This is a genomic window from Pseudomonas sp. No.117 (assembly GCF_054558395.1).
The window spans coordinates 450,554-506,677 of sequence record NZ_BAAJNP010000002.1 but is presented as its reverse complement, the minus strand read 5'-3'; the positions used below and the strand labels follow the sequence as shown (position 1 = coordinate 506,677).

46 protein-coding genes and 2 pseudogenes (2 of these 48 only partly in view) are annotated in these 56,124 nt (G+C 67.5%); 19 read left to right on the top strand and 29 right to left on the bottom strand.

Annotated features, from left to right (window positions below; genetic code table 11):
• The 3 genes and pseudogenes from ACYJP6_RS05785 to ACYJP6_RS05775 form a co-directional block, all read right to left on the bottom strand.
• Positions 1-452, bottom strand: a pseudogene (locus ACYJP6_RS05785) (methyl-accepting chemotaxis protein); its annotated part reaches 121 nt to the left of the window's first position; the annotation flags it as partial.
• A gap of 288 nt (positions 453-740) precedes the next feature.
• Positions 741-1,847 (bottom strand): annotated as a pseudogene (locus tag ACYJP6_RS05780) (cache domain-containing protein); the annotation flags it as partial.
• Positions 1,848-2,076: 229 nt separating this feature from the next.
• On the bottom strand, positions 2,077-2,826 hold the full coding sequence (locus ACYJP6_RS05775) for a carbon-nitrogen hydrolase family protein (protein WP_459474106.1): 750 nt from the start codon (positions 2,824-2,826) through the stop codon (positions 2,077-2,079).
• A 221-nt stretch (positions 2,827-3,047) separates the two neighbouring features.
• Between ACYJP6_RS05775 and ACYJP6_RS05770 the strand changes: the two genes are divergently transcribed.
• From ACYJP6_RS05770 to dld, 3 genes are all read left to right on the top strand, one after another.
• Entirely contained in the window at positions 3,048-4,184 is a 1,137-nt protein-coding gene (locus ACYJP6_RS05770) for an iron-containing alcohol dehydrogenase (RefSeq protein WP_459474105.1), read from the top strand.
• A gap of 134 nt (positions 4,185-4,318) precedes the next feature.
• Positions 4,319-5,662, top strand: a complete 1,344-nt coding sequence (locus ACYJP6_RS05765) for an MFS transporter (RefSeq protein ID WP_459474104.1) — start codon at positions 4,319-4,321, stop codon at positions 5,660-5,662.
• Positions 5,663-5,741: 79 nt separating this feature from the next.
• Entirely contained in the window at positions 5,742-7,511 is a 1,770-nt protein-coding gene (gene dld / locus ACYJP6_RS05760) for a D-lactate dehydrogenase (RefSeq protein WP_459474103.1), read from the top strand.
• An 18-nt stretch (positions 7,512-7,529) separates the two neighbouring features.
• On the opposite strand, the gene ACYJP6_RS05755 is transcribed toward dld, so the two are convergent.
• Positions 7,530-8,468 (bottom strand): LysR family transcriptional regulator, encoded by a 939-nt coding sequence (locus tag ACYJP6_RS05755; protein WP_459474102.1) that lies wholly within the window; start codon positions 8,466-8,468, stop codon positions 7,530-7,532.
• A gap of 266 nt (positions 8,469-8,734) precedes the next feature.
• Here ACYJP6_RS05755 and ACYJP6_RS05750 point away from each other — a divergent pair, with 266 nt between their 5' ends.
• Positions 8,735-10,072, top strand: a complete 1,338-nt coding sequence (locus ACYJP6_RS05750) for an MFS transporter (protein ID WP_459474101.1) — start codon at positions 8,735-8,737, stop codon at positions 10,070-10,072.
• 357 nt (positions 10,073-10,429) lie between these two features.
• Here ACYJP6_RS05750 and bglX read toward each other — a convergent pair whose 3' ends face one another.
• Together bglX and ACYJP6_RS05740 are read right to left on the bottom strand one after the other, a co-directional pair.
• Complete coding sequence (bglX, locus tag ACYJP6_RS05745; protein ID WP_459474100.1) at positions 10,430-12,715, bottom strand: beta-glucosidase BglX; 2,286 nt, start codon at positions 12,713-12,715, stop codon at positions 10,430-10,432.
• A gap of 148 nt (positions 12,716-12,863) precedes the next feature.
• Positions 12,864-14,141, bottom strand: a complete 1,278-nt coding sequence (locus ACYJP6_RS05740; RefSeq protein WP_459474287.1) for a glucarate dehydratase family protein — start codon at positions 14,139-14,141, stop codon at positions 12,864-12,866.
• A gap of 182 nt (positions 14,142-14,323) precedes the next feature.
• Here ACYJP6_RS05740 and ACYJP6_RS05735 point away from each other — a divergent pair, with 182 nt between their 5' ends.
• Positions 14,324-15,985, top strand: a complete 1,662-nt coding sequence (locus tag ACYJP6_RS05735) for a VRR-NUC domain-containing protein (protein ID WP_459474099.1) — start codon at positions 14,324-14,326, stop codon at positions 15,983-15,985.
• Entirely contained in the window at positions 15,982-18,255 is a 2,274-nt protein-coding gene (locus ACYJP6_RS05730) for an ATP-dependent DNA helicase (RefSeq protein ID WP_459474098.1), read from the top strand. Before ACYJP6_RS05735 ends, ACYJP6_RS05730 begins: the two co-directional genes overlap by 4 nt.
• Before the next feature lie 317 nt (positions 18,256-18,572).
• Here ACYJP6_RS05730 and ACYJP6_RS05725 read toward each other — a convergent pair whose 3' ends face one another.
• Entirely contained in the window at positions 18,573-18,956 is a 384-nt protein-coding gene (locus ACYJP6_RS05725) for a glyoxalase superfamily protein (protein ID WP_459474097.1), read from the bottom strand.
• 242 nt (positions 18,957-19,198) lie between these two features.
• Between ACYJP6_RS05725 and ACYJP6_RS05720 the strand changes: the two genes are divergently transcribed.
• Entirely contained in the window at positions 19,199-20,833 is a 1,635-nt protein-coding gene (locus ACYJP6_RS05720) for a glucan biosynthesis protein D (protein ID WP_459474096.1), read from the top strand.
• An 88-nt stretch (positions 20,834-20,921) separates the two neighbouring features.
• Here ACYJP6_RS05720 and ACYJP6_RS05715 read toward each other — a convergent pair whose 3' ends face one another.
• From ACYJP6_RS05715 to ACYJP6_RS05695, 5 genes are all read right to left on the bottom strand, one after another.
• A complete protein-coding gene (locus tag ACYJP6_RS05715; protein WP_459474095.1) occupies positions 20,922-21,656 on the bottom strand; it encodes a GGDEF domain-containing protein in 735 nt (244 codons plus the stop codon).
• Positions 21,653-22,042 (bottom strand): DUF1987 domain-containing protein, encoded by a 390-nt coding sequence (locus ACYJP6_RS05710; protein ID WP_459474094.1) that lies wholly within the window; start codon positions 22,040-22,042, stop codon positions 21,653-21,655. Before ACYJP6_RS05710 ends, ACYJP6_RS05715 begins: the two co-directional genes overlap by 4 nt.
• Before the next feature lie 16 nt (positions 22,043-22,058).
• The gene (locus ACYJP6_RS05705) at positions 22,059-22,622 is read right to left on the bottom strand and encodes a SiaB family protein kinase (protein WP_459474093.1); all 564 of its coding nucleotides are present in this window, start codon (positions 22,620-22,622) and stop codon (positions 22,059-22,061) included.
• A 4-nt stretch (positions 22,623-22,626) separates the two neighbouring features.
• Positions 22,627-23,853, bottom strand: coding sequence for a SpoIIE family protein phosphatase (locus tag ACYJP6_RS05700; RefSeq protein WP_459474091.1), 1,227 nt, complete (start codon positions 23,851-23,853; stop codon positions 22,627-22,629).
• 112 nt (positions 23,854-23,965) lie between these two features.
• A complete protein-coding gene (locus tag ACYJP6_RS05695; protein WP_459474089.1) occupies positions 23,966-26,104 on the bottom strand; it encodes a polysaccharide biosynthesis tyrosine autokinase in 2,139 nt (712 codons plus the stop codon).
• Between the two features lie 583 nt (positions 26,105-26,687).
• Between ACYJP6_RS05695 and ACYJP6_RS05690 the strand changes: the two genes are divergently transcribed.
• Together ACYJP6_RS05690 and ACYJP6_RS05685 are read left to right on the top strand one after the other, a co-directional pair.
• A complete protein-coding gene (locus tag ACYJP6_RS05690; protein ID WP_459474087.1) occupies positions 26,688-28,268 on the top strand; it encodes a hypothetical protein in 1,581 nt (526 codons plus the stop codon).
• 37 nt (positions 28,269-28,305) lie between these two features.
• Positions 28,306-29,577: a hypothetical protein gene (locus ACYJP6_RS05685; protein WP_459474085.1), complete on the top strand. Its 1,272-nt coding sequence runs from the start codon at positions 28,306-28,308 to the stop codon at positions 29,575-29,577.
• Here the strand turns inward: ACYJP6_RS05685 and ACYJP6_RS05680 are convergent.
• A complete protein-coding gene (locus ACYJP6_RS05680) occupies positions 29,574-30,782 on the bottom strand; it encodes a YeeE/YedE family protein (RefSeq protein WP_459474083.1) in 1,209 nt (402 codons plus the stop codon). The two genes, ACYJP6_RS05685 and ACYJP6_RS05680, sit on opposite strands and share 4 nt — an antisense overlap.
• A gap of 231 nt (positions 30,783-31,013) precedes the next feature.
• On the opposite strand from ACYJP6_RS05680, the gene ACYJP6_RS05675 reads away from it, so the two are divergent.
• Positions 31,014-32,108, top strand: a complete 1,095-nt coding sequence (locus ACYJP6_RS05675) for a DUF1615 domain-containing protein (RefSeq protein WP_459474286.1) — start codon at positions 31,014-31,016, stop codon at positions 32,106-32,108.
• Positions 32,109-32,251: 143 nt separating this feature from the next.
• The gene (locus tag ACYJP6_RS05670) at positions 32,252-32,608 is read left to right on the top strand and encodes a hypothetical protein (protein ID WP_459474081.1); all 357 of its coding nucleotides are present in this window, start codon (positions 32,252-32,254) and stop codon (positions 32,606-32,608) included.
• Between the two features lie 12 nt (positions 32,609-32,620).
• Here the strand turns inward: ACYJP6_RS05670 and ACYJP6_RS05665 are convergent, their stop codons facing one another.
• The 4 genes from ACYJP6_RS05665 to ACYJP6_RS05650 form a co-directional block, all read right to left on the bottom strand.
• A complete protein-coding gene (locus ACYJP6_RS05665; RefSeq protein WP_459474079.1) occupies positions 32,621-33,703 on the bottom strand; it encodes an SMP-30/gluconolactonase/LRE family protein in 1,083 nt (360 codons plus the stop codon).
• Between the two features lie 135 nt (positions 33,704-33,838).
• The gene (locus tag ACYJP6_RS05660; RefSeq protein WP_459474077.1) at positions 33,839-35,086 is read right to left on the bottom strand and encodes a GGDEF domain-containing response regulator; all 1,248 of its coding nucleotides are present in this window, start codon (positions 35,084-35,086) and stop codon (positions 33,839-33,841) included.
• Between the two features lie 117 nt (positions 35,087-35,203).
• Positions 35,204-36,457 carry a sensor domain-containing phosphodiesterase gene (locus ACYJP6_RS05655; RefSeq protein ID WP_459474075.1) on the bottom strand — a complete coding sequence of 418 codons (1,254 nt, stop codon included), beginning with the start codon at positions 36,455-36,457 and terminating at the stop codon, positions 35,204-35,206.
• A gap of 70 nt (positions 36,458-36,527) precedes the next feature.
• Positions 36,528-38,297 carry a putative bifunctional diguanylate cyclase/phosphodiesterase gene (locus ACYJP6_RS05650; RefSeq protein ID WP_459474073.1) on the bottom strand — a complete coding sequence of 590 codons (1,770 nt, stop codon included), beginning with the start codon at positions 38,295-38,297 and terminating at the stop codon, positions 36,528-36,530.
• A gap of 236 nt (positions 38,298-38,533) precedes the next feature.
• On the opposite strand from ACYJP6_RS05650, the gene ACYJP6_RS05645 reads away from it, so the two are divergent.
• Complete coding sequence (locus tag ACYJP6_RS05645; protein ID WP_459474071.1) at positions 38,534-39,211, top strand: haloacid dehalogenase type II; 678 nt, start codon at positions 38,534-38,536, stop codon at positions 39,209-39,211.
• 76 nt (positions 39,212-39,287) lie between these two features.
• Entirely contained in the window at positions 39,288-40,592 is a 1,305-nt protein-coding gene (locus ACYJP6_RS05640) for a leucine-rich repeat-containing protein kinase family protein (protein WP_459474069.1), read from the top strand.
• Here ACYJP6_RS05640 and ACYJP6_RS05635 read toward each other — a convergent pair.
• Positions 40,589-41,281, bottom strand: coding sequence for an aspartate/glutamate racemase family protein (locus tag ACYJP6_RS05635; protein WP_459474067.1), 693 nt, complete (start codon positions 41,279-41,281; stop codon positions 40,589-40,591). The genes ACYJP6_RS05640 and ACYJP6_RS05635 overlap by 4 nt on opposite strands.
• A gap of 217 nt (positions 41,282-41,498) precedes the next feature.
• Between ACYJP6_RS05635 and ACYJP6_RS05630 the strand changes: the two genes are divergently transcribed.
• Entirely contained in the window at positions 41,499-41,690 is a 192-nt protein-coding gene (locus ACYJP6_RS05630; protein WP_459474065.1) for a hypothetical protein, read from the top strand.
• Between the two features lie 109 nt (positions 41,691-41,799).
• Here the strand turns inward: ACYJP6_RS05630 and ACYJP6_RS05625 are convergent, their stop codons facing one another.
• Together ACYJP6_RS05625 and ACYJP6_RS05620 are read right to left on the bottom strand one after the other, a co-directional pair.
• Positions 41,800-41,997: a hypothetical protein gene (locus ACYJP6_RS05625; protein ID WP_459474063.1), complete on the bottom strand. Its 198-nt coding sequence runs from the start codon at positions 41,995-41,997 to the stop codon at positions 41,800-41,802.
• A 161-nt stretch (positions 41,998-42,158) separates the two neighbouring features.
• The gene (locus ACYJP6_RS05620; RefSeq protein WP_459474061.1) at positions 42,159-42,965 is read right to left on the bottom strand and encodes an SDR family NAD(P)-dependent oxidoreductase; all 807 of its coding nucleotides are present in this window, start codon (positions 42,963-42,965) and stop codon (positions 42,159-42,161) included.
• A gap of 122 nt (positions 42,966-43,087) precedes the next feature.
• Between ACYJP6_RS05620 and ACYJP6_RS05615 the strand changes: the two genes are divergently transcribed.
• Positions 43,088-43,300 carry a DUF3820 family protein gene (locus ACYJP6_RS05615; protein ID WP_145004415.1) on the top strand — a complete coding sequence of 71 codons (213 nt, stop codon included), beginning with the start codon at positions 43,088-43,090 and terminating at the stop codon, positions 43,298-43,300.
• Here ACYJP6_RS05615 and ACYJP6_RS05610 read toward each other — a convergent pair.
• A complete protein-coding gene (locus ACYJP6_RS05610) occupies positions 43,297-43,749 on the bottom strand; it encodes a GNAT family N-acetyltransferase (protein ID WP_459474058.1) in 453 nt (150 codons plus the stop codon). The genes ACYJP6_RS05615 and ACYJP6_RS05610 overlap by 4 nt on opposite strands.
• A gap of 2 nt (positions 43,750-43,751) precedes the next feature.
• Positions 43,752-43,976, bottom strand: coding sequence for a hypothetical protein (locus ACYJP6_RS05605; protein WP_145004423.1), 225 nt, complete (start codon positions 43,974-43,976; stop codon positions 43,752-43,754).
• A 126-nt stretch (positions 43,977-44,102) separates the two neighbouring features.
• On the opposite strand from ACYJP6_RS05605, the gene ACYJP6_RS05600 reads away from it, so the two are divergent.
• Positions 44,103-44,516 (top strand): VOC family protein, encoded by a 414-nt coding sequence (locus ACYJP6_RS05600; RefSeq protein ID WP_459474055.1) that lies wholly within the window; start codon positions 44,103-44,105, stop codon positions 44,514-44,516.
• Positions 44,517-44,544: 28 nt separating this feature from the next.
• Here ACYJP6_RS05600 and ACYJP6_RS05595 read toward each other — a convergent pair whose 3' ends face one another.
• Complete coding sequence (locus ACYJP6_RS05595) at positions 44,545-44,895, bottom strand: 4a-hydroxytetrahydrobiopterin dehydratase (protein ID WP_459474053.1); 351 nt, start codon at positions 44,893-44,895, stop codon at positions 44,545-44,547.
• A gap of 162 nt (positions 44,896-45,057) precedes the next feature.
• Here ACYJP6_RS05595 and acs point away from each other — a divergent pair, with 162 nt between their 5' ends.
• Together acs and ACYJP6_RS05585 are read left to right on the top strand one after the other, a co-directional pair.
• Positions 45,058-47,016, top strand: a complete 1,959-nt coding sequence (acs, locus tag ACYJP6_RS05590) for an acetate--CoA ligase (RefSeq protein ID WP_459474051.1) — start codon at positions 45,058-45,060, stop codon at positions 47,014-47,016.
• Positions 47,017-47,299: 283 nt separating this feature from the next.
• Entirely contained in the window at positions 47,300-48,262 is a 963-nt protein-coding gene (locus ACYJP6_RS05585; protein ID WP_459474049.1) for a GlxA family transcriptional regulator, read from the top strand.
• Positions 48,263-48,279: 17 nt separating this feature from the next.
• Here the strand turns inward: ACYJP6_RS05585 and ACYJP6_RS05580 are convergent, their stop codons facing one another.
• From ACYJP6_RS05580 to ACYJP6_RS05570, 3 genes are all read right to left on the bottom strand, one after another.
• A complete protein-coding gene (locus ACYJP6_RS05580; RefSeq protein ID WP_459474047.1) occupies positions 48,280-50,844 on the bottom strand; it encodes a bifunctional diguanylate cyclase/phosphodiesterase in 2,565 nt (854 codons plus the stop codon).
• 178 nt (positions 50,845-51,022) lie between these two features.
• Complete coding sequence (locus tag ACYJP6_RS05575) at positions 51,023-51,703, bottom strand: hypothetical protein (RefSeq protein ID WP_459474045.1); 681 nt, start codon at positions 51,701-51,703, stop codon at positions 51,023-51,025.
• Positions 51,704-51,763: 60 nt separating this feature from the next.
• Positions 51,764-52,363, bottom strand: coding sequence for a short chain dehydrogenase (locus ACYJP6_RS05570; protein WP_459474043.1), 600 nt, complete (start codon positions 52,361-52,363; stop codon positions 51,764-51,766).
• Positions 52,364-52,461: 98 nt separating this feature from the next.
• Between ACYJP6_RS05570 and ACYJP6_RS05565 the strand changes: the two genes are divergently transcribed.
• On the top strand, positions 52,462-53,373 hold the full coding sequence (locus tag ACYJP6_RS05565) for a LysR family transcriptional regulator (RefSeq protein ID WP_459474042.1): 912 nt from the start codon (positions 52,462-52,464) through the stop codon (positions 53,371-53,373).
• Positions 53,374-54,009: 636 nt separating this feature from the next.
• Here ACYJP6_RS05565 and ACYJP6_RS05560 read toward each other — a convergent pair.
• The 3 genes in view from ACYJP6_RS05560 to ACYJP6_RS05550 are tightly spaced (at most 11 nt apart) and all read right to left on the bottom strand, a layout consistent with a single transcriptional unit that may run on beyond the window.
• Positions 54,010-54,711, bottom strand: a complete 702-nt coding sequence (locus tag ACYJP6_RS05560; protein ID WP_459474040.1) for an ABC transporter ATP-binding protein — start codon at positions 54,709-54,711, stop codon at positions 54,010-54,012.
• A gap of 11 nt (positions 54,712-54,722) precedes the next feature.
• Positions 54,723-55,490 (bottom strand): high-affinity branched-chain amino acid ABC transporter ATP-binding protein LivG, encoded by a 768-nt coding sequence (gene livG, locus ACYJP6_RS05555; protein ID WP_459474039.1) that lies wholly within the window; start codon positions 55,488-55,490, stop codon positions 54,723-54,725.
• Positions 55,487-56,124: the 3' portion of a high-affinity branched-chain amino acid ABC transporter permease LivM gene (locus ACYJP6_RS05550; protein ID WP_459474038.1), read on the bottom strand. It continues 619 nt past the right edge of the window; only the last 638 of its 1,257 coding nucleotides appear in the window; its start codon lies beyond the right edge, outside the window; it ends in the stop codon at positions 55,487-55,489. The genes livG and ACYJP6_RS05550 overlap by 4 nt, the downstream gene beginning before the upstream one ends.

Below are 56,124 nucleotides of genomic sequence, written 5' to 3'. Positions count from 1 at the left end.
GCAACCATGTTCTGGTTGATCTCGCCGGCCACCACGCTCTGCTCTTCGGCCGCTGCGGCGATCTGAGTCGAGAGATCGCTGATGCGCACCACCGAACCGCTCATCTCGTCCAGGCCTTCGGTGACCTCGCGGGTGCGCTCGGCAGTGCTCTGGCAACTGGCCTTGGTCATTTCCATGGCCGCGACCGCGGAACTCACCCCCTGCTGCAACCGGTTGAGCATCTCGTTGATCTCGGCGGTGCTCTGCTGGGTACGGCCGGCCAGGGCGCGGACCTCGTCGGCCACCACTGCGAAGCCGCGACCCTGTTCGCCGGCCCGGGCCGCCTCGATGGCCGCGTTGAGCGCCAGCAGGTTGGTCTGGCCGGCAATCCCGCCGATCACCCCGAGCACGTCGTTGATGCGCTGGGCATCGCTCTGCATGGCCTGCACCTTGAGGGTGGCGTCTTCCACCTGATCCACCAGGGCCAGCACGCTGGCCGAGGCCTGCTGGACCACCGCGCGGGAACGCTCGGCCTGGCCGTTGGCGGCCTGGGTGAGGGTGGCGGTGTCGCTGGCACTGCGCGCCACGGAGTCGGAGGTGGCGCTCATCTCGGTGATGGCGGTCACCGCCTGGTCGGTCTCGCTGGCATGGCGGGCCAGGATGGCACCGTTCTGCTGGGCCTGGCCGTGCAGTTGCTTGAGACCGGTGTCGATGCGGTCGGTAGCGTCGCCCACCTCGCCGATCAGCCGCTGCAGATAGCCGATGAAGCCGTTGACCGCGCCGGCCACCGCGTCCACCTCGTCCTGGCCGTGCACCGGGATGCGCCGGGTCAGATCGGCGTCGCCGGCGGACAGGGATTCGATGTTGCGTTGCAGCAGGCCCAGGCGACCCATCAGCTTGCCGAGCGCCAGCACCATGATGCCTACCAGCAGCAGGACCAGCGGCAGCTGGATCGCCGCCAGGGTCTTGAGGATACCGGTGTTGGTCGCCGCGATGAGCGAGGTGGGCAGCGCCGTGGCCAGCAGCCAGGGGGTGCCGGCCAGCGGGCGCAGGAAGAAGGTGTGGGGCGTGCCGTGCTCGTCGACATAGGTGTCGCGCACCACGGCTTCGCCCTTGAGCTTGCCGAGGTTCTGCTGGATGGCGGCGACGAAGGGCGAACGGGCGGCATAGGCCGAGACGTTGTTCAGGATCTGTGAATCACCGAGTTCGCTGAGGTTGCTGAGGATCTTGCCGTCGGCCTCGACGATCATCATGTCGGTGTCGTCGAGTTCCTTGCGCAGGCTGTCCACCAGGGGGTTGAAGAAGCCCAGAGTGAGGTCGATGGTCGAGACGCCAAAAGCCTTGCCGTCGCGCTGGATGGCCATGGCGCAGTTGGTGCGCGGCTCGGCGCTGGCGGCGTCCTTGTAGGCGGCCGCCCAGACGCACTGGCCGGCGGGAGCCTTGAGGCCAGCCTGGAACCAGGGTTGCTCCCAGTAGTTGAGCGACTCGGGGGAGTTCCAGTGGGTGTTGACGATCAGCTTTCCGCCGGCATCGCGGTGATAGAAGGTGCTGAACTTGTCGCGGCCCTGCTCGCGCTGATTGGGCAGCGGCCAGATGCCGCCGCCGAACACCTTGGCATCGCCATACTGGTCCACCAGGCCGGGCAGCACCCGGTCGATGGCGGCGCTGTCCAGCAGCGGCACGGTCTGGGTGATGGATCGCTGCTGCGCCTGGATCTGGTTGAGTTCGCGATAGATGCGGGTGCCCACCTCGTTGACGCGGGTGAGCACGGCGGATTCACCGGCGGCGACTAGGTCCGGCGTCACCCACAGGCGAATGCCGATGACGGTGGCCGCGAGCGTCGCGCCGATGAAACCGAGGAAGATCATGGTGTAGCGGGTCCGAATGGTGTTCAAGGCCATGGTGTCGCTCCTGCGGTTACAGCGTCGTTCACGCTGCGAAAGGCATCCTTGGCGGTGTTCTGAACGAGGATGTCAGAGCCTTATCGGCGTCTGACGTGTGACCTTTAGTCGCAGGCCTGACGGGATACCGAGGCTGGAAACGGGTCGTGAAATGACCTGTCGTCCAACTTTTCGTCAGCAATTCTGGCTGCGTCGCTCAGCTCCGTACCGGCAGGCACTCGCCATGCCAGTGCGCCTCCTCCAGGCGAGTCACCACCAGCCAGTGGCCTTCCCCGGGCGCGGTGACCAGGCAATGTCCATCCGCCAGCCAGCAGGCGCTGCGACCCACGCAGGCATAGCCGCCGGTGGGCCCTCCGTGGTTGGCCATGAGCACCGGCATGGCCAGTCGGCGCGCATGCCCTGCCAGCTGGGCGCTATCGGCGGGATAGCCCATCGCGCCGATCACCGCCGAGACCAGGTAGAGGTCGGCGCCCCGGGCGCGGGCGGCATCGGCATGAGCCGGATGATTACTGTCGGCGCAGATGGCCAGGGCACCGCGCAAGCCACCGAGCTCCAGCAGGTCACCGCCGCTACCCGGCACGAAGGGCGGGGATTCGCCCGGATGCAGGTATTCCTTGGTATGGACCCGGCAGCTGCCGTCGGCCGCCAGGATCAGGGCGCCGATCTGCAGGCCCTTGGCGCCCTGGATGGGCACCCCGACCACGGCGGTGAGCCCGGCTGCGCGACAGGCCTCGCGCAATGGCAGCAGGCGAACGTCGGTGGGCGCCAGTGCCAAGCTCGCCGCCAGGTCCGGCTCATAGCCGCTCAGCGAGAGCTCGGGAAACAGCAGCACATCCACCTTGGCGTCGGCCGCCGCGGCGATGAAATCGAGATGGGTACGCAGATTGGTGGCGAGGTCGCCGGCGACCGAGGTGGACTGGGCGGCGGCGAGGGTGAGGGTGGGCATGGCAACTCCGCAGGCGGGCTGAAACGCTGGGAAGAGCGTCGGACCGGGTAACCCGAGGGTACCAGGCCAGTGAGCGAGCTCCCACAGCCGCAGGGTGCGACACCTGAGCCCGTTTGGGTTGACTCCAGGTTATAGCGCTATCGCCAGCTCTCAGTATTTGGCGCGGAAGGGCGTCGCTATAGTCGGGCCGTCTATCAATTTGAAGAATAACAGGACGGGTCATGGCCATAATCAACTATGTAACGGAAATCCGCTTTGGGGCGGGCTGTGCTACCGAGCTGGCTGACGTCAGCGCGCGCCTGGGATTCCGGCGGCCGCTGATCGTCACCGATCGGGGCGTGGTGGCAGCGGGTCTCATCGATCAGTTGGTAGACCTGAATCCCCTGGCCGCCTACCAGGTGTTCGATGCGACTCCGGCCAATCCCACCGAGGCCGCTACCCGCGAGGGTGTAACCTGTTTCCTCGAAGCGGCGTGCGACGGCATCATCGCCGTCGGTGGGGGTTCGCCCATCGACCTGGCCAAGGCCATCGCGGTATCCGCGCGCCATCCGGGGCCGCTGAAACAGTTCGCGCTGATAGAGGGCGGTCTGGCGCGAACCACCGCCGCCACGGTGCCCATCGTGGCCATTCCGACCACGGCCGGGACCGGTAGCGAAGTGGGACGCGGTGCCATCATCATCCTTGATGATGGCCGCAAGGTCGGCATCCTCTCGCCCCATGTCATCCCGCGGGTGGCCATCTGCGATCCCTTGCTGACGCTCAGCCTGCCCCCGCACCTGACCGCCGCGACGGGCATGGACGCGGTGGCTCATTGCATCGAGACCTTTCTGGCGCCTGGCTTCAATCCGCCGGCCGAGGGTATTGCGCTGGACGGCCTGCGCCGGGCCTGGCGCAACCTGGAGCTGGCCTTCAACGAGCCGAACAATCTGGAGGCCCGTACCCAGATGCTCAGCGCTTCGCTGCAGGGGGCTCTGGCCTTCCAGAAGGGCCTGGGCTGCGTGCACAGCCTGAGTCATTCGTTGGGCGGCATAGATCCGCGCCTGCACCATGGCACCCTCAATGCGGTGCTGCTGCCGGCCGTGGTGGCCTTCAACCGGAGCGCAGCATCGGTGGTCCGCGACGAAAAAATCGAGCGCCTCGCGCAGGCCATGCAACTGCCGGCGCAGCTGTCGGTAGAGCAGGCGCTGGCGCACAAGGCCGAAGCCCTGCGCCTGCCGACGGGGCTGGCGCAGATGGGCGTCGACCAGGCACTCATCCCGCGCATCGTGACCGGTGCCCTGGCCGATCACAGCCACAAGACCAATCCCCGGGAAGCCACGGCGGATGACTACGCCCAGCTGATCGAGGCCTCGTTCTGAGGTCCTGACACCCGCCGCCCAAGGTTCTTCGCTTCAGTGTCGTCCCTGGCCTCGAATCCGTTCGGGGCTGGAGGCAGGCGACGCCTCCGCCACACCCTCGCGACAATCACAACAACTAAAGGACGCGAAACATCATGGTCAACCTCGATACCTCAGTAGCCAAGGTGCAGTTCGATCCGCTCTATCGCAAGGTCGCCTGGCGAGTGCTGCCGTTGCTGCTGCTCGGCTATATCATCGCCTATCTCGATCGAGTCAACGTCGGCTTCGCCAAGCTAGCCATGCTCAGTGATCTCGGCCTGTCCGATGCGGCCTATGGCCTGGGCGCCGGCATCTTCTTCATCGGTTACTTCCTCTTCGAGGTCCCCAGCAATCTGATGCTGCATCGCGTGGGTGCCAAGGTCTGGATCGCGCGCATCATGATTACCTGGGGCCTGGTCTCCTCGCTGATGGCCTTCACCGGGCGCATCGCCCAGCTGCTGGGTATCAGCCACGAGATGACCTTCTATGGCCTGAGATTCCTGCTCGGGGTGTGCGAGGCGGGTTTCTTTCCCGGAGTCATCCTCTACCTGACCTACTGGTTCCCCGCGGCGCTGCACAGCCGCATGATGGCCATCGTCATCCTCGGCAATCCGGTGTCCTTCATCTTTGGCGGTCCGCTCAGTGGCGCCATCATGTACTACATGGGGGGCAACAGCCTCTTGGCCGGTTGGCAATGGATGTTCGTCATCGAGGCGATACCGGCCGTGGTGATCGGGGTGGTGGTGCTCTGCCTGCTGGATAACGGCATCCAGAGTGCCGGGTGGTTGAGCGTGCAAGAAAAGGCCGAGCTGACTCGGCGCCTGGCCGTGGAGGCTGCGGAAAAGCCCCGCATCGCGCTCAAGCGCCTTTACGCCCTGCCCATCATCTGGTTGCTGACGGTCATCTACGTCCTGCTGATGCTCGGCAACTACGGCATCAACTTCTGGGTGCCGACCATCATCAAGAATGCCGGGGTGGCCTCGGTCCTGGACATAGGTCTCATCACCGCCATCCCCTATGCGTTCGGTGCGGCGACCATGGTCTGGGTCACTCGCCAGGCTCAGCGCAGCGGTAACCAACGCACCTATGGCGCCCTGATGTCCGTGTTGGCCGGCATCGGTCTGATCCTCTGTGCGGCCTTCCCCCAGCAATTGCTGCTGATGATCCTGGGTGTCGCCCTCGCCGTGGGTGGCAGCCTGAGTGCCATCGCGCTGTTCTGGGGCCTGCCCGGGGCCTTCCTGCAGGGTGCCGCGGCGGCCGCCGGCATCGCCATCATCAACTCCTTCGGCAATCTGGGCGGCTTCGCCGGACCCTATCTGCTGGGGCTGCTGACCACCCTGTTCGGCTCGGCGCAAGCTGGTCTGATGCTGCTCGGGGGTTGCCTGCTGGCGTGCGCCGCGCTGATGCTGTGGGTGACACGGCAGCCCACGCCATCCAAGGCCGGATTGCTGGCCGAGTGACCAGGCCGCGAAAGCCGCGCCTTTTAATCGGAAGCGACCACCGTTCGCTTCCGCTTTCCTTGTCAGTGAAGAGGACGTCATGGAGCTGGTCAGCGAGTTGCAAACCATCGTCGGACGGCGCCATGTCCTGCAGGGCGACGCCGCGACCCGGCGCTTCCGCCTGGGGATCCGCTATGGTGGCGGGGCGGTACTCGCCGTGGTGCGGCCCGGTAGCCTGGTGGAGATGTGGCGCGTGCTGCAGCACTGCCACGCCGCCGGGACCATCATCATCTGCCAGGCAGCAAACACGGGCTTGACGGGTGGCTCCACCCCGGTGGCCGAGGGCTACGACCGGCCGGTGGTACTGATCAACACTCTGCGCCTGACCCGCCTATCCCTGCTGCGCCAGGGCGAGCAGGTGGTGTCCCAGCCGGGCGTGACCTTGAGCCAGTTGGAGACGACGCTGAAGCCGCTCGGGCGCGAACCGCATTCGGTGATCGGCTCGACCTGTATCGGCGCTTCCATCACCGGCGGCGTCTGCAACAACTCCGGCGGCTCGCTGATCCGCCGCGGACCGGCCTTCACCCAGCTGTCGTTATTCGCCCGGATCGACGAAGCCGGGCAGTTGCAACTGGTCAACCACCTGGGCCTGGAGCTGGGCGACTCACCCGAAGAGATCCTGTCCCGGCTCGATGAGGGCCGCTTCAACGACGGTAACGTGCAGGACCCGGCCGGCGCCATGGCCTCCGATCGCGAATATGCCCACCATGTCCGCGACGTGGCGTCCGCCACCCCCGCCCGCTACAACGCCGATCCGCGGCGGCTGTACGAGGCCTCGGGCTCGGCGGGCAAGATCGCCGTGTTCGCCTTGCGCCTGGATACCTTCCCCGCTGATCGCAACACCCGGGTGTTCTATATCGGCTCCAATCGGGCCGCCGATCTGGAAGCCATCCGCCGGCACATCCTGGTCAACTTCGCCCAGCTGCCCATCGCCGGCGAATACATGCACCGCACGGCCTACGAACTCAGTCGTACCTACGGCAAGGACCTGTTCCTCTTCATTCAGCGCTGTGGTGCGCAACGGGTGCCCCAGGCCTTTGCCTGGAAGACCCGCTTCGATGCCCTGAGCGAACGCCTGGGGCTCGGCGCCCAGCTCGGCGATCGCCTGCTGCAACGCCTTGCCGCGCCCTTGCCGGAGCACCTGCCAGCGCGCCTCAATACCTTCGCCTCGCGCTTTGAGCATCACCTGCTGCTCAAGATGGGCGAAGACGGCATCGACGAAGCCCGCGCTTATCTGCAGTCCTGGCTGCCCAGCGCCGACGCGGATTTCATCGAGTGCGACGCGGAGGAGGGCAACGCCGCCTTCCTCAATCGCTTCGCGGTCGGCAATGCCATGAATCGCTACCGGGCGGTGCACCGGGACACCGTGGAAGACATCCTCGCCCTGGACATCGCGCTGCCACGCAACACCCATGACTGGTTCGAGACCTTGCCGCCGGAACTGGCGGAGCAGATCGAGGTGACCATGTATTGCGGGCACTTCTTCTGCCATGTGCTGCACCAGGAATACCTGGTGAAAAAGGGGTACGACTGCGCAGCGCTCAAGGAGCGCTTGCTGGCCCTGTTGGATGCCCGGGGCGCGCGCTATCCCGCCGAGCATAATGTCGGCCACCTCTACCGTGCCGCGCCCGAACTGGAGCGCCACTATCGCCAGCTCGATCCGACCAACGCCTTCAACCCCGGTATCGGCCTGCTAACGCGCCGCCATCGCTGGCAGCAAGACTGTTGCGACGCGCACGCCGACAACGCCATCGCGGCGGCAGCCAAGGCTGCCCGGGCGGAGACTGCGGAGGCCAGTCGCACGTTTTGAGCGGTAGTGCGGGGCGGCTCAGTCTTCCTGCTGGATGGCGTAGAGCGACTCCACCAGCAACTCGAATGCCGGGTTCTGTTGGGCACTGCGCCGCGAGACCAGCTCATAGGGCTCGCTGTGGGACCTGAGTTGCAGCGGCAGGCGACTGACCAGGCCATGCTGGCAGACATAGTCCGCCACCTCGACCGACACCAGGGCTACCAGCCGGGGATTGCGGCTCAGCAGCGAGAGGGTGGTCAGCGCCGAGGTGGTTTCGATCAGGTGCAGGGGGAAGGGCAGCTGTGCCTCGAAGAACTCGTGTTCCAGGGTGCGCCGCATGGGCATGTTGGCGCGATAGACCACCCAGCGACTGTCCGAGAGATCCTGCAACTCGACCCGTTCGCGCTGGGCGGCCGGATGAGCGGCGTGAGCGATCACCGCAAGGGACTCGTCCTTGATGACCAAGGCGTCGTAGCTTTCTGGCCGCTCGCTCACCGACAGGCGACAGATGGCCGCGTCCAACCGCCCCTGGTCAATCAGGCCGAGCAGGGTCGTGCTGGTGTCTTCCACCACCTCGATCGACAGCCGTGGCTGCAGCTCCAGCAGCCGGGAAATGGCATGGGTGAGCAGGGGCACGGCGCCCATGATGGTGCCTATGGCCAGCTTGCCGCCCGAGCCACTGGCAATGGCGTGCAGCTCGTGACGCAGGTTGTCCAGATCCGCCTGGATCAGGCGGGCGAAGCGAATGGCACAGGTGCCCGCGGGAGTCGGCAGCAAACCGCGATTGGTACGCAGGAACAACTCCACGCCCAGGGTGGATTCCAGCTCCTTGAGCGCCTTGCTGGCACCTGGCTGAGTGAGCCCCAGGCCTTCCGCGGCATTGAGCAGCGACCCCTTTTCCGCCAGGGCGACGAGTAGGCGCAGTTGCTTGGCGTGCAGGCGCGACATGATCGAATTGAGGCTGGCAAGATTCTTCATTGCCTGAAAGTTATACCGCTGTTGCTTATTGTCAATTCCGAGCCCTCTAGCCCCACGCTAGACTCGCCCTGCCTATAACAAAACATGATAAATGGAGACGAGATGATCCAGGAAGATCCGCTCCGCTACCCGGACTCCGGCCGCCCTGCAACCTCGTCTTCCGCTCTTCTGCCCCTCGCGATGCTGCCGCCTTGATCGCAGCAAGCCAGCGCCTTCAGGGGCGGTGGCTGCATCCACTCTTCCAACAACAATAAACAGGTGATGCCATGACCCATGCCACGCTCGATTCCGCGGCCGCTGCGGCTGCTTCCGCCCAGGAACTCCTGGTCCCCGCCAACGAGCGCCGCCGCGCCCTGCTGGGCAGCGCCGTCGGCAGTACCATCGAGTGGTACGACTACTTTCTCTACGGCACCATGGCGTCGATCATCTTCGCCAAGCAATTCTTTCCCAGTGGCGATCCCCTGGTCAGCCAGTTGCTCGCCCTGGCCGCTTTCGCGCTCGCCTTTCTGGTCCGTCCGCTGGGCGGCATCCTGTTTTCTCATATCGGTGACCGCATCGGTCGCAAGAAGACCCTGGCCATCACGCTGTCGCTGATGGGGGCTTCCACGGTGCTCATGGGGCTGTTGCCGAACTATGCCCAGATCGGGATCTGGGCACCGATCCTGCTCACCCTGTTGCGCCTGTTGCAAGGGCTGGCCCTGGGCGGGGAATGGGGCGGCGGTGTGTTGCTCGCGGTGGAATACTCGCCCCGGCAGCGCCGCGGCTTCTTCGGCGCTGTACCCCAGACCGGCGCCGTGCTCGGCCTCGCCCTGGGCAACATCATCACTGCCTTGCTGAGCGCCAAGCTGTCCGAGGCAAGCTTCGAGTCCTGGGGTTGGCGCGTGCCCTTCGTGGGCTCCATCGTGCTGGTGCTACTGGGTATGTGGATCCGCCACGCGGTGGATGAAACACCTTCCTTCAAGAAAATGGTGGCCAATCGCACTCATAGCCGAATCCCGCTGCAGGAAACGTTGCAGGACCACTGGCGGGTGGTGCTCATCGCCATCGGCGCCAAGGTCATCGAAACCTCGACCTTCTTCCTCTACGCCACCTTTTCGCTGTCCTACCTGATCGGCCACGGCTTCGCTCGAGCGGAAATCCTCAATATCATTCTGGTCTGCGCACTGCTGGCCTTTCCCTGCATGCTCTATTTCGGGCACCTGTCCGACCGTATCGGGCGGCGCAAGGTGTTCCTGTTGGGGTGCGTGGCTTTCCTGCTGTGGATCTTTCCCTACTTCTGGCTGATCAACCAGGGTTCGTTGTGGCTGGTGGCGCTGGGGATCGGGGTGGGCTTCGGCATCATTTGGGGAAGCTACGGGGCCATGATCGGCACGCTGCTGGCCGAGGCCTTTCCGGCAACCATCCGCTATACCGGGATGTCCCTGGGCTACCAGATCGGCGCTGCCCTGGTGGGCGGGCCCATGCCATTGATCGCCACCGGACTGATCGCTTATTTCGGTGGCAGCTATGTGCCGGTGGTGCTCTTCATGATGGCCTGCGCCCTGGTGTCCATTTACGCGGTCTCCCGGGCACGCGATCGCAGCGGCGAGGTGCTCGATGACTAGCCGTCGATGGCGGTCGTGATGCGAGGTTGAGGACTGCGCTTGGCGAAGCCCGCCGGGCCCTGTCCTGGGTGGGCGACATCCCTCACCCTAGCCCTCTCCCAAAGGGAGAGGGGGCAACGAGGTGCTTGGGCTTTACTCCCCCCACCCAAGGAAAAAGGGGGCAGCGAAATGCTTGGGCTTTGCTCCTCCTCCCAGGGAAAAGGAGCAGCGAAGTGCGTGAGTTTTGCTCCCCTTCCCGAGGGAGAGGGGGCAGCGAGGTACTTGGGTTTTGCTCCCCTCCCAAAGGAGAGGGAGCATCGAGGTCCACGCTTTTACTCCCTCTCTCCTTGGGAGAGGGTTGGAGGGAGGGCGGACCCTTTACAGCAGCGTAAAACTTCCCTCACGCACCCGCTCCGAATCAAGGCCGACCATCACCTTGAACTCGCCCGGCTCCGAGACCAGCTTGAGGTCGTTGTTATAGAAGCGCAGGTCCGCTTCGGTGATGGGGAAGTCCAGCTCGCGACTCTCGCCCGGTTGCAGCATCACCTTCTGGAAGCCCTTGAGCTCCTTGACCGGGCGCGCCAGGGAGGCGGTCACGTCGTGCAGGTAGAGTTGCACCACGGTGGCGCCGGCGCGGCTGCCGGTGTTCTTCACCGTGACCCGGGCGGTGAGGGTGTCGCCCTTCTTCAGGGTGGCGCTGGACAGTTGCGGCGCCGAGACGTCGAAGGTGGTATAGCTCAGGCCGTAGCCGAAGGGGTAGAGCGGGCCGTTGACGATGTCGAAGTAGCGCGAGGTGTACTTGTTCGGCTTGGCCGCGTCGAAGGGCCGGCCGCTGCTCAGGTGGTTGTAGTAGAGCGGTACCTGGCCCACCTCGCGGGGGAAGGTCATGGTCAGCTTGCCGGAGGGGTTGTAGTCGCCGAACAGCACGTCGGCCACGGCGTTGCCGCCCTCGGTGCCGGGGAACCAGGCTTCGAGCAGGGCGTTGGCCTGCTCCTGTTCCCATTCCAGGGCCAGCGGGCGGCCGTTCATCAAGACCAGCACCAGTGGTTTGCCGGTGGCCTTGAGCGCCTTGATCAGGTCGCGCTGGGTATCGGGCACGCTGATGCGGGCGCGGCTGGAGGCCTCGTGGGCCATGCCCTGGGATTCGCCGACCACGGCCACCACTACGTCGGCCTGGCGCGCGGCGGCCACGGCCTCGGCGATCAGCTCGGCCGGACGGCGTTCATCCACTGCCACCGAGGGTTCGTAGGAGTTGAGATAGGCCAGTACATCGCGGTCGGCCAGCAGGTTGGCGCCCTTGGCGTAGAGCACTTTGCCCTGGCCGGCCACGGCGTTTTCCAGCCCGCGGCGGATGGAGACGGCCTGGGCGGCCACGCCGGCGGCGGACCAGTTGCCCATGACGTCGCGCGGGCTGTCGGCCAGCGGGCCGACCACTGCCAGGGTGGCGCCCTTGCGCAGCGGCAGCACGGCCTTTTCGTTCTTCAGCAGCACTAGGCTTTCGCGCGCCACCTGGCGCGCCTCGGCGCGGTGCAGGCGCGATTCGGCGTTGGTGTCGGCCGGATCCTGGCCCTGCAGCCGGCGATAGGGATCCTCGAACAGGCCCAGGCGGTACTTGGTCAGCAGCATGTCGCGCACGGCCTGGTCGATCTCGGCCTGGGTCACCTTGCCGGCGGCCAGCAGGGCGGGCAGCTGCTTGCCGTAGACGTCGTCGTGCATGTTCAGCTCGACGCCGGCCTTGAGCGCCTGTTCGGCGGCATCACGGGTGTCCTTGGCCACGCCGTGCAGCACCAGCTCGTTGATGGCGCCATGGTCGCTGATCAGCAGGCCTTTATAGTTCCAGTCCTTGCGCAGCAGGTCCTGCAGCAGCCAGCGATTGGCCGTGGCCGGGACGCCGTTGATGCTGTTCAGCGCCACCATCACCGCTCCGGCACCGGCCTCGGCGGCGGCGCGATAGGGCGGCAGGTAGTCCTGCATCAGCCGCTGCGGACTCATGTCGACGTTGCTGTAGTCGCGCCCGGCTTCCACGGCGCCATAGCCGCCGAAGTGCTTGATGCTGGCCATGAGGCTGTCGGGGGCGCGCAGGTCGTTGCCCTGGTAGGCGTGCACCAGGGTGGCGCCGATACGCGAGGTCAGCCAGGTGTCTTCGCCGAAGGTTTCCGAGGCACGGCCCCAGCGCGGTTCGCGGGTGACGTCGACGGTGGGCGAGAAGGTCAGGTCGAGGCCGTCGGCGGCCGCTTCGAGGGCGGAGATACGCCCGCTGGTGGCAATGGCATCGAGATTCCAGGTACTGGCCAGGCCCAGGTTGATGGGGAAGATGGTGCGCATGCCATGGATGACGTCGTAGGCGTAGAACAGCGGGATCTTCAACCGGCTATGGGCGACCTGGTCCTGCATCTGGCGGATGTCGGGACGGGTCACGGTGTTGAACATGGCGCCCACCTTGCCGGCGCGGATGTCCGCCATGATGGCTTCCTTGGGATAGTCCGGCCCGACGCTCACCAGGTTGAGCTGGCCGATCTTTTCCTCCAGGGTCATCTTCGCCAGCAGGGCGTCGACATAGGCGCGCGCTTCCGGCGCGTCGAACGGCTGGGCGGCGGCGAGGCTGGCGCTGACGGCCAGTCCCAGGCCGAGCATGAGTGCGGTGAGGCGTGGTGCGTTCAACATCTTCCCCCGATTCCCTGTGCGTATTTTCTCGTTGTTCTTGGGCACGGCTGTGCCGCGCCGATTGTACAACCGGGGCGCCGGGAAACGGAGCCGTTGACGGCCGGCGGCAAGGCCGGTCGTCAGGGGCGCGAAGCGGGTAGGGCCTTTGCTAGAAGCGTGGCTTGCGGGTCTGCCAGTCCGGCTGGTACTTGCGCATCTGGCGGACGTCGTCGCGGCTGCGGATGTCGATGGCGAGGAATTGCTGGTGCAGCTTGGCGAGCTGCTCGCGGTCCAGCTCGACGCCCAGGCCGGGGGCATCGGTGATCGCTACGCAGCCATTGCGGATCGGCAGCTTGCCGCCCTGGATGACTTCCTCGTCTTCTTCCTGCCAGGGGTAGTGGGTGTCGCAGGCGTAGGCGAGGTTGGGTACCGCCGCCGCCACGTGGGTCATGGCCATGAGGCTGATGCCCAGGTGCGAGTTGGAATGCATGGACACGCCCAGGCCAAAGGTGTCGCACAGCCGTGCGAGGATCTGGGTATCGCGCAGGCCGCCCCAGTAGTGATGGTCGGCCAGCACGATCTGCACGCTGTTCTGCGCTACGCTGCGGCGGAATTCGTCGAAGTCGGTGACTACCATGTTGGTGGCCAGAGGAATGCCGGTGCGGCGGTGCAATTCGGCCATGCCGTCCAGGCCCGGGGTCGGATCCTCGTAGTACTGCAGGTCGTCCTTCAGCAACTCGGCGATGCGCAGGGACGTTTCCAGCGACCAGTTGCCGTTGGGGTCGATGCGCAGCGGCGCCTCGGGAAAGGCCTGGCGCAAGGCCTTGATGCAGGCCGCCTCGAGATCCGGGCCGAGCAGGGTACCGGCCTTGAGCTTGATGCTCTGGAAGCCGTTTTCCTCGATCATCCGCGCCGCCTGGGCCACCACCTGCTCTGGGCTGATGGCCTCGCCCCAGCGATCGGGCGGGTAGGGCGCATCGATATGCTCGGCGTACTTGAGGAACAGGTAGGCGCTGAAGGGCACCTCGCGGCGGACCGCACCGCCCAGCAATTCGACCAGGGGAATGCCCAGGGAGCGCGCCTGCAGATCGAGGAAGGCCACCTCGAAGGCGGAGTAGGCATTGGCCACCTGCTTGCTCGGATGAGAGCCGGGCGCCAGCTCGGCGCCGGCTACCACCCCGTCGGCCAGCCCGGCGACGGTGGCCACCACCCGGGTACGCAAGCCGTTGAGGTCCCAGGCGGACAGGCCGACCAGGCTGCTTTCCATGGCCTTGAGCACCGCCAGCACCGGGGCATCGCCATAGCTCTCGCCGAGGCCGATGTGGCCGTTGTCGCCTTCCACCTCGATGATGGATCTCAGCGCATAGGGCTCGTGGATGCCGCTGGCGTTGAGCAGCGGGGCATCGCGAAAGGCGATGGGGGTGACGGTGATGCGTTTGATCTTCACGCTCAGACTCCTGGACTTGTAGTTGTGGTGGTCTTTGTCAGTCATCGTATGACTACCGGTCGGGATCTTCAACCGAAAGAAGCGCCATGACCCCGGCGGCATGACCGCATATCGCATCGGGGTTGCCCGCTCCGGTCGGGGCTGGATAAATAGCCAGCCGCCACCCTATTCGCACCTTTCGCATGAAAGCTCCGCTCGAAGATCCCCTCTACTATCTGCACAACTTCCAGCGGGTACTGGACTGGGTCGCCCTGCGCTATCCCGATCTGCTCGACGACCGCGAGCAGGACTTCATCGCCGCCTTCGCCGAGCTGCCGCAATCCTCGCGGGCCCTGCTGGTGCGCCTGGTGATGCGCAAGGGCGAGGTGTTCCGCGCCAGCAAACTGGTCTATGGCGAGATTGGCTGCCCCCGCGCCGCGGCGAGTCCGCTGGTGGCGCTGGGCTGGCTGCTGGCCGATCCAGAATTGCACCTGATCGAACTCTTTGCCCTGCTGCGCAAGGAAGAGCTGCTCGGCTGCTTCGGCGCCCGCCTGCCCAAGGCCGGGCGCAAGGAAGACTGGCTGGTGCGGCTGGAGGCCGAGCAGGCCACGCCCCTGGCCTTCAGCGGCTGGGCCGGCAGCGTGCCCGAGCTGGTGGCGGAGGGGGTCTGGCGGCTGACGCTGATGGATCTCTGCGATCGCCTGCGTCTGCTGTTCTTTGGCAACCTGCACCAAGACTGGACCGACTTCGTGCTGGCCGATCTGGGCATCTTCCAGTACGAGACGGTGGCCTTCAGCGCCGAATCCCGGGCCTTCGGCCAGCGCCACGAGGTGGACGCCTACATCCACATCCAGCGCTGCCGCCAGGCGCTGCGCGATGGCCTGCCGGCCGCCGAGCTGCTGCCGCTGCTGCCCGCCGAACGCTTCGCCAATACCTGGCTGGAACTGCGCCGCGGCAAGCTGCTGCATGAACTGGCGCAGCACCACGAACGCCTGGGCGAGCTGGCCCAGGCGCAAGCCCTCTACGCCGCCTCGGCGCATCCCGAGTCCCGTATTCGCGCCCTGCGCATGCTCGAACGGCTGGAGGACTGGCCTGCCGCCCAGGCGCTGGCGGAAGCCATCGTCGCCGCGCCGGCCCATGACGCCGAGCGCCAGCAGGTGGCGCGCATCCTGCCGCGGCTGGTGCGCAAGCAGGGTGGTCCGCCCAACAAGCGCCGCCCTGCCAGTACTGTGGAGCGCCTCGATTTCGAACTGGTCAACGACGGCTTGCGCCGGGTCGAGTGGCTGGTGCGCGAGCACCTGGGACGCGACGAGGCGCCAGTGCATTACGTGGAAAACACCCTGCTCACCAGTCTGTTCGGGCTACTGTGCTGGGATGCCATCTTCCTCGCCATCCCCGGCGCCTTCTTCCACCCCTATCAGCGCGAACCGGCCGACCTGCGCCTGCCGGGCTTTCGCGAGCGCCGCGCCGAGGCCTTCGCCGCCTGCCTGGCGCGACTGGACGACGGCTCCTACCCGGCGGTGATCCGCGAACGCTTCGCCAGCAAGCGTGGCCTAGCCTCGCCCTTCGTCGCCTGGGGCATCCTCGGTGCGGAGCTGCTGGAGCAGGCGCTGGCCTGCCTGCCGGCGCAGCATCTGCGGCTGTGCTTCGAGCGCCTGCTGGAAGATCCGGAAAACAACCGCACCGGCTTGCCCGACCTGATCCAGTTCTGGCCGGCCGAAGGCCGCTACCGGATGATCGAGGTCAAGGGCCCGGGCGACCGCCTGCAGGACAACCAGCGCCGCTGGCTGGACTTCTTCGCCGCCCATGACATCCCGGTCAGCGTCTGCCACGTGCAGTGGCAGGCGGCCGCGACGCCAGCATGAGCTATCGCATCGCCGTTCGCGCCCTTTGCGAATTCACCGCCAAGGCCGGCGACCTGGACCTGAGGTTCACCCCGTCGCCCACCGCCCTGGAAGGCATCGAGGGGCACCAGCGGGTGGCGGCACGGCGCGGACCCGACTACGAGCGCGAGGTCAGCCTGCAGGGTGACTTCGAGGATCTCCAGGTCCGCGGCCGTGCCGACGGCTTCGACGCCATGGCCAATCGCCTGGAAGAGATCAAGACCCACAGAGGCAGCCTGGAACGCCAGCCGGGCAACCATCGCCACCTGCACTGGGCCCAGGCCAAGGTCTATGGGCACCTGCTGTGCCAGACCCGCGAGCTGCCCGGCCTGACCCTGGCGCTGGTCTATTTCGACATCGGCAACGGCGCCGAGACCGTCTTCACCGAAGAGTGGACGGCAGAGGAGCTGGCCGCGCATTTCGAACTCCAGTGTTCGCGCTTTCTCGCCTGGGCGCGCCAGGAGCTGGCCCATCGCGCCACGCGGGACACGGCGCTTTCGACCCTGGCCTTTCCCCATCCCGACTTTCGCCATGGCCAGCGGCCCCTGGCGGAAGCCGTCTACAAGGCGGCCAGCGTCGGCTGCTGCCTCTTGGCCCAGGCACCCACTGGCATCGGCAAGACGGTGGGTACCCTGTTCCCACTGCTCAAGGCCATGCCCCGGCAGAACCTGGACCGACTGTTCTTCCTCGCCGCCAAGACCCCCGGTCGCGCCCTGGCCTTGCATGGCTTGGAGTCCCTGGCCGCGCCGGTGCGGGTGCTGGAGTTGGTGGCGCGGGACAAGGCCTGCGAGCACCCGGAGCTGGCCTGCCATGGCGAGTCCTGCCCGCTGGCGCGCGGCTTCTATGATCGCCTGCCGGCCGCCCGCGCCGCCGCCCTGGCCGAGCCTGCCCAGCTGACCCGGGCGCGGGTGCGGGAAACGGCCCTGGCCCATGAGGTCTGCCCCTACTACCTAGCCCAGGAACTGGCGCGCTGGAGCGACGTGGTGGTAGGCGACTACAACTATTATTTCGACGGCAGCGCCATGCTCCACGCCCTGGCCCAGACCCAGGAGTGGCGGGTCGGGGTGCTGGTGGACGAGGCCCACAACCTGCTCGACCGCGCCCGTGGCATGTACAGCGCCAGCCTCGACCAGCGTCGCCTGGCCGCCTGCAAGGCGGGGGCGCCCCCGGCCATCGCCAAGGGCCTGCAAGCGCTCAACCGCGAATGGAATCGCCTGCACAAGGAACAGCAGGTCGACTACCAGGTGCAGCCGGAATTGCCCGCCGCCTTCCTCACCGCCCTGCAACGGGTGGTGGGCCTGCTCACCGAGCACTTGGGCGAACCCGGTCAGCCACCGGCGCCGGAATTGCAGACGCTGTTCTTCGACCTGCTGCAGTTCATGCGCCTGTGCGAGACCTTCGGCGATCATTCGCTGTTCGACGTCACCCTGCTCAAGGGGCGCGGCAAGGCGCAGTCGCAGCTCAATCTGCGCAACCTGGTGCCGGCGCCCTTCGTCGGTCCGCGGCTGGCGGCGGCCCACAGCTGCACCCTGTTCTCGGCCACCCTGATTCCCCAGCATTTCCATCGTGACCTGCTCGGGGTGCCGGCCGGCAGTGCCTGGGTCGACGTCGCCTCGCCCTTCGCCGCCGAGCAGCTGGAGGTGCGCCTGGTGCGGCTGTCCACCCGCTACGCCGACCGCGCCGCCTCGCGCACGCCCATCGCCGCCCTGATCGCCAGTCGCTATCGCCAGCGACCGGGCAACTACCTGGCCTTCTTCAGCAGCTTCGACTACCTGGACCAGGTGGCCGAGGCGCTGGCCGAGCTGGCGCCCGACGTGCCCCAGTGGCGCCAGTCCCGCGGCATGGACGAAGCCGCCCGCCAGGCCTTTCTCGAGCGTTTCCAGGCCGACGGCCGCGGCCTCGGCTTCGCCGTGCTCGGCGGCAGCTTCGGCGAGGGCATCGACCTGCCCGGCGACCGCCTGATCGGCGCCTTCGTCGCCACCCTGGGGCTGCCCCAGCTCAATCCGGTCAACGAACAGTTGCGTCAGCGCCTGCAACGGCGCTTCGGCGACGGCTATCGCTACGCCTATCTCTATCCGGGCCTGCAGAAGGTCATCCAGGCCGCCGGCCGAGTGATCCGCACCGTGCAGGACCGCGGCTGCCTCTATCTCATCGACGACAGATTCACCCAGCCCGAAGTCCGGGCGCTGCTACCGAGCTGGTGGCAGGTGGAGGAGGGGACGGTGCCCACGGGCGAACCTGCGCCGGCTTGAAGGCTATCGCGGTCATGGCCGCCCGCCGATGCAACTGATCCTATGGCACTCCGGTGTTTTGTTGATCGCGGCCATGGGCCGCTCCTACGATTACATCGAGCCTGTAGGAGCAACTGTCTTAGCCGTTATAGGGGTGCACCAGTTGTAGAGCCGTAGCGTGGAAAACGGCGTAGCCTTTTCCACTGGGGACTTCGTGGCGAGGGCGCCCTCACCCCAACCCTCTCCCGAGGGGAGAGGGGGCCATCCGCGCAGGCGGTCATCTCCATCATCGAGCCTGTAGGAGCGGCCCATGGCCGCGATCACCGTACAGCCGTTGCTTAGGCCTCCGGCGTTTCCTCACAGAACCTCAACCGGTTGCCAAAGGGATCGGCGATCTCCATCACCAGACCCCAGGGCAGTTCCTCAATACCCGGGCGAGCGAAGCCGTAATGCTGGGCCAGCAGCTCGGCCTGGAAGGCGCGGATGCCGGTCATGCGTGCGAAGACCGTCGAGCCCGGGCAGGCGTCGCCGTGGTGCCCGGAGAGGTGCAGGCGCAGGCCGGCGCGCTCGACTTCGGCGTAAAGCGGCAGCCCCGGCTCGAAGCGATGCTCCCACACCAGGCGGAAACCCAGGAAGTGGCAGTAGAATTCACGCGCCTTTTCGTCATCGAAGATGCGCAGGATGGGGCTGGGTTGCCCGAAGGCGATGGCTGTGTCGGACATGGACGGCGCTCCAGGGCGCAAGCGGTACGGACCGCAAAGGGCTCATGATGCGCCTTTCGCGCTGTCTGGTAACCCGAACTGTGAACCGGAAAGCTTTGGTAACCCCTCTGGCAGGCCAGAGCGTGCGCTGGGCTGCAGTTCACCGGTGCGATGGCGAACCTATCCGGGTATCGTGCATTCTTTTTCCTATCTGGCGGTTCGGCTGGGCCGAATCTTTCATCCTTAGTGACCAAGGTTGATCCATGCAGCGTAGACACCTGCTCAAAGCGTCCCTGGCCCTGGCGGCCTACACCGGCATCCCCTCCACCGGGCTGTTCGCCCTCCAGGCCTTCGCCAATCCGGCCAACGGCGACGGCCAGGCCTTCGATTTCGACTGGCTCAAGCAGCACGCCAAGGAGCTGGCCGGCCAGGCCTACCAGCCCACCGCCCAGAAACTGCCCGACACCCTGGCGAACATGACGCCGCAGCAGTTCAACGCCATCGGCTACGATGCCCAGCATTCGCTCTGGCACGACCTCAAGGGCCAGCTGGACATGCAGTTCTTCCACGTCGGCATGGGCTTCAAGACGCCGGTACGGATGTTCTCGGTGGACCCCAAGACCAACGAGGCCAAGGAAGTCCACTTCCGCCCCGAGCTGTTCAACTACAACGACAGCGGCGTCGACAAGAGCCAGCTCAAGGGCGACCTGGGCTTCGCCGGCTTCAAGCTGTTCAAGGCGCCGCACCTGGCCCAGTACGACATCGTCTCCTTCCTCGGCGCCAGCTACTTCCGCGCGGTGGACAAGACCCGCCAGTACGGCCTGTCGGCCCGCGGTCTGGCCATCGACACCTACGCCGATCGGCCCGAGGAGTTCCCCGACTTCACCAAGTTCTGGTTCGTCACCCCGAGCAAGAACAGCACCCGCTTCGTGGTCTATGCGCTGCTGGACTCGCCCAGCGCCACCGGCGCCTACCGTTTTGACATCGACTGCCTGAACGACCGGGTGGTGATGGATGTGGACGCCAACGTCAATGCCCGCCGCGACATCAAGCAACTGGGCATCGCGCCCATGACCAGCATGTTCGGCTGCGGTACCCACGAGCGCCAGACCTGCAACACCTACCACCCGCAGATCCATGACTCGGATCGCTTGGCCATGTGGAAGGGCAACGGCGAGTGGATCTGCCGGCCGCTGAACAATCCGCCCAAGCTGCAGTTCAACGCCTTCAAGGACGACAGTCCCAAGGGCTTCGGCCTGGTGCAGACCGACCACGAATTCGAGAGCTACCAGGACGTCATGGTCCGCTACGACCGCCGGCCGAGCCTCTGGGTCGAGCCCACCTCCGCCTGGGGCGAGGGCGCCATCCAGTTGCTGGAGATCCCCACCACCGGCGAGACCCTGGACAACATCGTGGCCTTCTGGGCACCGGCCGAGACCATCACCGCCGGCAAGTCGCTGCACTATGGCTACAAGCTGCACTGGAGTGCGCTGCCGCCGGTTAGCACGCCGCTGGCACGGGTCTATGCCACCCGGTCCGGCATCGGCGGCTTCCCCGAAGGCTGGGCGCCGGGTGAACACTGGCCCAAGGTCTGGGCACGGCGCTTCGCCATCGATTTCAACGGCGGCGGCCTGTCGTTCCTGCCCGAGGGCACCGGCATCGAGCCGGTGGTCACCGTCACCGACGGCAAGGTGCAAGATTTCCACGTGCTCAAGATCGACGAGATCGGCGGCTACCGGGTGATCTTCGACTGGTACCCCACCAGCGACAAGGCCGATCCCGTGCAGATGCGCGCCTTCATCCGGACCCAGGATCGCGCCCTGAGCGAGACCTGGCTGTACCAGTACTTCCCGCCGGCGGCCGACCAGCGCCGCTATCCGGACTGGAAGCAGTCCTGACCCCCGGCCGGTAAAAGCCGCTGCGCCTCGCCGGGTGCAGCGGCTTTTTCATGCCCGGCGTGGCCTGTGCGGGCGCCGGCCGCCGAGGCTAGTCGGCCAGCACCACCTGGTTGCGACCGCCCCGCTTGGCCCGATAGAGGGCGGCGTCGGCGCGACCGTAGGCGAGGGCGAAGTCGGTACCCAGCGCATTCAGGCTGAGACCGAAGCTGGCGGTCACCGGGGCGGGACCGGTCGCGTCCTGGGCGATGCGCTGGCGCAGTCGCTCGGTCACGGCCAGGGCCTCGGCGGCTGCCGCGGCCGGCAGCAGCACGGTGAATTCCTCGCCACCCACCCGACCGACGATGGCCGGCGGCTGGACGATCTCCTGCAGGCAGCGGGCGATGGTCTGGATCACCCCGTCGCCCGCCGGGTGACCGAAGTCGTCGTTGATGCGTTTGAAGTGATCGATGTCCAGCACGATCATGGCGCCACCGCTGCGCTGCAGGGCCTGGCCGGCCAGGTCGATCACCGCGCCGCGGTTGAGCACCCCGGTGAGGGCATCGTGGGTGGCACGGTACTCCAGCTGCTGGGTGAGGGTCTGCAACTGCTGGTTGAGGGTGTTCATCTCGCGCTCGGCGCGGTCGCTGCGGGCGATCAGCCGGCGCGTCTCGCGCATCAGCCGCTCGAAGTGCAGGGCCAGCTCGCCCAGCGCGGCGCGGTAGGCCTCGGGGGCGGCCTGGTCGACCGCGTACAGCGCGCGGGCCGTCTGCAGCACCGCCGTCTCCTGCTCGAACAGGTCGGGGCCCGGCTCGACCGGGCTGCAACGCCTGACGCTGGCGGTCATGCCGGCAGCTCGGGATGCTCGACGAAGGTCAGCGCCTGGAAATCCAGCCGCAGCTCCTCGCCGAATTCCTGGATGGTTTCGTCCTCGGCATCGTAGTACCAGTGCAGCTCGACGCCGTTGCCGGCCTGGGCCGCCTGGTCGAGGGCGTCGAACAGCGAGAACAGCATCTTGGTGCTGGAGCTGTTGAAGTAGGCGAGGGCGACATGGACCTGCAGCGCGGTGCCCTGGCGCTGGTCGAGATAGGCGCGCAGCCGCTCGATCACCGGCAGGTAGAAGGCGGCGGCGTTTTCCGGAAAGGATTCTCCCCTGAGCCAGAGGACGTCCTCGGCGAAACGGAAGTCCACCTCGGGCGACGTCGGCGTGGGGGCGATGAACAACTGGTCCATACGATGAGGGCCCTGGTCAGATGATGGCTTTCAGGCAGAACAGGGCGGTGCCCGGGTGCTGCGTGGAGGGATGGAAGGCGAATTCCAGCGGGGCGCTGGCCTCGCGGGCCATGGTCAGGAAGCCCAGGCCAGCGCCCTTGCTGTCGGCCGGGGTCTCGGCGCGCAGCGACTCGCGATAGGCCTGCTTGATCTGTTCGAGCGACATGCTGCAGAGCGGCTGCAGACGCTCGCGCAGGGCTTCCACCTTGGCACTGGCGATGGGGTTGGCGCAGAGCATCTGGTAGTGGCCGTCGAGGCGGGTGATACAGACCGAGCCGTGGCCGAGCTGGGCGCGCTCGGGCGGGTCGCTGGGCAGGGCGTCGGCGGAGTAATGCAACACGTTCTGGGACAGCTCGATGAAGGCGGAAAACAGCTTGCGCCGGGTGGCGCCGCTGACCCCGGCGAATTCCAGTTGCAGCTTCACCACCTCGGCCATGGCGGCGACGATGCCGTGGGAGAAATAGCCATGGTGGTAGAAGATCACGTGCTGCTGCCGGGCGATCTCCAGGAAGGCCCCGTTCTCGGCGAAGGAAGTCAGCATGTCGTCAGGCCACGCGTATGCAGAGGAAGGTGAGGTCGTCACGGCGCTGCTCGTCGCCTTGCCAGGCGGCGAGATCGTCGCGCAGGTGCTGGCAGATCACCGCGGTGGGCGCCGCGCGTGCTTCCAGCAGTCGCGCCAGGGCGCGCTTCTTGCCGAAGGAGGTGCGCCGCGGGCCGCCGATCTGGTCGGTCAGGCCGTCGGTGGTGGCGAACAGCAGGCTGCCCGGCTGCAGCGGCACGGTGGTGGCCGGCCAGCGCTGCTCGGCGGGGCTGTCGGGATAACCGACGCCCAGGCGCAGGGGCGCCAGGGTCAGGACCTCCGCGGCATCGGGCGCCAGCACCTGCAGCGGCAGGCGGGCCCCGGCATAGGTCAGGCGGTGGCTGCGGCGATCCACCCAGAAGCAGGCCAGGTCCAGGCCGTCGTTGGACTCCGAGAGATCACCCGACTGCCCGAGCATCGCCTTGACGCCGAGGTTGATCGCCGTCAGCAGCGCGGACGGATCGCGCGGCCCCTGCTGCTGCAGCGCCTGGGTGAGCGAGGCCGAGGCGATCAGGGTCATGAAGGCGCCGGGTACGCCATGGCCGGTGCAGTCGGCGATGGCGCCGAACCAGCCGTCCTCGTACTGGGCGAAGTGATAGAAGTCGCCGCCGACCACGTCGCGCGGCTGCCAGACCAGGGTGGCGTCCTGCTCCATCACCGCCAGGGCGTCGCGGGAGCTGCGCAGCATGGCGCGCTGGATGACGCTGGCGTACTCGATGCTGTGCATGATCTGCCGGTTCTTCTCGGCCTGCAGGTCGGCGACCCGGCGCATCAATTGCACGCCCAGGCCGAGTCCGACGAAGAGTCCTTCCCGGGTGACGATGAAGCCGTCGGCCAAGGCCTTCTCGCCGACCTCGACGGTGCGCCGGGTCACTTCCTCGATGGACAGCCCGGCGTCCACTACCAGGGGCTCCTTGTCCATGAAGGCGATGCAGCTCTTGCGGTCGTAGACTTCCCGGTGATACGGCTTGCTCATCTGCGAAAGGAAGATATCGCGGTTGATGAGGCCGATCGGCCGCTGCTGCTCGATCACCGCCAGGCTGGTGATCTCGCGGCGCTCGTTGAACAGGGCCATGACCTGGGCATTGGTGTGCTCGGCCTCGACGGCGGGCCAGGCGGTACAGAGATCGAGGGCGCAGCCTTGGCCGGGGCGGGCGGAGGGGCGCAGGGAGGGCAGGGGAGCGGACGACATCGTGACGAATCCGTTCTCGAAAGGTCGCTGCAGCCTAGGGGCTCCGTGTTGAGCTTTGATGACAACCGCTGGCCAGGCGCCAGCATGGCGGGCGCCTGGCTGGCCGGGCGGATCAGCCCGTCAGCACCCCCAGGCTGCCCCGGGCGAAGGGTTGCGGCGGGACGGCATTGAGCACGGCGCCCTGCAGCGTCAGGCCGCTGTGGGCGAATTGGCGCTGGGTGGCCTCGATCTCCTTGGCGGTGTTGCAGCCATGGCGCGAGACCAGCAGGCAGGTGCCGGCCTGGGCGGCGAGTTCCACCGCATCGGTCACCGCCAGCACCGGCGGCGTATCGAGGATGACCAGGTCGTAGTCGTGCTGCAGCTGGCGCAGCAGCTCGGTGCAACGCGGACTCATCAGCAGCTCGGCCGGATTGGGCGGGCGGATCCCGCCCACCAGGCAATCCAGACCGGGCAGGCCGGTGGCCTGGATCGCCTGCTCGGGCGTCGCCAGGCCGCCCAGCACCTCGGCCAGACCCGGGCGGCGCGCCACCTGCAGGCGCCGGTGCAGGCGGCCGCGGCGCAGGTCGGCATCCACCAGCAGCACCCGCGTGCCGCCTTCGGCCAGGACCCGCGCCAGTTGCACGGCGACCGACGACTTGCCGGCGGCGGGGCTGGCACTGGTGATCAGCAGCAGGTCGTTGCGCGCCTCGGTACGGGCGAAGGCCAGGCTGGTGCGCAGAGTGCGCAGGGCCTCGGCGTAGCCGGTGTCGAGGGGCGCCTGCAGCGAACCGTTGAGCTGGCGTCCGGCCGCCAGGGGCAACTGGGCCAGCACCGGCAGGCCGAGGCGCTCCAGGCCATCGGCGTCCTCGATGCCACGCTCCAGGCTGGCGCGCAGGTACACCCAGGCGCCGCCGGCCAGGCAGCCGAACAGCAGGGCGCTGAGCATCAGCAGGGGCTTCTTCGGATAGACCGGTGCCACCTGGGCGTAGGCATTGTCAATGATGCGCACATCGCTCACCGTGCCGGCGCGCACCACCGACAGCTCCTGGATACGCTTGCTCATCAGCGCATAGAGCTTGTCCGCCGCCTCGACCTCGCGCTGCAGGCGCAACACCTCCTGCTGGGTCTGGGGCAACTTGCCCAGGCGCCGTTGCAGGGCCTGGCGTTCGCCGTTGAGCACCTGGCGGCGCGCCAGCAGGGTCTGGTACAGCGGATGGGTGGGCGTGAAGCGCAGCGCCAGGCCCAGGCGCTCCACCTCCAGGGCCGACAGCTGGGCATCGAGCTCCACCGCCTGGCGCAGCAGGCTGCGGCCCTCTTCGCCGATGGCGATGGAGCCCTGCCGGCGCTGGTAGCTGTCCAGGGCCTGGCGGCCTGCACCCAGGCGTTGGTTCACCTGCGGCAGTTCCTGGCGCAGGAAGGCCAGTTGCTGGCTGGACTGGTCGGCGTTGCGGGTCACGTCCTGGCGGACGTAGGCCTCGCTGATGCCCTGCAGGATGCGCTGGGCCCGCTGCGGATCCTGGTCCTGCAACTGGATCGAGAGGATGCCCGAACGCTTGCCACGCTCGCTGACGTTGAGGCGTTCCTGCAGGGCCTGGATGGCCACCCCCCGGCGCTGCTTGACCAGGATGAACTGGGTGCCCGGGTAGGCGCGCAACTGGGCGATGTCCAGCTGCAGGGCGCCGGCGCTGGCCGGCTGGCCCAATTGGCCCTCCAGCAGGCGCGTGCCCTGGGCGTCGCTGAGCACGAAGCGATCCGGCGCCGCGGCGGTGAGGGTCAGCGGCTGCCCATAGAGGGCGTCGGGCAGCTCGAGGTGGCGGATGACCAGGCGTTCGCCACCCCAGCCGTACTGGGTGAGGCCGAAGCGCGCCGGGGCGATGTCGCCATGGCTCGCCTCATGGCGGCGCGCCAGCCAGTCGCCCAGCAGCGGCAGGCGCCGCGGCGTGACACTCAGGTCGAGGCCCTGGGCATCCACCACCTCGCCGACCACCCGGCGCGAGGTGAGCAGCTGCATCTCGGTGATGGCTTCCGGCGGCGGCAGGGGGCGGCCATTATCGGCGTCGTCTAGCCTTACGATGCCGCGCTGGTATTCGATCTGCAGCGTCGCCACCGCCTGGTAGCGCGGCGCCGCCAGCTGGGCATAGGCCACGCCCAGCAGGGTGCAGCCCGCCACGCACGCGAGCAGGCCGCGGCGATGCCGCCAGAGGGCGGCGCAGTAGCGGGCGAAACCGATGTCCGCGGCCGAGGCGGCGGCGGGTAGAGTCTGATGCGACATGTCCATGCAGGAGCGGGCCTTGGGCAGGTACGGTGAGGACATCCGTCGCGGAACACCCTCGCGGGCGAGCGTCAGCGGTCGGTGAACCGGGGGTGAAGCCGTGGCACCCGGCAGGGCACAGCGGGAAACGCCAGGCGCTGGATCGGGATCCGCACCTCGTCGGCTGGAGTGCTGCGTCGACTCTAAGCGAAAGCAAAAGCCAAAAATGTGACACTCCATGCAGAACGCGACGGATGCCCGCTTGGCAGCGTCAAGGTGCTAAGGCAGTCTTCTTCGCGACCCCTGCTGGAGTCGGCTGCCTGGCGCGCCGGCATCCGCTGGCGGTGCCCGACTGCTCCTTCGCTGGCCTGGCCGGTGGGGAGCGGCAAGGTTCACTACAGACACCGTGGCCCCTGGGCGACGGTGTGTTCCTGACGGCTTCTTGAATGTAGTCAGCGGTTGAAGCCCGGTTACCCATCCGTGCGGCCTCGTGGCCAGCGCGGGTGGTCTTGCACCGGTTGTACCAGGCCCGCGGATGGCGGTGACCTGGTTCTTCATTGCCCTGGACGGCGTACTCGACTGCACGGCTGTCAGGAGACAAGCGATGAGCGTGGTATCCGGTGTCACCCATTCCGGGGTCCGGGCTGGACGACGGCCCTTCTGGCTGGGCGGTCTGGCCGTCGGCCTCTTGCTGCTGCTCGCGTTGCTCTGGCGCCTGCCGGATTTTCGCGACGGGACCGGGGCGCAGAATCTCGAAGCCAGCTATCACGTGCTGCTCAGCCTGAATGCGCTGGACGAATCCGGGGTGGCGCGCCATTGGTGGCTGCCGACCATCACCCTGGGTGGCAGCCATGACAAGCAGGTCTCCTGGGGCGCCACCATCCCCACCCGCAGCGGCGACTACGTCTACACCAGCTTCAGCAGCTATGGCTTTCTTGCTCCCTACCTTGGTCTCAAGGCCGCCGGCCTGCCGCCTTCGCTGCACAATCTCGCGCTGTTCAACGCCGCCCTCGGCGCCCTGACGGCACTGCTGCTGTTCCGCTTGCTCTACTTGGTGCTGCGCAGCAACGGCGCCAGCCGCGGGCTGGCCGCCGGCGCGGCGGTGCTGGCCTGCCTGGTCGCGGTGTTCAGCCGCGAGGCCCTGCTGTCCCAGGGGTTGCTGTACTGGGTGCAAAGCTTCTACCAGGTGCTGCTGCTGGCCAGCCTGCTGACCTTCTTCCACTACCTCCAGGCGCCGGCAGGCCCGCTGCGCACCCGCCTGGGCTGGGTGCTGGCCGGGCTGGTCTGCTTTGGCGCCCTGACCGAGTGGACCGGCTACGTCTTCGGGGGCGGCCTGGTCGCGCTGTTCTGGCTGCAGCGTCGGCACCTGCCGGATGGGCAGCGGATGGCTTGGCGCCTGGCGTTCGCCACCGCGCTGGCCGGCGTGCTGGTGCTGCTGCACTACAGCCTGGCGGCGGGCCTGTTGCCCACGCTCAAGGCCTTCGCCCGACGCTTTCTCGCGCGCAGCCCGAACAACGCCCACCTGGTGGACTTCTTCGCCGGCTACGGCCTGTCGTTCGGCCTCTTCCTGGCCGCAGTGGCCCTGGCCCTCGGCGTGCTGGTCTGGCAGCGGCGGACGCTGCACTGGCCGCGCAGCACCGTGCTGTTGCTGCTGGCCGCCAGCCTGCCGCTGCTGGAAAACCTGCTGCTGCTGCAGCACGCCACCCAGTTCTCCTTCGACCGTCTCAAGTTCATCTTCCCCGCCGCGCTGCTGCTCGGCCTGGCCTTCATCAGCCTGGGCCTCAAGGGACGCGCGGTCCTTGCCATGCTGCTGGGGATCGCCGTGTGGCAGAACGCCCAGACCTACCGCAGCGACCTCGCCGGCTATGCCGGCTGGGGCGTCATCGACCGGCAGAACCAGGCGCTGGCGACGCTGGTCCGGGGCCAGGTCGATCTGAGCTGCACCCTGATTTCCACCGACATGACGGTGCGCGGCTACGCCAACCTGCTGTTCCACCGCAGCATCCACGAGTTGCAGCGCCAGCCACTGGACTATCGCGGCGAGTCCGGATCCTGTGGCGGCCTCTATCTGGAAGGCCGGGATTTCCGCGTCGACCTCCCCGAATACACTCGCGCCCGCCTGAGTCTGGCGGATGGTCGCCAGCTGACCTACGCCAAGGTCGGTGGCGACTGGCGCGCGCAATGAATTCTTTATCCATGACCAGGCCACGAGGAGACCGGTAATGCCGGGTACGCTGATCAATCGACTGAGTTTTCTGGCCCTGGGCGGCCTGATGGTCCTGCAATTCGGCGTGTTCGAGCAGAGCCCGACCAATCCGGTGGGCATCCGCTACGTGGGCGAGCTGTACCTGGCGATCTGCCTGGGATTCTTCGCGCTGTTCACGCTGAGCACCTGGCATCGACCGCAGCGCGACTATCGCCTGCTGATGGCCTTCTGCCTGTTCTCGTCGGTGGTGTTCGTCGTCCTGGTGGCGCTGTTCGCCCAGCTGTTCTGGGGCCAGCCGCTGATCTACGGCATTATCGAGGAACGGCGGGTGCTCTATTGCTTCAGCGCCTTCCTGGTGCTCTACCTGGCCAAGCGCCTGACCGCCGCCCAGTTCGAGAACCTGATCATCCTGGTCGGGCTGCTCTCGGCGCTGCTGTGCTGGCTGTCCTACTTCAAGATGCTGCCGGACCTGCGCGAAGAGGTGAAGGACCTCAGCCGTCCGGGCCGGGCCTCCACCGGGGCGGTGGCCATCTTCTTCGGCTATTTCATCTGCATCTACTTCGCCGGGCGCGGCCGCTCCTTCATCGATGGCCAGCTGCGGCCCAAGTTGCGCAATGGCGTGCTGGCGCTGTTCTTCCTCGCCACCATCGTGGTGGTGCTGCAGACCCGCCAGCTGATCGTGGTCTGCATGGTCTTCACCATCCTCGCGCTGCGGGCACGCCTGATCGGACCGGCACTGTTCGGCGGCCTCGTCATCTCGCCGCTGATCCTCTATCCCCACCTCCTGGAGGTCCTGGGCTTCAACCTGGACTTCTATGCGCGCTCGGTGCAGGAAGGGCCTACCGACAACGTGCGGGAAACCACCATTTCGCAGATCATCAACCACCTGCAGCTGTACAACGGCCTGCCCAGCGGCAGCCTCAGCCTGATGTGGAACGATGGCTTCAAGCCGATCTTCGGCGACTACTTCTTCCTCTCCGACGTCGGCATCTTCGGCACCGTGTTCCGCTTCGGCTTCCTGTCGATCCTGGTGATTCCCATCGGCCTCGCCGTCCACTACCTGGTGGCGCGCAAGCTGAGCCGGGACCTGGAGTTCACCCTGGCGGTGTTCCTGTCCTTCATGATCATCTGGCCGCTGCAGGGCCTGTTCGAATACCAGGGCACCGCCGCCTTGCTCTTCGTCATGCAGGCGCTCAAGACCTACCACGGCGCCCCCCAGTACGGCATGGTGAGCATGCCGGAGCGACCGGGGGTCCTGCCGCCCGGTCGCCAGGCGTTGCCGGTCTAGCAGCCGGTCAGCCGTTCCACCCGGCGCTCGTCGGGGAAGAAGACCGGGCGCAGGCGCACGCCGACGCCGTTGCCGACGAAGGCGGCGACCAGCCATAGCCAGCCGTGCAGGCTGCCGGAGGCGATGCCACTGAAGTAGGCGCCGATGTTGCAGCCATAGGCCAGTCGCGCGCCATAACCCAGCAGCAGGCCGCCGAGCACGGCCGCCACCAGGGACCGCGCGGGGATGCGCAGGCTGGGGGCGAAGCGGCCCGCCAGGCCGGCCGCGGCCAGGGCGCCGAGCATGATGCCCAGGTTCATCACACTGGTGACGTCGAACCACAGCGGCTCGGCCAGCGCCCGGGCATTCGCCGGTTGCTGCCAGAAGGCCCAGCCGGAGACGTCCAGCCCGAGCAGCCCGGCGCCCTTGGCACCCCAGAGGGCGAAGGCCGAGGTGATGCCCCAGGGCCGACCGGCCAGCGCCAGGGTGATGAAGTTGAGCAGCGCCAGGGCGATGGCGCCCCACACCAGCGGCCAGTGGCCGCGCAGCAGGCGCGCCGCGCCCTGATGTTCACCGGGTACCGTGCGTTCCAGCTGGCCATGACGACGGCGCTCCAGCACGACGGTTGTCCCGGCGATCAGGGCGAACAGCGCCAGGCTGACCAGGATGCCGGGGAGCACGCCCAGGCTGGTCACCAGGGAGGTCGGCGGCAGGCTGGGCAGGGCGAACCACCAGCCCAGGTGGTGGGTGGCAACCACCGAGCCGACGATGAAGAACAGCAGGGTCACCAGCATCCGCGCATTGCCGCCACCCACGGTGAAGAGGGTGCCGGAGGCGCAGCCACCGCCCAGCTGCATGCCGATACCGAACAGGAAGGCGCCGATCACCACCGAGGTGGACAGTGGCGAGACATTGCCACGTACCGCCTCGCCAAACAGGCTGCCAGCGCCCAGGGCCGGGAAGAACAGCAGCACCGCCAGGGCCAGCATCACCATCTGGGCGCGCAGGCCGGCGCCGCGACGGTCGCGGATGAATACCCGCCAGGCCGAGGTGAAGCCGAAGGCGGCGTGGTAGAGCGTCAGTCCCAGGGCGCCGCCGAGCAGCAGCAGGAGGGCCTGGCGGGTTCCGACGGCCTGGCCGACAAAGACCGCGCCCAGGGCGAGTAGGAGTCCGGCCCAGAGAGCGGTCCAGGGCAGCCGTGGGGAAGAAAGCGTGGAGGTGTGCATGATGGTTCCGGTAGCTTCGAACTAAAGTCCGACTATTTTAGTCGGACTTGCGCCTCAAGCCCAAGCCACTTCTGGCAAGGGGTTCAATAAAAACGTCATATCGATATAGCTGAAGGTTATCCAGGGGCGGTGCCGGTCATTTGCCTCGCGCTGCGGTCAAAGCGGCCACGATCACTGCCTGGAGTCGCCGTGTCCCCTGTCCTGTGCCTGCCCGCTGCATCCGTGCCGTTGCTGTCCCGTTTGCGCTGCTGGACCGCTGTCCTCGGCGGCGTGGTCCTCGCCGGTTGCAGCCTGACGCCCACCTCCAAGGAGCCGGCGCGTTCGCCGGCCGAGGTTCGCGCCGAACTCGTGCGGCTGCTGCCGGCCAGCGTGGCGGACCGCCAGGGATGGGCCAGCGACATCCAGACCGCCTTCAGCGCCCAGCACCTCGACCCCACCACGGAGAACCTCTGCGCCGTGCTGGCGGTGGCGGAGCAGGAATCGACGTACCGGGTCGATCCGCCGGTGCCGGGGCTGGGCCGCATCGCCCGCGAGGAAATCGACCGGCGCGCCGCGCGGGCCTATGTGCCCCAGTTGCTGGTGCGCACGGCGCTCGGTCTCAGGTCGCCTACCGGCAAGACCTACGCCGAGCGGCTGGACGCCGCCCGCACCGAGCGTGAACTCAGCCTGATCTTCGAGGATTTCACCGCCATGGTGCCCCTGGGCGGCCAGTTGTTCGGGCGTTTCAATCCGGTGCGTACCGGCGGCCCCATGCAGGTGAGCATCGACTTCGCCGAGGCGCACGCCCGGGACTATCCCTATGAGCGCGAGGGCTCCATCCGCCACGAGGTGTTCAGCCGCCGCGGCGGCCTCTATTTCGGTACCGCGCACCTGCTGGGCTATCCGGCGGACTACAGCACGCCGCTGTATCGCTTCGCCGATTTCAACGCCGGCTGGTACGCCAGCCGCAACGCCGCCTTCCAGAGTGCGGTGAGTCGCGCTGCGGGGGTGAAGCTGGCGCTGGACGGCGATCTGGTGGTTCCCGGCTCGCGGACCCAGGGTGAGACCGAGCGGGCGGTGAATCGCCTGGCCCCGGCCTTGGGCATGAGCGACATCGCCATCCGCCATGATCTGGAAGCCGGCGACTCGGCGGAGTTCGCCAACACCGATCTCTACGCCAAGGTCTATGCCCTGGCCGAGCGCAAGGCCGGGCGCAGCCTGCCGCGTGCCGTCCTGCCGGGCATCACCTTGGAAAGCCCGAAGATCACCCGCACCCTGACCACCGCCTGGTTCGCCCAGCGGGTCGAGGAGCGCTGGCAGCGCTGCCTGGGTCGCGCGCCGCGCTGAGCGAGGCGGGCAGCGGCCGAACGGTGCTGTCCGGCGGATGAGGGTCGGCCCGAGGGATGGCAATTGGCCAGACTATTCGCCTACCATAACGAGAAGAAACGGCTTTGCGCCGTGCGGTTCTGGTGTAGTCCCTCGAGGTCCAGATGACCGATACCCCCTCCGGCTCCCGGTTGACGCTGATCGTCGACCAGCCCACCCCTACGGCGCGCCATCGCCTGCCGCCCCGCGAACAGGCCAAGGCGCTGCGACTGCTGCGTACCCTCGGCCTGGAGGCCGATACCCCGCCCGAACTGGTGCTGGCCTGGCTGGAACGGCGCGATGGCGGTTGCTCGCTGCCCGAGGCGGCGCGGCAGATCGGCCTGGGCAACTGGCTGGGAGTCACCACCAGCCTGGCCGACCTCACCCAGAATCTGGCGCGCTTCGAAGCGGCCTATGCGCTGGACAGCGTGCTCGACTCCCTGACCCAGCTGGCCGAGCAGTCGCCGCCCGAGTCCCGCTAGCGCTGCAAGGCGCTAGAGCCCCGCGCCGCGGACATTGACGTAGAGGCTGTAGAGCGAGTGGGAGCCGGCCATGAACAGCCGGTTGCCCTGCGCTCCGCCAAAGCACAGGTTGGGACAACGCTCCGGCAGGTGGATATGGCCCAGTGCCTTGCCGCTGGGATCGAACACCCGTACGCCATCGAGCGCCTCGGGCTTGGCCGCCGGCGCGCCGCTGCTGCCCCAGCCGCACCAGAGATTGCCCGCCACGTCGCACTTGAGGCCATCCAGGGCGCCGTATTCCAGCGCCTCGATCAGCTTGCGCCGCTCGCCCAGGCTGCCGTCGTCCTTGACGGTATAGGCCCACACCAGGCGATTGGGCTTGGCACGGCCCTCGACCACATAGAGCAGCTTCTCGTCCGGTGAGAAGGCCAGGCCGTTGGGGCCGTTGAGATCGCCGATCACCCGGGTCACCGCCAGGCTCTCGCCGTCGAGGCGATAGACCCCATCCGGTTGCTCGGTCTTGACCCGGTGGCCCTCGTAGTCGCTGTTCGCCTGGAAGGGCGGATCGCTGAACCAGATCGAGCCATCGCGCTTGACCACCAGGTCGTTGGGCGAGTTGAAGGGCTTGCCCTCGAAGTTGTCGGCCAGCACCGTGAGGCGGCCATCGTGCTCGGTGCGGGTGATCCGCCGGCCCTGGCCATGGGTGGTGGAACCCTCGCAGGCGATCAGCCGGCCCTGGCGGTCGCGGGCCAGGCCGTTGGCGAAGTTCGACGGCGCCCGGAAGGTATCCAGCCGGCCGCTGAGCTCGTCCCAGCGGACGATCCGGTTGTTGGGGATGTCGCTCAACAGCAGGTAGTTGCCGTCGCCGATCCACACTGGGCCCTCGGCCCAGCGCAGACCGGTGGCCAGGCGCTCGACGCTGGCGTTGAACAGGCGCAATTCCAGGAAGCGGTCGTCGAGGATCTCGATGAGCGGATCGGGATAGCGTTGGCTGAGGGGTTCGGCGGTGGCGCGGGCCAGGCTGGGCAGGGCGAGCGCCGCACTGCAGAGGAGGCCGCCCTGGAGCAGCCGGCGACGCGACAGCGCCCGGGGGCGACCCGAAGAGGAGTCAGACATGGTGCAGGTCCTTAATTGTTATTGTTGAGACGAGGCGATGCGGATCCCGCCGTCGCAGCAGGGTATCAGCCGCGATCGATGAAATCGTATGACATCATATGTCTTGTGATATGGCTAGACTAGCCTGGTCTCGGCCTAGTCGGCGTCCAGCACCAGGCAGGTCCGCCCACGGCCCTGGCGCTTGGCCTGGTAGAGCCGGCGATCAGCTTCGTGCAGGAAGCCTTCGAGATCGTCGGCGAGACCGGCATGGATGCCCGCGCTGAACGAGAGCGGTGGCGCGCCCGGGGCATAGGTCTGGGCGTGGCAGTAGCGACGCAGCAGGTCCAGGGCCTGCAGCAGCTGCTCCGGCGGCATCCGGCTGACCAGGGCGAATTCCTCGCCGCCCAGGCGGCCGGTCAGGTCCTGGGGCAGGGTACGGGCCAGGGCCTGGGCGAACACCACCAGGGCGCTGTCGCCGCTGGCATGACCGTGGTCGTCGTTGATGTGCTTGAAGTGATCCAGGTCGAGCATGGCCACGCTCAGCGACCGGCCTTCGCGTTCGGCCTGGCGGAACCACTCCTGGGCCTGGTCGTGGAAGGCGCGGCGGTTGCGCAGCCCGGTGAGGGAGTCGTACTGGGCGGCGTGGGTCAGGGCGCGCATCAGCTCCCGGCGCTCCAGGGTCGAGACCACCCGGCAATTGAGCTCTTCCGGGCAGAAGGGCTTGCGCAGGAAGTCGTCGGCGCCCTGCTTGATGAACTTGGCGCTGAGCGAGCCCTTCTCGTCGGCCGACAGGCCGATGATGATGAGGTCATGGCGACGCAGTTTCTGCCGCAGCAGTTGCACCAGTTCGAAGCCGCTCAGCCCCGGCATGCTGTGGTCCACCACCAGCAGGTCGATGTCCGGCTGCTCCTGGAGCAGCCGCAGGGCTTCGTTGCCGTCGCGGGCATTTAGCAGCTGGTAGCGATGGGGCGTCAGGACGTGGCGGATGTAGTTGCGGGTGGCGTCCGAGTCCTCGGCGATGAGGATCTTGATGCCGGCGTTGCTGTCCAGCCGCCGCAGCAGGCGAAAGGCGAATTCATAGGAGTACTGGCTCTCCTTGAGCACGTAGTCGACCACGCCCTTGGTCAGCAGGTCGTCGCGCCGGCGCTCGTCGTAGGAGCCGCTGAGGACGATGCAGGGCAGGCGATAGCGCAGCACCAGGTCGACGCTCTGGCCATCGGGAGCGTCGGGCAGGTTGAGATCCACCAGGGCGGCGAAGAACAGCTGCGCCGAGGTCTCCAGCATCACCTCGGCTTCGCCCAGGGTGGCGCAGAACACCGGCTCGAACTCCCGCTGCTGACGGAAGAGGTGCGCCAGGATCTTGAGTACCATGGGGCTGTCTTCGATGACCAGGATGGAGCGCACCGGTAACTCCTGCAGGGCAATGATCGGCTGGACGTCCGTCCGGGGTCGACTGAAACCCCGGGTCGCGCCAGCTTATCGACCGCTTGGTCAGCGACTTGAATGATCGCTGATCTGGCTTCAGCGCGGTATCGAATTCTCCAGTCGCCGCTGGCGTGGCAGGCGCAAGGCTTCGTCCCTGGGCAGGGGGCGGCCCAACAGGTTGCCCTGCACCTTGTCCACCTGCAGGGCCTTGAGGGTCTCCAGTTCGGCGAGGGTTTCCACGCCTTCGGCAATGACCTCCTTGTGGGTCTCGCGGGCGAAGGCGATGATCGCCGAGGCCAGCGCCCGGCGCTCGGCATCGCGGTCGATGTCGCGGACCAGGCTCATGTCCAGCTTGATCATGTCCGGACGCAGCCGCAGGATGTGCCTCAGGCTCGCGTAGCCGGCGCCGGCATCGTCGATCGCCAGGCGCACGCCCTGGGCCCGGAGGGGCTGCAGCTGCAGGTGCAGGGCGTCGTAGTCGCTCACCTCGGCGTGCTCGGTGATCTCCAGCACCAGGCGACCGGGCGCGTTGCTGGCCAGCAGCGCCGGCAGCCGGCCCGCGAGGATGGTCTGCGGCGAGCAGTTCATGGTCAGGTAGGTGTCGTCCGGCAGGCTTTCCAGACCCTGCAGCGCGAATCTCATGGCGCTTTCTTCGAGTTCGTCGCCCAGGCCGATGCTGCTGGCCTCGGAAAACCAGAGGTCGGGGCTGCGCTGGGGTGGGCAGTGGAAGCGCGACAGGGATTCCCAGCCGGCGATGCGCAGGTCGGCGAGATGGTAGATGGGCTGGTAGACGATGCTGGGCTGGTGGGCGGCGACCGCCCCCTGGATGCGCTGGCGCATCTCCACCTGGCCGCGCCGGCTGGAGGCGTCCAGGCTGAGGCGATCGGCCACCAGCTCCGCGAAGGTCCGTACCAGTTCCAGGTCGCGCGGGCTCAGGGTCGGATCGGGTTGGTACTTGAAGCAGCAGAAGGTGCCATAGAGTTCGCCATCGCTGAGGCGCACCGGCACGCTCAGGTGGGCGCCGATGGGGACGCTGCGGGTTTCCGGGATCAGGCGGGCGTTGCCCACGGCGCGGGTATCGGGGATGAGTTCCGGCAAATGGCCGGTGACCACCTGCTGGCAATAACCCTGGCTGAGCGGCAGGGCGTCACCGGCCTTGAGCGGCGCATCGGGTTCGGCGTCCACGTTGCGGAAGACGCGATCCTGCTGGCGAAACTCGGCCAGGAAGGCCACGTCCATGTCCAGGTGAATGCGCAGCGCATGCAGCACCTTGTCGATACAGCCCTTGCTGCTAAGGTCGCCGGTATCCAGGCCGACCACGTCCAACAACTCGGTACTCGATTCCCTCATGTCCTCACTCCCGGGAAACTACGACCTGATCCAATGTAGAGGCTGAAGTGAATTTGTCAGTCAAATGACCTCAATCAGCGGGACGACCGTGCTCGGCGTACCAGGCTTCGAACGCCGGCAGAGGCATCGGCCGGGCCAGCAGATAGCCCTGCACCTCGTCGCAACCGGCGTCCTGCAGGAAGTCCAGGACCTCGGTCGTCTCTATCCCCTCGGCGACGCTGCGGTAACCGAGCTTGCCAATCAGCGGCAGCAGGGCGCGGACCACTTCCTGCTTGCGCGGATCGGTGGGCAGGTCGTGGACCAGCGAACGGTCAAGCTTGACGCTGGTGACCGGCAGTTCGTACAGATAGGCGAAGTTGCTGTAGCCACTGCCGAAGTCATCGATGGCGATCTCTAGGCCCAGGGCGCGCAGGGCGTGCAACTGCGCGATGGCCACAGGATTGCGGCGCAGCCATTCGCCTTCGGTGATCTCCACCTCCAGCCGCCGCGGGTCGACGCCCTGGCGCTCACAGGTCTCGCGCAGCAGCTCGACCAGGTCGCCTTCGTCGAAGTCCCGGGGCGAGAGATTGAGCGACAGCCGCCCCTGGTAGCGATTGTCCCACTGCGCCAGCTGGCTGACGGCGGTGCGGATCACCCAGCGGGTCACGCTGTGGATCAGCGCGGTCTTCTCGATCGCCGGGATGAAATCACCCGGGGCGATGGGGCCGAGTTCCGGGTGGGTCCAGCGCAGCAGCGCCTCGGCACTGCACAGGGCCCGACCGGGCAGGCCGAGGCGCGGCTGGAACGCCAGGCTGAAGTCACCGCGTTCGAGGGCTTCGGGAATTTGCCGGACCAGCTGGAAGATCCGCTGGAAGGCCTCGTCCTGCGGGCGCTGGTAGAGCCCCCAGTGCCGCGCGCCGAGGACCGCCTGGTCGACCGCGACCATGCCCTTGCGCAACAGGTCGCGCACGTTGCCGGGGGTCAGCTGGAAGGGCACTACCCCGGCTTTCACCGGCGGATCTATGGGGATGCGGTCGGCCTGGACCGGGGCGCGCAACTGGGTGATCAGGCTGTCGAGCAGGGGCGGGTAGTCGCACTCCGCTGGCAGCAGGAAGGCGAATCTCTTGGTGTCCACGTGATAGACCTTGGCCTTCTCGACCAGGGCATCGCAGAGCCGCAGGGCCAGGCAACGCAGGAAGGTCTCGAAGGGCCACATGCCCTGGGCCAGGACCAGTTGTTCCTTCCACAGGGTTTCCAGCGGATCCACCAGCACCAGCAGGCGCAGTTCGCCTGGGTGCAGCTCGGCCAGCTGGGCGACGTCGGCTTGGAACTGCTGGCGATTGGGCAGGCCGCTGACCGCATCCCGTCGCCGCAGGTGCTGGCGCAGGGCGATCAGGCGCATCACTTGGGCGGCGAAGTCATCCAGGCGCTTGCGCTCCGCCGCGCTCAGTTCCCGTGGCTGGTTATCGAGGATGCAGAGGCTGCCGATGGCATAGCCGCCCTCGGTGACCAGGGCGGAGCCGGCATAGAACCGCACGTGCGGCGCGCGGACCACCAGCGGGTTGTGGCTGAAACGGGCGTCGCAGCGGGCATCGTTGATCTCCATCCAGCCGTCTTCGGTCTGGATGGTATGGGCACAGAAGGCGTCTTCCACCGGCATCTGCGCTTGGTCGAAACCGACGCGCGCCTTGAACCACTGGCGGTCGCGATCCACCAGGCTGATCAGGGCGGTGGGCACAGCGAAGCTGCTGGCCACCAGTTCGCAGAGGCGATCGAATTCCTCCGCTGGCGCCGAGTCGAGTAGCTCCAGCGCGTGCAGGGCGTTGAGGCGGTCATCTTCGTGCTGTAGGGGGTCGGCCATCGGACTCTCTCGGGTGGGTCGCTGCGCCTGGTACCAGCAACGAGCGCCTGGGCGCGGTGCTGTTGCCACTCGGGGCAGGCGGGGCGGCAAACGAGAGGCAGGCTGACCGAGGCTATCGGCTGCGTAAGGTCAGACTTTAGTCCTGCCGTCTCGCTTGTCCGAACTCGAACCTTAACGCGGGCGCACCTCGGAGGCGAGTGCGGGTCGAAAAGCCATCCTGCACTGGAGTGCCTGTCATGACCCTCACCTGCCTGTTCGACATCAACGAGACCGTGCTCGATCTCTCCGCCTTGGACGGCCTCTTCGCCGAGTTGTTCGGCGACCCGCGCAGCCGCGAACGCTGGTTTGCCCAGACGCTGCAGAACGCCATGACCGCCGACCTCTGTGGCCGCCATGCGCCCTTCGAAGCCCAGGGCCAGGCCGCGCTGGACATGCTCGGTGCGCGACTCGGGCGAGCGCCGAGCGCCGCCGACAAGCAGCGCGTGGCCACGGCGCTCAAGCGCCTGCCTGCCCACCCGGACGTCCGGCCGGGGCTCGACTTCGCCCGCGCGCAGGGCGTGCGTTGCATCGCCTTCTCCAACAACGCCCGCGCCGCCACCGAGGCGCAACTCGAACATGCCGGCCTCCGCGATGCCTTCGCCGACATCCTCTCGGCCGAGGATGCCGGCGCCTCCAAGCCCGCCACGGCCACCTACCGCCAGGCTGCCACCAACCTGGCGCAACCGGCCGAGACCCTGTGGCTGATCGCCGTCCATGGCTGGGACATCGCCGGTGCCCAGGCGGCAGGGCTCAAGGGCGCCCTGGTGCAGCGGCGGCCCGAGCAGGTGGCCTATCCCCTGGCGCCGCCGCAGGTGACCGCCGGGGATCTGCAAGAGGCAGTGGCGCGCATTCTGGCGCACGAGGGCCGCCGCTAGCGGCCCGGCGTGCTAACGTCCGCGCAGTCGACGGGCATGGTGCCCGGTTTTCCCAGACAGTGAGAGTCGCCTTCCCATGACGGATACCCTAGCCCGGCTGCGCGCCGGCGAGTTGGCCGGAGCCACGCGCCTGACCCTGCGCGCCGACCTGACCGAATTCCCCGAAGAAATCTACGCCCTGGCCGACAGCCTGGAGATCCTCGACCTCTCCGGCAATCGGCTGACCCGGCTGCCCGCCGACCTGGGGCGGCTGCACCGGTTGCGCATCCTCTTCTGCTCGGGCAACCCCTTCAGCGAATTGCCCGAGGTGCTGGGGACGCTGCCCAACCTGGAGATGATCGGCTTCAAGGCCTGCCAGCTCGAGCGGGTGAGCGCCGCCGCCCTGCCGCCGCGCCTGCGCTGGTTGATCCTGACCGACAACCGCATCGCCGAGGTGCCCGCCGCCCTGGGTGAGCGACCGGCCCTGCAAAAGTTGATGCTGGCCGGCAACCAGTTGCAGACCCTGCCGGCGTCCATGGCCGAGCTGCACCAACTGGAACTCCTGCGGCTGTCGGCGAATCGCTTCGCGACCTTGCCGCCGGCGGTGCTGGACCTGCCACGGCTGACCTGGCTGGCCTATGGCGACAACCCGCTGGGCGCTGCGCGCGAACGCGCGGTACGCGCCCAGGCGGCGCGCCAGCAGCGCATCGCCTGGCGCGATCTGACGCTCGGTGAACGCCTGGGGGAGGGCGCCTCCGGCATCATCCACCAGGCGCGCTGGCAGTCGCCCAGCGGCCCGCGGGACGTCGCGGTGAAGCTCTTCAAGGGCAGCATGACCAGTGACGGCACCCCGGAAAGCGAAAGCGCCGCCAGCCTCAGTGCCGGCACCCATCCCTGGCTGATCGGCGCGCTCGGTGATCTGGCCGAACATCCCGAGCAGCGCAGCGGGCTGGTGCTGGAGCTGGTGGAGCCGGCCTTCGGCAACCTGGCCGGCCCGCCCAGCTTCACCACCTGCAGCCGGGACGTCTATCCCGACGACACCCGCTTCACGGCCGCCGCCGTGCGCGAGATGGCCGGCGGCATGGCCAGCGCCCTGGCCCACCTGCACGAGCGGGGCCTGGTCCATGGCGACTTCTATGCCCACAACATCCTCTGGGACGGTGGCGCGCGCTGCCTGCTCGGTGATTTCGGCGGTGCCTCCCTGTTGCCCGAGGATGCCCGCCAGGCCGCGCGGCTGCAGCGCTTCGAGAGTCGCGCCTTCGGTATCCTGCTGGAGGAGTGGCTGGCGCGGTGCAGCGAACCGGCCGATCCGGCGCTCACGGCCCTGGCCGAGGAATGCCAGCAGGGCGCCCTCGATGCGCGCCCGCTGCTCGCCGAGGTGGCGCAGCGCCTGCGGGGCTAGGCCAGCGCCCAGTCCACGGCGGCCAGGGCGTGCAGCCGGGTGGTGTCGAACAGCGGCACCGCGCTGTCGCTCTGGTCCACCAGCAGCATGATCTCGGTGCAGCCGAGCACGATGGCCTCGGCGCCCTGGGCCACCAGCTCGGCGATGATCCCGCGGTAGGCCTCGCGCGAGTCCGCGCGGATCTCGCCGCGGACCAGTTCCTCGTAGATGATGCGGTGCACGGTCTGACGTCGCGCCGGCGCGGGCACCAGGACCTGCAGGCCGAATGTCTCGGTCAGCCGCTGGCGATAGAAGGCCTGCTCCATGGTGAAGGCCGTACCCAGCAGCCCCACGTTCTGCAGGCCCTGGGCACGGATCGCCGCGCCGGTGGGATCGGCGATATGCAACAGCGGCAGGGGCGTGGCCGCCTCCAGCTCAGCCGCCAGGCAATGCATGGTGTTGGTACAGAGCACCAGCCCCTCGGCACCCCCCGCCGCCAGTTGCCGCGCGTGGTCCTGCAGCCGTCCGCCCAGCGCCGCCCAGTCGCCCGCATGCTGCAGGGCAGCGATCTCGGCGAAATCCACCGACAGCAACAGGCAGGCTGCGGAATGACTGCCGCCCAGCCGCCGGCGGACTTCCTCGTTGATGATGCGATAGTAGTGAGCCGAACTCTCCCAGCTCATGCCGCCCAACAGGCCCAGGGTGCGCATGGGTGTTTCTCATGATGATGCGCGATCGATCATCCTGGCGCTTATCGAGGCACTTGGTGAGGGGCAGTGGGCTTCAGTTCGAGCAGTACAGTGGGGGCTTGGCGGCGTCGGACAGTGGGCGGAGGGATAAATCGGCAAGAGGGTCAACGCTCATGGCAGAGCCGTTCGTCTCGCGCTACGCTCCAACAGGCCACTCCCGGCCTTGGAGGTGATCGTCATGCTGAAAGCGCTGTTCACCGCGGTAGCCCTGATCTTCTTCGCGTCCGCCAGTGTCCAGGCGGCGCCCTGTCGGGACGCCCAGGGCAAATTCGTCAAGTGCGAAGCGGCCAAGACCAAGGCCGTGCAATGCAAGAATGCCCAAGGCAAGTTCGCCAAGTGCGGCACGCCAGGAGCCAAGGCGATCAACTAGGCCTAGCTTGAGCCGTCCGAAGGTCAGGCACCTGGCGTGATCTCCGGACTGGCACCCCTGCGCCTCAAGTCAGCGCGACAGCGGTGCGCTGCGGATGTCGGGAGGCGTCTCAGCGCACCGGCTTGGCGGAACGCAGGGCGCGCTCCAGGGCTTCCACGCAATCGAGTTCGTTGGCGTAGGCCAGGAATTGCACCTGCAATTCGTCGCGGGTACGGGTGAGCCGGCGCTTGCGGGCGGCCAGCTCGTCTTCCAGGCAGGGGAGATTCTGGGGGGTGACGTCGACCTGGCAGGGGGCGCTGGCGCTCATGACTACTCTCTCGTGCGGCTGCTGTTGGGATGTATTCAGACAGCCGTTTGAAAAAGGGTTCAGCCGGTCATGCCGCGCGCAGCGTAAAGATTTGCCTACAAAACCCACGAGGCGTCATCGGCTAGGGTCCTTTGCACGCACCCCACCGTGGCGCGGCCTGGCTAATCCTGCTGCGCCGATCCCGGCTCCGACCAGGCGCGATGGCGCTCGGCCTTCTCGGCTTCGCTCTCTATGCGGTTGAGCACCTCGCCCTCGTGCGCAACCTCCGGTCCACCGCCATAGACGTAGTCGAGCCCCTGCATCAGGGCCGCGTAGCCCTGGGCGGCCACCTGCACCGGATCGTTCTTCGGACCGGCACCAACGCTGGTGTCGTCCTCGCCGGCGCGATGGAAGAAGTTGGTATCGGTCTGGCCAGGCATCAGCACCGTGAGGGTCACGCCACTGTCCTTGAGTTCGTTGCGCACGGCGAAGGCGAAGGAGTTGATGAAGGCCTTGGAGGCGCCATAGACGGCCTCGAAGGGAATCGGCGCCGTGGCCGAGATGGACGAGGTGAAGAGCACCCGGCCCCGGCCGGCGGCCACCATCTCCGGCAGCACCAGCTTGGCCAGGTGCACGGTCGACATCACGTTGAGCTGGATCAGCGCCAGCTCGTCTTCCAGGCGCGTCTGGCCGACGAAGGCACCGCCCAGGCCGACGCCGGCGTTGAGCACCAGTACGTCCAGCGGGCGCCCCTGGCGGCGCAGGAATCTATAGGTTTCTTCCACCCCGATGGGGGTGCGCAGGTCGGCCGCATGGCTCCAGACCTTGACGCCCAGGGCGCGCAATTCGCGTTCGGCGGCGTCGAGTCCGTCGCCGCGGGACACCAGCAGCAGATCATGGCCATGGCGGGCCAGCTGCTTGGCCAGTTCGAAGCCGATGCCGCTGGAGGCGCCGGTGACGGCGGCCAGCGGCCGGGTGACGTTGTTCATGCTGAAATCCTCTGCAGACCTGTGGTAGCTGGGATCCTTGGGCGCGCCTGGCGCTCCCCGGGGCCGACGGATAACCCGGGCCGGCATGGCATAATCGCCAGGCCCCTCGGAGGAGACAAGAGATGCAACCCGCGGATCTGGAAGCCCTGGTGACCTGGACCATGCCCTATGGCAAGTACGCCGGCCGCCTGCTGGCCGATCTGCCCGGCCACTACCTCAACTGGTTCGCCCGCAGCGGCTTTCCGGCGGGGGAGCTGGGCCGTCTGCTGGCCCTGATGCAGGAGATCGACCACAACGGCCTCAAGCCGCTGCTGGAACCCCTGCGGCGGCGCTAGGCACCGGCCCGGCGCATGTCGATATGGGGAATCCCGTCCTCGTCATAGACCTCTGAGCAGGGCGTGAAGCCATAGCGTCCGTAGTAGGCCTGCAGATGGGCCTGGGCGGCAAGGAACAGCGGGCGCCCTGGCCAGCGTTCGGCACATTCGCGCAGCGCCTCCTCCAGCAGGCGATGCCCGAGTCCGCTACCGCGTGCCTCGGGGGCGACGATCACCCGGCCAATCACCATGTCCTCGCGTACCCCGCCGAGCAGGCGCAGGTAGGCGTGCAGCTCGTCGTCCTGCCAGCCGAACAGGTGCCAGACGTCTGCCGCCAGGTCCTGGCCATCGGGATCGGGATAGATGCACTGCTGCTCCACCACGAAGACCCGGGCGCGGAGCACCAGGGCAGCATAGAGTTCAGCGGCGGTCAGCGTCGACGCGGCGCGGCAGGTCCAGTGGATCGTCATCTTCAGTCCTTGCGCCGGCCGGCCATGAAACGGAAGCGATTGCGGTTGAGCAGTACGTAGCCGGTCAGTTGCAGGCCCACGGCGAAGATCAGGCTGCGCATCGCGCCGGGCTCGGCGGGACGCGGCCCCTGGTAGAGGCCGTAGAGGGCGAAGGCGACGCCGAGCAGGCCGAGGATGAAGAAGATCAGCCCGACCTTGGTCAGGCGGGGGAGGTTGCGCAGGTTCATGGGCACATCGTCGTATTCAAAGCCCGCCACGCTAACCGCCCGGGCAGGGCTTGTCGAGCCGATAGGCAGCCGGTCCGGGCTGGGCTACCTTGAGGTGAGGCTGCCTGGGCAGCCGGGAGGAGAGCCATGTTCAGCCATGTACAGGTGGGCGCCCGTGACCTGGAGCGCCTGATCGCTTTTTACGACGAGGTGTTGCGCGAACTCGGCCTGGTCCGCATGCCGCCCGAGGACGATGGCGGCCCGCCCGGTTGCGGCTGGCAACGACCGGGCCGGGAGTGGCCACAGTTCTATGTGCAGCTGCCATTCAACGGCCTGCCGGCGTCCTGGGGCAATGGCGTGCAGGTGAGCTTCGCCGCGCCCTCGGTGCTGGCGGTGGAGGCGGCCTGGCACCGGGCGCTGCAACTGGGCGGCAGCGACGAAGGCGCGCCCGGGGTGCGGCCGGGCTATGGCCCGGACTTCTATGCGGCCTACTGCCGTGATCCGGAAGGCAACAAGCTGTGCTTCGTCCATGCCGAGGGTCTGGCGGCCGCCTGCGACTAGTGGGCCGCCCGCAGCGGAGCGCCGCTGGCTAGACGTTGGCCGCCAGGGCCACCGCGTCGGTACGGGCGGCCATGATGAAATCGTTGCGGTGCAGGCCGCCGATGTTGTGCGTCCACCAGCTCACCGTCACCGCGCCCCATTCGGTGAGCAGGGCCGGATGGTGATCCTCGTCCTGCGCCTCGCGACCCACGCGGTTGGTGAAATCCAGCGCCTCCAGGAAGTTGCCGAAGGCATAGCGACGTTCCAGCCGCGGAATGCCTTCGCGCTCCACCAGCGTCCAGCCGGGGACGGCCTTGAGCAGTTCGGTGCTGGCGGCCTCGCTCAAGGCCGGCTCGCTGGAGCGGCAGGGGACGCAGTGGGAGTGGGCGAGATCGGCCATGGGGACTCCGTAGAAAAGCAAAATCGCGATGGAGCAAGGGTAACAGACCCGCCGGTCAGTCTCCGGCAGCCCGTCCGACCATGGTCGAATGGCCCGAAGCCGGTGCGCGCCGTACAACGGAAGACAACAAGAACAACAGTTTCCCGCCGAGGAGATCGCCCCATGAGTGCCGCCTTCTACCCGGTCCGCGCGGAAGTCGCTTCCCGGACCCTGACCGACGAGGTCACCTACCGTCGCCTGTACCAGCAATCCATCCTCAATCCCGATGGCTTCTGGCGCGAGCAGGCCCAGCGCCTGGACTGGATCAAGCCCTTCAGCCGGGTCAAGCAGACCTCCTTCGACGATCATCGCGTCGATATCCAGTGGTTCGCCGACGGTACCCTGAACGCCTCCTACAACTGCCTGGATCGCCACCTGGAAACCCGTGGCGACCAGACCGCCATCATCTGGGAAGGCGACGATCCGGCCGACAGCCGCCACATCACCTACCGCGAGCTGCATCGCGAGGTCTGCCAGTTGGCCAACGCCCTGCGCGGCCAGGACATCCACCGCGGCGACGTGGTGACCATCTACATGCCGATGATCCCCGAGGCGGTGGTGGCCATGCTGGCCTGTGCCCGCATCGGCGCGGTGCACTCGGTGGTGTTCGGCGGCTTCTCCCCCGAATCCCTGGCTGGCCGCATCAGCGACTGCCAGTCCAAGCTGGTGATCACCGCCGACGAAGGGGTACGCGGCGGGCGCAAGATCCCGCTCAAGGCCAACGTCGACGAGGCCCTGACCAACCCGGCCACCTATTCGGTGCGCAAGGTGATCGTCTGCAAGCGCACCGGTGCCGACATCGCCTGGCACCGCCACCGCGACGTCTGGTACGAAGACATCACCTCGGTGGCCCCGGAGCACTGCGAGCCCAAGGAGATGTCGGCCGAGGCGCCGCTCTTTATCCTCTATACCTCCGGTTCCACCGGCAAGCCCAAGGGCATCCTGCACACCACCGGTGGCTACCTGACCTACGCCGCCCTGACCCACGAGCGGGTCTTCGACTACCGCCCCGGCGAGGTCTACTGGTGCACCGCCGACGTCGGCTGGATCACCGGCCACAGCTACATCGTCTACGGCCCCCTGGCCAATGGCGCCACCACCCTGCTGTTCGAGGGCGTGCCCAACTACCCGGACGTGACCCGCATGGGCCAGGTGGTGGACAAGCACCAGGTCAACATCCTCTACACCGCTCCCACCGCCATCCGCGCCATGATGGCCCAGGGTGACGCCGCCATGCGCGGCATCGATGGCAGCAGCCTGCGCCTGCTGGGGTCGGTGGGCGAACCCATCAACCCTGAGGCCTGGCACTGGTACTACAAGACCGTGGGCCAGGAGCGCTGCCCCATCGTCGACACCTGGTGGCAGACCGAGACCGGCGGCATCCTCATCAGCCCGCTGCCCGGCGCCATCGGCCAGAAGCCCGGATCGGCCACCCGGCCGTTCTTCGGCGTCCAGCCGGCGCTGGTGGACAACGAGGGCAACCTGCTCGACGGCGCCGTGGAAGGCAACCTGGTGATCCTCGATTCCTGGCCGGGCCAGTCGCGCTCCATCTATGGCGACCACGACCGCTTCGTCGACACCTACTTCAAGACCTTCAAGGGCATGTACTTCACCGGCGACGGCGCCCGTCGCGACGAGGACGGCTACTACTGGATCACCGGTCGCGTCGACGACGTGCTCAACGTGTCCGGCCACCGCATGGGCACCGCCGAGATCGAGAGCGCCCTGGTGGCCCATGCCAAGGTCGCCGAGGCCGCGGTGGTGGGCATGCCCCATGACCTCAAGGGCCAGGGCATCTATGTCTACGTCACCCTCAACCAGGGCGAGGAAGGCAACGAGGCGCTGCGCCAGGAACTCAAGCAGTGGGTCCGCAAGGAGATCGGTCCCATCGCCACCCCCGATGTCATCCAGTGGGCGCCCGGTCTGCCCAAGACCCGCTCCGGCAAGATCATGAGACGCATCCTGCGCAAGATCGCCGTGGGTGAATACGATTCGCTCGGCGACATCTCCACCTTGGCCGATCCCGGCGTGGTCCAGCATCTGGTCGGCACCCACCAGCAGATGAGCCAGGCCGTCGCCTGAGCCGGCGCGCTCCCGAGCCGCCCGCTACCTACCGGTAGCGGGCGGCTTGTTTTTTGGGGGCCTATAAGGACTTGTCGCCAGGGTAAAAGCCACCGCCGCCTGGCCAGGGCTAGAATCGCGCCAGCCGGCGGACCGGAGGGCACACCGGTCCGTTACCCGTGGCAAAGGCTGGGACAGGGGCACCGCTCCGGCGTACCATGCGTGCCAACCCCACAAGGGTTTCTCGGCGCGCGGTCCCAGGATCGGCCGTACCCGCCGCTCTCGACAGGAAGCCAGACGTTAGATGACCACCCGCATCGCCTTTCTGCTTTGGCCCGACGTCCGTCCGCTGACCGTGGGCCTGGTCGAGGAAGCGTTGGAACTCGCCGCCCGCCACGCGAGCGACACGCCCTACGAGGTGCGCTTCCTGCAAGCCTGCAGCGAGCTCCAGCCGCGCCTGCCCGGCGGGTACTGGGAAGGCCAGCTGGAACGTCTGGACCGGCTGTTCGTGCTGGCCGACGAGCCGCCGCGTACGGTGCCACCGCCACTGGCGGCCGCCCTGCGGCAGAGCGCCCGGGCCGGAGTGGTCATGGGTGGCTTTTCCGCCGGCGTTCAGGTGCTGGCCCAGCTCGGCCTGCTCGATGGTCATCGCGCCGCTGTGCACTGGCGCTGGCTGGAGGAATTCAGCGAGCAATTTCCCAAGGTCATCGCCACCCACCATCTCTACGAATGGGACCGCGACCGCCTGACCGCCTGCGGCGGCCTGGCCATCCTCGATCTCCTGCTGGCCATGATCGGCCGTGATCGTGATGCGGAGCAGGCGGGTACCATCGCCGAGGAGCTGATCGTCGAGCGCCTGCGCGAGGGCAGCGAGCGCCAGCGGATCCCGCTGAAGAATCGCCTGGGTTCGAGCCATCCCAAGCTGACCCAGGCGGTGATGCTGATGGAGGCCAACATCGAGGAGCCCCTCACCACCGACGAGATCGCCCAGCACGTCTGCGTGTCCCGCCGGCAGCTGGAGCGGATCTTCAAGCAATACCTGGCGCGGGTCCCCAGCCAGTACTACCTGGAGTTGCGGCTGAACCGGGCGCGCAAGATGCTCACCCAGACCAGCAAGTCCATCATCCAGATCGGGCTGTCCTGTGGTTTTTCCTCGGGACCGCACTTTTCCAGCGCCTACCGCAACTTCTTCGGCGTCACCCCCCGGGACGACCGCAACCAGCGGCGCGGCGCGGCGGGCGAGGGCAGCATGGTGGCCGAGCGCTAGGCGCTCGCCACCTCTCTTCAGCTCAGCGGTTCCGCGGTCGCCTCGTGCAGCCAGGCGCTCAGCTGGTCGGCCGGTAGCGGGGCACCGCAATGGAAGCCCTGGATCTCGTCCGCCGGCAGACGCTGCAATTGGCGCAGGTGGTCGGCGTCTTCCACGCCCTTCAGGGTCACCGTCAGCCCCAGCGAGCGACCCAGGTCGATCAGGGCCCGGACCAGGGCACAGTCTTCCGGAGCGTGGTCGCGCCGGCTGATCAGGCTGCGGTCGAGGCGGATGCCGTCGAGCGGATAGCGTTGCAGGTAGGCCAGGGAGCAGAGACCGGAGCCGAAATCGTCGAGGCACAGGCGGACCCCCAGCCCCTTGAGCGCACCCAGGGTATTGGCCACATCCGCTGCGGGGTCCAGCAGGGTGCGCTCGGTCAGCTCCAGCTCCAGGCGCGGCGCGGCCAGACCACTGCGATAGAGCACCTCGGCCACCAGTTGCACCGGGTCTTCGTTGGCATGGAACTGCTGCGGCGACAGATTCACCGACACCGACAGCTGTTCCGGCCAGCCTTGGGCGTCGTGGCAGGCGGTTTCCAGTACCCAGCGCCCCAGGCGCTGGGCGAGTCCGGCGTCTTCGGCCAGGGCGAGGAAGTCCAGCGGCTCCAGCAGCCCCTGGGTCGGGTGCTCCCAGCGCACCAGCGCCTCGAAGCCGCGCAGGGCGCCATCGACCAGGCTGCGCCGGGGCTGGTAGTAGAGGCTGAGGCGGTCGTCGCGCAGGGCCTGGCGCAGCTCCTGTTCCAGTTGCCGGCGCTTGAGCACCTGTTCGTTCATGGCCGGTTCGTGGAAGCGCCAGGTGCCGCGGCCGGCGGCCTTGGCCTGGTAGAGGGCGATGTCGGCCAGGCGCAGCAGTTCGGCGGGGATGCCGGTATCGCGCGGCGCCAAGGTCACGCCGATGCTGCTGCCGATGAACACCCGCTGCTCGCCGAGGCGGAACGGCTGGCGCAGCTGCTCCACCAGCCGCCGACAGAGATCGGCGATGGTGCCCGCTTCCCGTTCACCGATGAGCACCACGCAGAATTCGTCGCCGCCCAGCCGGGCCACCAGGTCTGTGGCGGTCACGTTCTGCCGCAGGCGCTGGGCCGCTTCCTGGAGCACCTGGTCGCCCGCCGCATGGCCGAGGGCGTCGTTGACCGTCTTGAAGCGGTCGAGGTCGAGGCTGAGCAGGGCCAGCGGACGGGGCTCCGGTCCTTCCAGGTGCGTCGCCAGGAACTGATGCAGGCGATGCCGGTTGGGCAGGCCGGTCAAGGGATCGTGCCAGGACAGGTGCTGGACCTGGGCCAGGGCCTCGATCTCGTCGGTGAGGTCGGTCACGGTGCCCCGATAGCCGCCTTCGGGGATGGCCCGGGCCGCCACCCGGCAGGTGCGCTCGCGGCCGCTGCCGTCCAGGTAGTGGCAGACCAACGGCGGGCGGGCCTTGCGGTCATGCTGGTGGCCGGCGAGCCAGTGCGCCAGGGTGTCGGCATGGGGCGTCAGCAGCTCGTTGAGCGGACGACCCAGCCAGCGCTCGGCGGCTTCTCCGGTGACCTCGGCGAAGCGATCCGAGACATAGACCAGGCGTAGGCCGGCATCGACCTCCCAGAGCCAGTCCGAGGTGGCCTCGGCGATGTCGCGGAAGCGGCGCTCGCCGATGGCCAGCTCGCTGCGGCTGGCCAGCAGGTCGTCGTATTGGGCGTCCAGCTGGCGCATCGAGACCAGCGCCTGGCGAAACAACCAGATCAGCCCCAGCAGCAGGATCAGCACGCCTCCGCCGAACAGCGGCAGGGTCTGCTGCATGAGCCACAGCCCGGGGCGCGGCGGGCGCCAGGTCAGCTGATAGCCGGAACCCGGCAGTTGCCAGCTGGCGCGGCTACCGCTGGGGTCACGGGTGATGCTCAGGGGTGGCAGGTTGTTGGCTTCGCTCAGGGCCGCCAGCCGCGCGGGGCTCAGCACGTTGACGAAGACCAGTACCGACGCCGGGGGATCCAAGGGGCGGACGCCGGGATGGTCGCCAGGGGTGATGGCGGCGGCGGCCACCAGGGCCGGCGTGCCGCCGACGTTGAGCACGCCGGACACGCTACCGGCGCGGGCATCCGCGCTCCGCGCAGCGGCCAGCAGGCCGGCGATGTCGCCCTGCAGCCAGGATGCGGCGGGATCGGCGAGCTGACCGTCGAGCAGGCGATAGCGCAGCCGGTCCTGGCCGTCGAACACCAGCACTCCTTCGTAGCCATAGACCTGGAACAGGGATTCGCCCAGATTGCCCTGTTCGAAGGCCCAGTCGCTGTCCAGCGTCTGGTGCAGGCGACGATAGGCCTCGTCCCATTTGCTGTAGTCGATGAGGTTGCGCGCCACTTCTTCGTCGAGGCGGGTGAAGGTCCGGCCGACGGCGCGCTCGGTGTGCTGGGCGACCGTGGCATCCTGGCGCACGGCGTTGTCGACCAGCAGGTAGCAGCCCAGGCCGATGAGCCCCAGGAGTAGCACGCAGAGCGCCGGGAACAGCCGCAGGATGATGGTGTGGCCCCGCCGCCGCGGGGGCGCGCTGCGTGACTCTGGAGATGATGGCATGCCGGGACCCTGGCTGATTGAGCGTTCCTGTGCCTTCGTCACCGGTGACGCCCGAAGGCGCCCGGGCGAAGCGGGTAGCGAGGTGACGCCGCTAGACTAGCCCCTGGCGGGGCACGGCGCTGAAGGTAAAGTGGAAGATGCCAAGGGGATCGCGCTAAGTAACCCGCGAAGCCCCGTTCTAGGTGGGATTTCCCGCGCCGCCATAGAAGGCGCAGCCTTGCCAGGTCTCGCCGTTGATCCGCAACTCGGCCTGCAACGATTGCACGGTACCGGTACGGCCGTCCACACAGCGCCGCGGATTGATCCACAGCTCGACCTTCTCGCCATTGGCCTCGGTGGACAGGGCGCGCATGCCGCCTGGCAGCTCTTCCTGCACGAAGGGCAGGGCGCGGCGCTGCTGGCCGGCGGTGCTGACCAGCATGCCCTGGTTGCTCACCTGGACGCTCCAGTCCGGTCCGTGGCCTCCCGCGCTCATGGCGGTGCGCTTGAAGTTGGGATCGCTGCAACCCGGTCCGCTGTACTGCACGCGATAGACGTCGGTGACGGCGAACACCCCCTGGGCACCATCGCGTCCGCCGGACTTCAGCTTGCCGCGTAGATCGGCGAACAGGGAGGCGGCACCGCTGTCGGCGGCCAATTCATGGGCATCGCGCAGGATGGCCGTGTTGTTGGCGTCGGTGACATCGAAGAAACGCTGCTCGCGGCAGGGACGGAACAGCAGCTGCTCGCCGCTCCAGCGCAGATCGCCCTGCAACCGCTCGCCGCCCGGCGCCTGGGGGGTATCGTCGCTCTGGAACAGACTGCAGCCGCCAAGGAGGCCGAGCAGGGCAAGGGGAAAGATGGAACGCGGCGCTGGCATCGCGGGACTCCCGACTGAGGTGGGCACACGTTACTCAGACAGCGCCGGGAGCTCAAGGACTTACCAGGCGCGATAAACCTTGCCGGTTTCTGCGCCTTCCAGGCTGCGCTCATAGGCCAGGGCCGCATCGGCAGCGGCAACCGCCTTGAAACCGCGGAAGAAGTCACCGTAGTGCGGCAGGGACTCCGCCAGCACCGTGGGACTCACGGCGTTGAGTCGCTGCCCATGGGGCAGCTCGATGGCCGCGCCGCGGACGAAGCCTTCCAGGGCGGCATTGACCATCGCCGCGGAGCTGCCCTGGACGATGGGCTGCTCGCTGAGGATGCCGGTGGTCAGGGTGAAGGAGGCGCCCTCGGCGGCCTGGGCCTGGCCGAGCAGGACCAGGTTGACCTGGCCCATGAGCTTGTCCTGCAGCCCCTTTTGGTAGGCCTCCGGGGTCATGTCGAGGAGCGGGGCGAAGGTCACCGAGCCCACCGCGCTGACCAGGGCGTCGAAGCGCCCGACCTTGGCGAACAGGGCGCGGATGGAATCCGGTTGGGTGATATCGACCTGCAGGTCGCCCGACTGGCGGCCGACGCGGACCAGCTCGTGGCGGCGGCCCAGGCGTTCGGCGATGGCACTGCCCAGGGTACCGCTGGCTCCGACGAGGATGACTTTCATGGTGTGACTCCGTGAAGGGATAGGAGTCTTCAGCCTAGAATGAGGGATTGCCTGGATAAATCGCCCGACTGGCAATCCAGTGTTTCCAGGAGGAAACGATGCAGGACGATTTCGCTGATCTCGCCGCCTTCGCGGTGCTATGCGCCAGTGGCAGCTTTACCCGCGCGGCGGAGCGCCTCAGCTGCAGCAAGGGCCAGCTGTCGAAGCGCATCCGCGCCCTGGAGGCGCGGCTGGAGACCCAGCTGCTGCACCGCACCACCCGGCGCCTCGCGCCCACCCCGGCTGGCCGGGTACTGCTGCCCGAGGCCCAGGCCTTGCTGCAGCAGCGCGAGCGGGCCTTGCAGAGTGTGGCGCGCCTGCGTGAAGCAGCCGTGGGCCAGGTGCGGCTCACCGTTCCGGTGTCCCTCGGCTACACCTTCTTCGAGGTGCTGCTGGCCTGCCGTACCGCCCATCCCGCCATCCAGCTGGACCTGGTGCTGGACAATGGCTATCGCGACCTGGTGGCCGAGGGCTTCGACCTGGCGATTCGGGCGCGGGTGGAGCCGGATGAGCGCCTGGTGGCACGGCCGCTGTTCGCCATGCAGGAGGTGACCTGCGCCGCCCCCGGGTACCTGGGGGAACGCCCGCTACCGGAGCGTCCCGAGGATCTGCTCGAGCACCGCTGCCTGGTGAACAACCATTATGCCGAGGGCGAGGTCTGGCTCTATCACCGCGAGCATCGACTCAGCCGGGTAGCGGTGGCGCCCAGCCTGGCCTGCAATCATTACAGCCTGCTCAAGCAGGCGGCCCTGGCCGGACACGGCATCGCCCGGCTGCCGTCCTTCATGGTGCACGAGGAATTGGCCTCCGGCGCGTTGGTCTGGCTGCTGCGGGAATGGCGCACACCCAGTGTGCCGCTGTTCCTGGTGCACCCCTACCAGGGTGGATTGCCCAAGCGCACTCGGGTAGTGGCGGACGCCCTGAGCGAGTGGTTCGAGCGCAGTCGCCAGCGCTTGGAGGCCTTGGATTAGCCAGCACCAGGGCCGCGCCTGAGCTTTGGCAGGTTTGGCTGAGCGCAGCGAAGCCCAACGGAGCTGCGGTTCTGGGCGGAAATGTTGGGCTTCGACAGTGGAGCCGTCTCAGCCCAACCTACGCGCTGAAAGCCCCCTCTTCCCGCGGGAGAGGGGTGGGGTGAAAGCGCGTTTCGCCGCGAAGCCCCCAGTGGAAAAGGCTGCGCCGTTTTCCACGCTACGGTTCTGTTGGGCTTCGACGGTGGAGCCTTCTCGACCCAACCTGCGTGCTGAAAGCCCCCTCTCCCTGTGGTAGAGGGCTGGGGTGAGGGTGCGCTTCGCCGCGAAGCCCCCAGTGGAAAAGGCTGCGCCGTTTTCCACGCTACGGTTCTGTTGGGCTTCGACGATGGAGCTGTCTCGACCCAACCTACGCGCTGAAAGCCCCCTCTGCCTGTGGGAGAGGGCTGGGGTGAGGGTGCGCTTCGCCGCCAAGCCCCCAGTGGAAAAGGCTGCGCCGTTTTCCACGCTACGGTGCTGTTGGGCTTCGACGATGGAGCTGTCTCAACCCAACCTACGGTCGATCCGCCGTAGGTTGGGTTGAGCGTAGCGAAGCCCAACAGCGCCGAGATTAGGCGTGTGGGGTGGCGACGGCGTGACTCAACCGCCCAGATAGGCCTTGCGTACGTCCGGGTTGGCCAGCAGCTCGGCGCCGCTGTCTTGCATGACGATGCGGCCGTTTTCCAGCACGTAGCCACGGTCGGCGAGCTTGAGCGCCTGGTTGGCGTTCTGCTCGACGAGGAACACCGTCACCCCATCCTGGCGCAGCTGTTCGATGATCTCGAAGATCTGCTGGATGATGATGGGGGCCAGCCCCAGCGAGGGTTCGTCGAGCAGCAGCAGGCGCGGCTGGCTCATCATGGCGCGGCCGATGGCGAGCATCTGCTGTTCGCCGCCGGACATGGTGCCGGCGCGTTGCGCATAGCGTTCCTTGAGCCGCGGGAAGAGGCCGAGGACCTTGTCCAGCTGGCGGTCGTAGGCCTCCTTCTCGGTGAAGAAGCCGCCCATGGCCAGGTTCTCTTCCACCGTCAGGCGGGCGAACACCCGGCGGCCTTCCGGGACCACGGCGATGCCCTTGCGCATGATCTGCGCGGTGTCCTGGCCGACCAGTTCCTCGCCTTCGTAGCGGATGCTGCCGCTGTGGGCGCGCGGGGTGCCGCAGAGGGTCATCAGCAGGGTGGACTTGCCGGCGCCGTTGGCGCCGATCAGGGTGACGATCTCGCCCCGGTTCACCTGCACGCTGACGCCGTGCAGGGCCTGGATCTTGCCGTAGAAGGTTGAGACGTTGTCGAACTGCAGCATGGAGGTGTCCATCAGGATTCGCCCAGGTAGGCCTTGATCACGTCGGGATTGTTGCGGATCTGCTCCGGCGTCCCGTCGGCCAGGGGGGTGCCCTGGTTGATCACCACGATGTGGTCGGAAATGCTCATCACCAGGTGCATGTCGTGCTCGATCAGCAGCACGGTGACGCCATGTTCGGCGCGCAGCAGGGCGATGAGCGCCTTGAGGTCCTCGGTCTCGCGCGGGTTGAGGCCGGCGGCCGGCTCGTCGAGCATGAGGATCTGCGGGCGGGTCATCATGCAACGGGCGATTTCCAAGCGGCGCTGCTGGCCGTAGGCGAGGTTGCCGGCGTTGCGATTGGCGAACTCGGTGAGGTTGACCTGTTCCAGCCAGAAACGCGCGTAGTCCATGGCCTCGGCCTCGCTCTTGCGGAAGGCCGGGGTCTTGAACAGGCCGGCCAGGAAGCCGGTGTTGAGGTGGCGGTGCTGGGCGACCAGCAGGTTCTCCACCGCGGTCATTTCCTTGAACAGGCGGACGTTCTGGAAGGTGCGCACCACGCCCTTGCGGGCGATCTTGTGCCCGGGCAGGCCCTGGATGGCCTCGCCGCGCAGCAGGATCTCGCCGCCGCTGGGGCGGTAGAAGCCGGTCAGGCAGTTGAACACCGTGGTCTTGCCGGCGCCGTTGGGGCCGATCAGGGAGACCACCTGGCCCTGCTCCACGCGGATGTTGACGCCGTTGACGGCCAGCAGGCCGCCGAACCTCATGGACAGGCCGGTGACATCGAGAAGGGCTTGGCTCATTTGCGCAACTCCAGGTGCGGGCGTTGCATCGGGAGCAGGCCTTGCGGACGCCAGATCATCATCACGACCATCAGCAGGCCGAACATCAACATGCGGTATTCGCTGAACTCACGCATCAGCTCCGGCAACAGGATCATCACGATGGCCGCGAGGATCACGCCGAGCTGGGAGCCCATGCCGCCCAGCACCACGATGGCCAGGATGATGGCCGACTCGATGAAGGTGAAGGATTCCGGCGACACCAGGCCCTGGCGGGCGGCGAAGAAGCTGCCGGCGAACCCGGCGAAGCAGGCGCCCAGGGTGAAGGCCGAGAGCTTGATCAGCGTCGGGTTCAGCCCCAGGGCGCGGCAGGCGATCTCGTCTTCGCGCAGGGCTTCCCAGGCGCGGCCAATGGGCATGCGCAAGAGGCGGTTGATGACGAACAGGGTCAGCAGCACCAGCAACAGGGCGATCAGGTAGAGGAAGACCACCTTGTATTCGGAGTTGTAGGGGATGTTGAAGTACTCGTGGAAGGGCGTCATGCCCTCCGGCGCGCGCCGCTCGAAGGTCAGACCGAACAGGGTCGGCTTCTCGATGCCGCTGATGCCGTTGGGGCCGCCGGTCCATTCGGTGAGGTTGCGCAGGAGGATGCGGA

Coding starts and splice junctions, on each gene's coding strand:
- ACYJP6_RS05645 (WP_459474071.1), top strand. CDS start 38,534: ATGACCCTCACCTGCCTGTTCGACATCAACGAGACCGTGCTCGATCTC.
- ACYJP6_RS05720 (WP_459474096.1), top strand. CDS start 19,199: ATGCAGCGTAGACACCTGCTCAAAGCGTCCCTGGCCCTGGCGGCCTAC.
- ACYJP6_RS05705 (WP_459474093.1), bottom strand. CDS start 22,622: ATGCTGACTTCCTTCGCCGAGAACGGGGCCTTCCTGGAGATCGCCCGG.
- ACYJP6_RS05665 (WP_459474079.1), bottom strand. CDS start 33,703: ATGTCTGACTCCTCTTCGGGTCGCCCCCGGGCGCTGTCGCGTCGCCGG.
- ACYJP6_RS05625 (WP_459474063.1), bottom strand. CDS start 41,997: ATGAGCGCCAGCGCCCCCTGCCAGGTCGACGTCACCCCCCAGAATCTC.
- ACYJP6_RS05565 (WP_459474042.1), top strand. CDS start 52,462: ATGCAGGACGATTTCGCTGATCTCGCCGCCTTCGCGGTGCTATGCGCC.
- ACYJP6_RS05620 (WP_459474061.1), bottom strand. CDS start 42,965: ATGAACAACGTCACCCGGCCGCTGGCCGCCGTCACCGGCGCCTCCAGC.
- bglX (WP_459474100.1), bottom strand. CDS start 12,715: ATGTTGAACGCACCACGCCTCACCGCACTCATGCTCGGCCTGGGACTG.
- ACYJP6_RS05630 (WP_459474065.1), top strand. CDS start 41,499: ATGCTGAAAGCGCTGTTCACCGCGGTAGCCCTGATCTTCTTCGCGTCC.
- livG (WP_459474039.1), bottom strand. CDS start 55,490: ATGAGCCAAGCCCTTCTCGATGTCACCGGCCTGTCCATGAGGTTCGGC.
- ACYJP6_RS05770 (WP_459474105.1), top strand. CDS start 3,048: ATGGCCATAATCAACTATGTAACGGAAATCCGCTTTGGGGCGGGCTGT.
- ACYJP6_RS05755 (WP_459474102.1), bottom strand. CDS start 8,468: ATGAAGAATCTTGCCAGCCTCAATTCGATCATGTCGCGCCTGCACGCC.
- ACYJP6_RS05700 (WP_459474091.1), bottom strand. CDS start 23,853: ATGTCGTCCGCTCCCCTGCCCTCCCTGCGCCCCTCCGCCCGCCCCGGC.
- ACYJP6_RS05560 (WP_459474040.1), bottom strand. CDS start 54,711: ATGCTGCAGTTCGACAACGTCTCAACCTTCTACGGCAAGATCCAGGCC.
- ACYJP6_RS05635 (WP_459474067.1), bottom strand. CDS start 41,281: ATGCGCACCCTGGGCCTGTTGGGCGGCATGAGCTGGGAGAGTTCGGCT.
- ACYJP6_RS05680 (WP_459474083.1), bottom strand. CDS start 30,782: ATGCACACCTCCACGCTTTCTTCCCCACGGCTGCCCTGGACCGCTCTC.
- acs (WP_459474051.1), top strand. CDS start 45,058: ATGAGTGCCGCCTTCTACCCGGTCCGCGCGGAAGTCGCTTCCCGGACC.
- ACYJP6_RS05735 (WP_459474099.1), top strand. CDS start 14,324: ATGAAAGCTCCGCTCGAAGATCCCCTCTACTATCTGCACAACTTCCAG.
- ACYJP6_RS05695 (WP_459474089.1), bottom strand. CDS start 26,104: ATGTCGCATCAGACTCTACCCGCCGCCGCCTCGGCCGCGGACATCGGT.
- ACYJP6_RS05570 (WP_459474043.1), bottom strand. CDS start 52,363: ATGAAAGTCATCCTCGTCGGAGCCAGCGGTACCCTGGGCAGTGCCATC.
- ACYJP6_RS05775 (WP_459474106.1), bottom strand. CDS start 2,826: ATGCCCACCCTCACCCTCGCCGCCGCCCAGTCCACCTCGGTCGCCGGC.
- ACYJP6_RS05690 (WP_459474087.1), top strand. CDS start 26,688: ATGAGCGTGGTATCCGGTGTCACCCATTCCGGGGTCCGGGCTGGACGA.
- ACYJP6_RS05595 (WP_459474053.1), bottom strand. CDS start 44,895: ATGGCCGATCTCGCCCACTCCCACTGCGTCCCCTGCCGCTCCAGCGAG.
- dld (WP_459474103.1), top strand. CDS start 5,742: ATGGAGCTGGTCAGCGAGTTGCAAACCATCGTCGGACGGCGCCATGTC.
- ACYJP6_RS05670 (WP_459474081.1), top strand. CDS start 32,252: ATGACCGATACCCCCTCCGGCTCCCGGTTGACGCTGATCGTCGACCAG.
- ACYJP6_RS05765 (WP_459474104.1), top strand. CDS start 4,319: ATGGTCAACCTCGATACCTCAGTAGCCAAGGTGCAGTTCGATCCGCTC.
- ACYJP6_RS05600 (WP_459474055.1), top strand. CDS start 44,103: ATGTTCAGCCATGTACAGGTGGGCGCCCGTGACCTGGAGCGCCTGATC.
- ACYJP6_RS05750 (WP_459474101.1), top strand. CDS start 8,735: ATGACCCATGCCACGCTCGATTCCGCGGCCGCTGCGGCTGCTTCCGCC.
- ACYJP6_RS05610 (WP_459474058.1), bottom strand. CDS start 43,749: ATGACGATCCACTGGACCTGCCGCGCCGCGTCGACGCTGACCGCCGCT.
- ACYJP6_RS05655 (WP_459474075.1), bottom strand. CDS start 36,457: ATGAGGGAATCGAGTACCGAGTTGTTGGACGTGGTCGGCCTGGATACC.
- ACYJP6_RS05730 (WP_459474098.1), top strand. CDS start 15,982: ATGAGCTATCGCATCGCCGTTCGCGCCCTTTGCGAATTCACCGCCAAG.
- ACYJP6_RS05685 (WP_459474085.1), top strand. CDS start 28,306: ATGCCGGGTACGCTGATCAATCGACTGAGTTTTCTGGCCCTGGGCGGC.
- ACYJP6_RS05605 (WP_145004423.1), bottom strand. CDS start 43,976: ATGAACCTGCGCAACCTCCCCCGCCTGACCAAGGTCGGGCTGATCTTC.
- ACYJP6_RS05580 (WP_459474047.1), bottom strand. CDS start 50,844: ATGCCATCATCTCCAGAGTCACGCAGCGCGCCCCCGCGGCGGCGGGGC.
- ACYJP6_RS05575 (WP_459474045.1), bottom strand. CDS start 51,703: ATGCCAGCGCCGCGTTCCATCTTTCCCCTTGCCCTGCTCGGCCTCCTT.
- ACYJP6_RS05640 (WP_459474069.1), top strand. CDS start 39,288: ATGACGGATACCCTAGCCCGGCTGCGCGCCGGCGAGTTGGCCGGAGCC.
- ACYJP6_RS05710 (WP_459474094.1), bottom strand. CDS start 22,042: ATGGACCAGTTGTTCATCGCCCCCACGCCGACGTCGCCCGAGGTGGAC.
- ACYJP6_RS05650 (WP_459474073.1), bottom strand. CDS start 38,297: ATGGCCGACCCCCTACAGCACGAAGATGACCGCCTCAACGCCCTGCAC.
- ACYJP6_RS05715 (WP_459474095.1), bottom strand. CDS start 21,656: ATGACCGCCAGCGTCAGGCGTTGCAGCCCGGTCGAGCCGGGCCCCGAC.
- ACYJP6_RS05725 (WP_459474097.1), bottom strand. CDS start 18,956: ATGTCCGACACAGCCATCGCCTTCGGGCAACCCAGCCCCATCCTGCGC.
- ACYJP6_RS05585 (WP_459474049.1), top strand. CDS start 47,300: ATGACCACCCGCATCGCCTTTCTGCTTTGGCCCGACGTCCGTCCGCTG.
- ACYJP6_RS05615 (WP_145004415.1), top strand. CDS start 43,088: ATGCAACCCGCGGATCTGGAAGCCCTGGTGACCTGGACCATGCCCTAT.